The sequence below is a fragment of the Paenibacillus sp. FSL R5-0912 genome (assembly GCF_000758605.1).
GTDB lineage: Bacteria > Bacillota > Bacilli > Paenibacillales > Paenibacillaceae > Paenibacillus_AQ.
On record NZ_CP009282.1, the window covers coordinates 5,592,622 to 5,650,292 of the forward strand.

Genomic DNA, 57,671 nt, shown 5'->3' on the forward strand with positions numbered 1-57,671 from the left:
CAAGTAGATGCCGGTCCAGCGTTCAAGCTCTGAACGGTTGCGGCCGAAGATGCGCCGCTCGGATTCCATAACGCCTGTATCATAGCCCGGGCACACCTCCGAGCAGAGATTACAGCTTCCGCAGGTGTCGGCCGCCTGGCTCTCCAGACCCTGAAAGACCGGGAGCGAGATGGAATCTCCGTTCATCGCAAGCAGACCTTGGGGACACACTGCAGCGCACAATCCGCAAGAGGCGCATAGCGATAGATCTAGAATCTCTTCCTTGAGCGTTATAAAAGATGTCATACCGGCATCTTCCCTTCCTTATAATCTCACGCCGCTCAGCGCGGAATAGACTTCTCTGGTTCTGTCAGCAATGGGGGTCCAGTCATACCGGAGCAGCACCTCCCGCCGGGCTGCTTCTGCAAGCAGGCTCCCCTCATCAGGCTCACGGAGCAACTGTAGAATCCGGCCTGCAAGCATGCCAGAATCCCCGGATATGCTGGTGAGTCCGGTCCGCCCATGCTCGACAATCTCGGCCAGTCCCCCTTCTTCAGACACAATTACCGGTGTACCGCTGCCCATCGCTTCCAGTGCCACAATGCCGAAGGGCTCATATAAGCTGGGAAAGACACAGACATCGGCAATTTGGAACAGATAGCTTTTCTCCAGGCTGTCCACGAAGCCGGTGAAGTGAATGCTTGTACCCAGCTCAGCCGCACTGGCCTCAAGCTCGGCGAACATCGGTCCCCGGCCTGCGATAATACAGGTGCAGTGCGGGAATTCCCGCACTACCTCATGCATGCTTTGCAGCAGCACCTGTACTCCTTTTTCCTTCACTAGTCTTCCAATGAACAAAATAATCTTTCCGCCGTTCTGCGCATACTGCTCTCGTCTGAAGGAATGTGCGGTAATCAGCTCCAGTGAACGGAGATCAATGCCGTTCGGAATAATCACCGTCCTTGACTCCTCAAGACCATGCACAGTGCAGACCTCCCGCTGCATATGCAGGCTGCATACAATAACCTTGTCCGATGTTGAGACCAGTTCATTCTCAAGGGCATGAATCGTGTGCTGCTGAGGCGTGAATACTCCCTGGTTCCGTCCAAACTCCGTAGCATGGATTGTTGTAACAAGCGGTAACGACAGACGTTGACGGAGTATAAGGGCTGCGTAGCCGACCAGCCAATCATGCGCGTGAATAAGATCGAGGCTTACGTTCCCGATTAGCCGGGATACAACGTAATCTACAATCGCCAGATTGAACTCAAGCACCCAATCCTCGAAATCGGTCAAGTTCTCATAAGAATTCACACGGTGCACGTATACGCCGTTCTCCACTTCCAGAACGGGCCGCCCGGGAGCGCTGTTGGTGATTACATGAACCTCGGTCTGCCCGCTTGCCAAATGCCTGGACAATTCATAGACATGCGGGGCCATCCCTCCGATCACCATAGGCGGATACTCCCAGGACAGGATTAAGACAGATGCGCTGGACTTCATAGGTTGTCCCCTCCTAATCTCTCAATGTGTAGATAGTGAATATCCTGTGAAGAATTCCCACCATGTATTTTGCTCCAGCAGCGGAGGTGAAGAATGGTCTCTCTGGAAGGAAAGCCAGTCGGAATACTCAAGGCTGCCGTCATCACAAACAAATAACACATTAGATCTTAAAATTGGTACAAACGTTTGCACTTTTTTAATAATCCCTAAATCAGCATAATAGTAACGGTCTAGCGGCCTGGGAATCCGCATCTCCAGCGTTTGCCCGAGCGGCCTGTACACTGGGAACAGGAACTGGGCAAATTTGTTATCGGATGAGAGGGTGGTTAGCCGGACAGCCTGCTGCAGCTCAAGCCAGCCGCTTTTAAAATGCCAGGCAATCAGCCGCCTTGTCTCTTCGTCCAGTACCGTTCGGAAGATCAGACGCGTCCCGTCAAACTGCAATCTCTCATCCATACGCAGCATCTCCTTCGGATAACAGATTAGCTTCCTGGTGACATCCCTGCCACTCCACTATCATTTCCGATACACCCTCCGCAGGCGTATGAATGTAATGAGCCTCCCCTTGCTCCATGCGCACAATACCAGAGTCACCCCTTAGCAGAAAGTTGAACTCGATCCGGCAGTCTGCGGGCAGACTGATATCGCAATACCAGCTTGGATACCGGTAGACAATATAATTGTAAAACGGCCCTGCGGCCCTCTCTGCTTGCCATTCTCCAAGCTCATACACGTTTCCCGTCACATAGACCCGAGTATCATATTCGGTATGCAGATTCTTGACTACCAGCCTTACCGTGACCAGCGTTCCTGTCCACACCGTCAGTTCTTCCGCCAGCTGGAACTCGCTCTCCCCGCCTGTCAGACCTTGTACATAATGTGTTCCCGCCGGGACCGCCGGAATCTTGGCTACGATCTTCTCCGGTTGCCATGAGATTACATCAGCCTCATAACCGCCAACCCTCAGACGGCCGTTGTCCCCTAAATGTCTGCCCCGGATAATAAGCTCGCTTCCCGGCGCCGCTGCTTTGGGATAGAAGTGCAACGCATCCAGCTCCTCCAGATCTGACTCATGAACATAGATATAAGCAGACTGAGGTTCCAGTATCACATTTTGTATGTCCCCTTCGGCTCCGGCAACTGCCTGACGGTCTGGATAAATGTCCTTAAGCAGGCTGGAGTAAGCGCCTTGCGGCAGGGAAGTAACCAGCGGAGGCAGTGTATGTCCGCTTTCACCCTGATTAATTAGAATAAGTGCAACATCCTTCTTGTAGCTGCGCTCGAATACGAGCACTCCCGAATTCAAATACAGCAGCTTCGTATTACCGTAACCAATCGCAAGATTACATGCTCTTAAACGATTAAGCTGAGCCACTAACCGGTAGGCCGTAGTCTCCCTGCTGAAGGAGCTCATCATAGCACGATTGCCGGGATCATCCCCGCCGCTCATGTACTGCTCGGTTCCATAGTACACCACAGGCAGGCCTGCGGAAGTCAACAGCAGCACAAGCGCCAAATCCGTAAGCCAAGGATCAGAATCCCGGGTAAACCGGCTCATATCATGATTATCCAGAAAAATAAGCTGGTCATTCAAATGCTTATAGCTGCCGGAGGATTCGCATAGCATTTCAGCGAAAGCACCGAAGCCCTGCCGCCCATGAAAGGCCTCGCGGATCGCATGGGTGAACATAAAATGCAGCAGACTCATCCCGCTCCCATTGGCAAAAGCTGCATTGTCCTGTGTGTGGCCATGTGCTTCAAGAAACCACTCCCCGAACAGATAGGCCGGTTTCCTGGCATGGATGAAGCCGCTCAAGGAGGTTAGCCAGCCTGGGGGAATATGTTTGGCCGCATCGATCCTCACACCGTCCACCCCCAGATCCAGCCAGAAGGCAATCCCTTCCCGCAAAAGCTCATCCACTTGCGGGTTCATCTGATCCAATCCGGCAAGGTCATACAAATTCCGGTACTGCGAATCTTCGGCATCCCGAAAAGCAGTGCCGCCATTATGCAGAAATACACGCTCCAGGTCTCCCGAATAAGTAGCTACCAGCTGGCCCGCGCGGTATATTGCGCCATTCTCCATATAATCCGGCCGCAGTTCCAGTGCAGGGGACGTATGATTCGGTGTAAAATCAATAATTACCTTAAGTCCGTGCTCATGCGCTGTGCTCAGCAGGGCGCTGAATGTATCCATAGAACCAAAATAAGGATTGGGCTTCAGGAAGTCTCTGGGCCAATATCCATGATAGGAAGCCGTGCCTTCTTCATCGTCCGTGCACACATGAATGTTCTCTGCCGGCTGGGAAATCAGGATCGCGCTGACCCCCATACCGGTAAGATATCCGTCCTGAATCCTGGCAATAATTCCTGCCCAGTCGCCGCCGAGATATTTTCGCAGATTGCCTGCTCCAGAGCTGAAGAGCTCCGCTCGCGGCCGGCTGGCAGGGTTGCCTTCGCAGAACCGGTCGGTGACAATCTGATAGATGCATTCGCCCGGATTCAGCATGGTTACTTACCAGAAGCGGCCAGAATAGCATTCGCTTCCTCCAAGATAAGATTCACCGCTGCTTCTGCTTGTTCGGTAAAGAGGACATGAATATGAAATTTCTGTTCCAGTTCAAGCTTGCGGGCCAATCGTTGTTCAAGGGGATAGATCTCATAATGCCCATAAGAGGTTTCAAGCTTATCCGGCAGCAGCAGGGCAATCGGCCGCCTGGAGTAGATTCTTAAGATTTCAATCGCATCAAGTATAGCGCTGTCATCATCATAACCGGCAATCAGCAGAACATACTCCGGATCAAATGTCCGCAGCATCGCGTATCGCAGAGAATTGAAAGCAATATTCATTGTGGGGAGAATGGAGCTTTGCCCCGCCATAACGATCCAATCGCTGCCACTCTGCTGGGCTTGATGAATAACAGTATCGATATAATACGGGTACTGCTCCAACGGACGGTGCGCCAGGAATTTGAAGATATCCCCTTCAGGCTGCCCGAACAGGAATCCGGTTGGCTCTGTGATAAAGGCTGTAGCCGGAATGCCCAGCGCTCCGAACTGCCGATAGAGATTCATCTGCACGGTAAACTTGCCAATGCACCCCCGTGTAGCAAAAATACCCACTCTCTTAATCGTTCTGGGGCGGGCGAACATCAAGGCTTCCTTCTCAAACTGTCCCAGATAGCACTCAATATCTGTTCCGCCCGTGCTGTAACGCTCATCCATCTCCTGAAAGAGCTGCTCCTGAGGACTGTGAACCACATCGATTTTTAATTGCTGCTCTGCCATCCAGTTCAGGGTATCCCTGTCATAAATTTCATGAACACTGACTACCCTTAAGCCCCGGCCAGAAGCATACAAGACCAATTTCCGCCATAATTCCGCCAGATCATGCTCAGCGAATACACCTTTGTTCCCCCCAAAAGTAGTGCCGGGATCATTGAGAATCAGAGTGTCCGCATCCTTCAGACCAGCTTCCATAGACGAATGAATAAGAATTCCCGAATGCTTCCCGTCCACCTGCTCTCCGGCATCTTGTCCGTCTTCCTGCACGAAGTCGATCACCGACACAATGTCCACGCTCAACAGGTCACGAAAGCGAAGCAGACCCTGCGTGATTTTATTGAAGGGATACAGGACAACCCTTTCCATGTTCACCGCCTCCGCCCGGATCATAATTTGACAGTCTTCTTATAGCCAGCCAGCTTGGCAGCCAATCTGCCAATGTCCAGCACCGATTCAACATTCTCGGCTGCAAACCGGCTGCGGATCTCTTCCTTGCGCTGTTCTATTTCTTCCGGGGTCTTCGAGATGTATTCTCCGAAATCAACTTCGTATTTATCCGGAATCAGAATGGCAAACGGCCGGCTGCTATTGCCGTAAACGCGAAGAATATCGAGGCTGTCTCTAATCTGCTCATCATCATCGTAGCCTGCGATCAGGATCGTCAAATCGGGCTGTAAAGCGCGCAAATAGGAGACCTTGGTCGCTGCAATCACGAAATTCTCATTCGGAAGCAAGGAGCCTTGACCTGACAGCAGGACGTAATCACAGCCTTCCCTCTCTGCTTCCCGGACTGCCGCGTGAATGTAATACGGATATTGGCTCAGCGGCTTATTGGCAATAAATTTCATTATATCGCCGCCCGGTTGATTGAAGAGTGCGGCTGTGGGCTCGGTTATAATCGCCTGGACCTTCTCTCCTGCCTGCTTAAGCGCCCGGAATAATGACATTTGGGCAGTGAATTTCCCGAGGCATCCTCTTGTTGCGAATATACCTACCTTGCATATATTGCGGTTATAAGCGGTTATTTGTACGTCCATTTCAAAATAAGATAAGTAAGTGGCTATTTCATCTCCAGGGGAAGGAAAAACATATTCTGTATGAAGCCGGCGCTGCAGACTTGCGGGGATTTGAGGCAGAATTTCAATCATGATTCCATTCTCGAGCAGCCATTCCAGGGTCGGACGGTCAATGATTTCGTGCACACTGATGATCCGCAGCTTGTGCTCATGGGCAGAGACAACGAGCATTCTCCACAGCTGGCTGAGCTTATGCTCACCGTACACACCCTCGTTATTTCCGAAGGAAGTTCCTGGATCATTCAGAATAAGAGTATCCGCTAAGCCAAATACCTCTTCAAAATTGTCCGTGACCGGAATGCCCGCCGCACGCCCTTCCACCAGCTCTGCTGCATCTTTGCCCTTATGCAGGACAAAATCAACAACCGCTCTTACTGTAAAATCCGTTAGATCCCTGAACCTGATGATCCCTTGCGTAATCTTATTGAAGGGATACAACACTACATTGTCCATACATAACCGCCTCCCAATAATAGAGTAAAGAATAGACAACAATCGGTAGACTTAACCGATTAAGCTGATACTACAATATTTTACATATTATATCAACAACAAGAAATAAAAGGTTTATTATGACACATCACATCCAGGATTGACGACTGATCCAGCTAATGTTAATCTTTAGGAAATCAACAGACAGGAGATTGGTGCGTTGAAAAAAACGACTATGAAGGACATCGCCATCCGTGCTAACGTATCCGTTGCCACCGTAAGCTATGTGCTGAATCGTGTGGATAATCAGACCATTCCTGAGAAGACGCGCCGCCAGATTATGGAACTGGCTAAAGAGCTCCGCTATATTCCAAACTTAGCAGCCCGCTCACTGGCAAATCAAAAAACCGGTCTGATAGGTGTATTGGTCCACAAATCCAAGTCATTGCCCTACTGGAAGCTGCATGCCCAGCTCGCCTTCATTCATGCTTTGGAGCAGCGGCTTACAGCGGCCGGTTATCATACGCTCCTCTATTCTCTGGATACCGACACCCCTTCGCTGGATATTATCGTTGAACGCAAGCTGGAAGCCGTGTTCCTCATTGATGCACAAGATAATTCCTTCTACTCGATCTCCAGACACTTTGTGGAAGGCATCCCCCTGATTCTGATCGACAGCATGATAGAGGATAAGCTTTTCAAGCAGGTGGTGTTTAATTTCCGATCAGCGCTTGAAAAAGCTCTTCCCGAAGATCTGTCGCAGGTCTGCTTGATTTTGGAGGGCTTTAATAATTCGCTCCTCACCCGCTATATCCGCAGCAGTGTTCCTCTGGCTGAGGATGCCGTATTTGAGATCCATGAACTTCAGGATTTGCTTCCGGCCATGGAGCACCACCGCTTCAAGCAGGCAATTGTGATCAATGAATTCATTGGCAGCTACGTGGAGAAGTCTGGAAAGTTCGAGCATCTTACGGTCATCTGCACAAGTAATTCCCCGGAAATGCTGGGTGAAGATGTGAAGAAGATTGTTTTTCAAGGAGATAAAGCGGAGGTTGCCTATGAACTCATGCAAGAGCTATTGCACCATCCGGACTACTCCGAGCAAGTGAATAACTGTTATTATGTCGACTAATTTTTTTGAGGGTTAACTTAAGCGTTTAAGTTGAAAGGAGAGTAACTATGCCAGAACCCGTTATAGCCAGCCAGGCGGCCCCTGCGGTACACTCCTATCCAAAACTGTGGGCCAACAAAAAATTCATGCTGCTGCTCTGCTCCTTTTCCATTTCCCTGTTCGGCAATACCTTTCACAGTATCGCTCTCAGTCTCTGGGTGCTTCAGACCACCGGCAGTGCCAAGCTGGTGGCTGTACTGACGGTCATTAATCTGTTGCTCAGCTCGCTGCTCGGATCCATTGGAGGAACGTTTGCAGATCGGATCAACCGCAGAACAATCATGCTGGTCACGGATCTGATCAGCTGCATACTGGTAGTAACGCTCGCCCTGGTCCTCTCTCTCTCTTCCGCTTCCTTCATTATCGTAGCCCTGCTTACTGCGTTGACTACTGTATCTGCCCTGTTCCAGTCCCCCGCCTACCAGTCCTCCATTATCACCGTGGTTGGCAAAGAGCATGTCCAGCAAGCCGTAGGCATGCTTAACCTGTCAGAGAATATTTGCCGGACAGTTGGCTTTTCCATGGGCGGAATCTTTGTAGCGAGCTTCGGTGCGGCGGATGCCATTTTATTCGATGGAGTCACGTTTCTGGTCTCCTTCCTGCTGGTTCTTGCTGTCCGTTCCCTTCCCGTGCCGACACGCGTGAATTCCGAGCCCGGGCAGAAGAGGAATTTTATTCAGGACCTTGGGGAGGGCATACGGTATATCTGGAAATTCCCTTTTGCCAAGGCCGTCATCATTATGCTTCCGACGCTCACTCTATTCTTCATGCCCTCGCTGATGCTGACCCAGGTTATGGCCGTCAACGTATGGAAGGCAAGCCCGTTCCAGTTCGGACTCATGGAAGCTTGTATCCCGCTCGGCTATATGATCGGCTCAGGCATAATTATGATCCTGGGCTCCAGAATCAGACGGAGAGGATTATTTATTATGAGCGGCCTGTTCTGTCTGGGCCCGATGTACATCCTGTTATCATTCATCCCTTCTGCGGCCACAGCCATTCCTATCATTCTCCTGATTGGATTCATGTTCTCGTTCTGCACGCTGCTGATCAATATCATCCTCAGGCTGGAAATATCGGAAGAGATTCAGGGCCGGGTCTTCGGAGTACTTGGGTCGATTATGAGTGTCGCTCCGTCGATCGGTCTAACTCTTGTCTCCTACCTCTCGGATTATTTCAGCCCGGGTCCTGTCATGGGTTCCATTGGTCTGCTGCTGTTCCTGTTCGCCTTATATGCTTCCACCAAGCTCAAGATCATTCGGGATTATAAATAAAATTCCGCAGCACTTCTTCCATTTTCTTCAGTTTTCTGTAAATAACCGAGCGGTCCACATTTAATTTCTTTGCCGCTTCTGTACCGTTTCCATAACAATCCTTCAGCACTTTTACAATATAACGTCCCTCTGCTACTGCAGTGAAATCCTTCAGCGCAGACAGGTGATGTTTGTTCTTGGCTATGAAGTGGTCGATTGCAAACCAGTCCGCTACCTGATCCTCTTCCTCCTGGCTAATTCCCATGTATTCCGTAACCACAAGCCGTTCGATATAATTCCTCAGCTCTCTCGCATTCCCGTGCCAGGGCTGACTCAGCATCTTCTCAAACTCTTCCGCACTTAAGACATATTTCTTCCCGTACATTTGATTGAAGCTGGCGATATAACTGGAGATTAGTCCTACAAGGTCCAGCTTGCGGTTACGGAGCGGAGGAATATGAATCGGGATCACATTAATCCTGTAATACAGATCTTCGCGGAATAGCCCTTTCTTCACCATACTCCACAGATCCCGGTTCGTAGCTGAGATCACACGGCAATGGACCGGTATATTCACGATGCCGCCGACGCGTCTTACTTCATTATTCTCCAGAACCCGCAGTAGCTTGGCTTGCATCTCAAGCGGCAAATCCGCTATTTCATCCAGAAAAAGAACCCCGCCACTCGCAATTTCAATCATGCCCGCCTTCACTTCCGTCTGTCCTTCCATGACTCCTTTTTCGTATCCAAACAATTCATATTCGAATAGAGCCGGAGCAATAGCTGCGCAATTAATCGCAATGAAGGGCCCCTTCCACTTTTCACTTCTTAGATGAATATATTTGGCTATTACCTCTTTACCGGTCCCGGATTCACCATAGATTAACACTTTACTGTCGTAGGACGCGATCTGGTTGCAGACTTTAATGATCTGTTTCATGGCCAGGCTTTCAGCTACAATCCCTTTGCCTTCCCCCGCTGCTGCTTCACCGAGCTGCTTGTTGATCTGCTGGGTTACAGGTACATTTGCTTCATAATAGGCGTGCTCCTGCTTGAATTCATTAGAAGTGGTGACTACCAGCTGCACCTCCCCATCCTTATCCAGAATAGGAATCGCTGTTGAGAAGATATGAAATCCTCTTGAGGTGATGACATTCTTCGAAACCTTTTGTTTACTTTGAATGGCCTCCATCGTAATTGAATGAGGATAATAGCCGGCCTTCACCAAGTCCTGGACATTCGCCTTCAGCAGCTCCTCCAATTGAACTCCGATGGTTAAAGCGGTAAATTCATTGGAGATTAATATATTTCCGTGTGGATCGGTAACAAATAAAGTGGACGGCAGCTCTTCCATAATTTCGTCTATCGTACGTTTACCTGATTTTTTATTTCTTTTGGTCAAATTTATCAGTCCTATACTATTATAGTAACGCTTACATCCTTATATAGAAAAAAGCCAAACGATATCATTACGTAAATGATACCACTTGGCTTATGATATGACACTTTATTATGCGCCTACAACTGATAATGGCCCCAGCTGTAAATGTCCCAGCTTCCCGAGGGTTTCCTGCGCCTCTTCGAACATAGTGGTAATCATCTCTTCAACCGTAGTAATCTTATTCACCATCCCGCAAATCTGTCCAGCCATTACGGAGCCCGTATCTGTATCTCCTTCAAATACGGCCCGGCGCAAAGATCCGAGGCTTAATTTCTCCAGCTCTTCGCGCGAAGCCTTCTCATTCTCAAGTCTCAGGAATTCAGCAATCATACTATTCTTGATGCTTCTTACAGGACCGCCCAGGCTGCGGCCAGTCACCGTTGTGCTAGTGTCATCTGCAGCAATGACGGCTTGTTTGAAGTTCTCGTGAGTAGGGCATTCCACTGTAGCCAGGAACCGGGTTCCAACCTGAACACCCTGTGCTCCGAGTGCAAATGCAGCCGCGATGCCACGGCCATCCGCAATCCCGCCGGCTCCGATTACCGGAATCGACACTGCACTGGCGACTTGAGGCAGAAGAGCCATCGTCGTGGTTTCACCCACATGTCCGCCTGCTTCGGTTCCCTCGGCAACAATTGCATCCACACCTAAGGCTTCCATTTTCTTGGCGATTTTGACCGAAGGAACTACCGGAATAACGATAATGCCATGCTCTTTGAGCGTCTTCATGTATGGAGCAGGCGTGCCTGCACCTGTGGTCACAATCTTCACGCCTTCTTCGATAATGACCTCAATAAGCTCAGGGATATTGTTCATCATCAGCATCAAATTTACAGCGAAGGGTTTATCGGTGCTTGCTTTCACCTTACGGATCTCATCACGAAGACGGTCCGCGGTAAATCCGCCTGAACCGATAATGCCCAGCCCTCCCGCATTGGACACAGCACCTACCAGAGGAGAAACTGCGATTTGAGCCATGCCCCCCTGAAAAATCGGATATTTAATCCCTAATAATTGTGTAATCGACATTGTGTTAACCTCCATTTATATTGTTCGTTAATGTAACTTAGTTATTCATTAATGTAACTCAGTTTCTTAAGCGGCTTGGGTAACTTCAGGCTGCGGCGGCTGTTGTTTATCCATTGCTTTGTACACAAAGGTTAGGGCAAAGCCCACCAAAGAGATCACCAGCGCGATGTAAAAAGCATTCGTGAACATTCCGTCATTGGCTGCTGCCACTTTACCGGCAATTCTCGGTCCGAAGAAGGCAGCTCCTGAATAACCGATAAAGGTTACACCATAGTTGACACCGTAATATTTCATCCCGAATTTCTCGCCGACAATCGAAGGGAAGATGCCCATGGTTCCGCCGAAGCACAAGCCAATGCCTGCGATGGCTACCGCAAATCCGGCGATGGATGTCGATAATGCTATTGTCAGCATCATGGCCGCAATGACCAGATAGATCATGAGCAGACATTTTACCCGGCCGATTTTGTCGGATACAGCGCCCCAGAATACACGGCCGATGCAGTTACTGAGTGAGTACAGACTTACATATAGTGCTGCGGCTGCGGCGGAGAGGCCAAACATCTTCTGTCCGATGACAGACGCATTGGCGGTTACCATCATGCCTGACAGGGCACCGATTAGGAACAGGCAGGCGATGACATAGAAAAGCGGCTTCTTGATCATTTCATGCCACTGTACATTCACGCCGCCCTTGGCAGCTCCGGCAGCCGGAGGCGTCCAGCCCTCAGGGGCATAACCGGCCGGTGCAGGTCTAACGAGCAGACCCAGGCTCAGAATAATTACCAGGAAGACGGCACCGAGCATGATCAATGCCGGCTGGACACCCTGACCGCTGATTAACGCGTTGGCTATAGGTGCGATAACAATGGTTCCGCCGCCGTAGCCCGCTGTAACAATTCCTGCAGCCAGGCCTCTTTTATCCGGAAAGAGCTTCACACTGTTGCCGATGGTCGAGGAATATACGATCCCCTGGCCGATCCCGGTAATAACACCGTAAGTGATATACAGCATCCAGGGCGCGGTTGCGAGTCCCGATAGAATGAAGCCGATCCCGAACATGGCTCCGCCAATAAAGATAGCCTTCCTCGCTCCCCCTTTATCGACCAGCTTCCCTCCCAGAATCATTGGAATTGGAGAGATTGCTGCATTGATCGTAAAAGCCATCATAATATCCGGCATCGAAACATCAAACACTTTGGTTAATGGAAGGGCGAAAATACTGAATGCGTATATTGCACCTACACAGATATTAATAATGGCCGATGCGATCAGTATCCTCCAGCGGTTTAACTGAATATTCATGAGATCATCCCTTTTCATAGTGTATTGAAGCATTGATAGATTAATATACTTCCAATAAGACCCGGTTTTTCTCGGCAATAATAGATTTCAGCTTCCCCCAGTGTTCGTGGAACATGGCTTGATCCATTTGCTTGAGTGCGGGTGAGATCACCGGTACAAAGTCCATCTGATCCAGAATATGTGTCTGCAGGTCAACACCCGGTGCGATTTCAGTTAAGGTTACTTTTCCATCCAGCAGTTCAAATACTGCGCGCTCCGTAACATATACAACCGGTTGCTCTACTTTGGCCGCATAAGAACCGCTGAACGTGATCTGCTGCACCTTCTTAATGAACTTTTTCACTTTTCCCTCTTGAAGGATGTGCAATTTCCCGTCTTCAACCTTGATCTCGAGACCGCCGGCGGTAAATGTACCTGCGAATACCAGCTTTTTGGCTGCTTGAGAGATATTAATGAATCCGCCGCATCCGGCTACCCGGGTACCGAATTTGCTGACATTTACGTTCCCGGATTCATCCATTTGAGCGAGGCCAAGGACAGATAAATCGATACCGCCTCCATCATAGAAGTCGAACTGTGCGTCATGATCTACGATGGCCTCAGAGTTATAAGCATGACCGAAGTCCTTCAGACCTGCGGGAACACCCCCGATAGAACCGGCTTCCGTGGTTAGAATCAGCTGGTCACTTACTCCCTCCTCTTCTGCTATGTTGGCAACATTTACCGGAATTCCAACCCCAAGATTCAGGATCGCATTCGGCTGAAGCTCAATTGCTGTGCGGCGGGAGATGATTTTGCGTTCATCCAGCGGCAGTGATTCAATAGATTCGGTAGGTACCTTAACATGACCGGAGAATGCCGGATTATATTGGGTGTTCTCTGTCTGGTAATGATTCTCCGGCTTGGACACGACAATATAATCTACTAGAATCCCCGGAACTTTAACATCCTTAGGGTTAAGGGTGCCGCGCTTGGCAACCGTCTCTACCTGGGCGATCACGATACCTCCCGAGTTTCGGACTGCCTGGGCGATGGGCAGGACCTCCATATGCAGGCCTTCTTTTTCCAGCGTCAGATTGCCATTCTCATCAGCCACGGTTCCGCGGATCAAGCCGACATGAATGGGAAAACACTTATAGAATAACCACTCTTCGCCATCAAGTTCGATAACCTTTACAATGTCTTCCTTCGTGGACGGGGACATTTTGCCGCCTTCGACCCGGGGATCAACGAACGTCTCCATGCCTACTTTGGTAATCACACCCGGACGCTTGGCTGCAATTTCCCGGTAGAGCTGAGTAATTACACCTTGGGGCAAATTGTACGCTTCACATTTGTCTTCTTCGATCAGCTTCGCCATCCCGGGGGAAGCAATGGCAATTCCGCCAATCCAGCGTTTAATCAATCCTTCATGGCCTAAATGGCTCATCCCTTTGTCGCGGCGGTTGCCGACTGCACTGGCGTGCATGACCGTCAGATTTCTCGGCAGCCCCGTTTGCATGAAGCGGTCTTCAATGGCTATCCCCATCTCTTCTGCCCAGCAGGATAATCCAAATCCGCTGGCTGCCACTGTATCTCCGTCTTTGATGAGTTCCGCTGCTTTGGCGGCTGAAATTACTTTGGTCATTTCATCTGCTCCCTTGTATGTGAATAATTTCACTTCGGTGATTAAAAAAATAAAACGGTTGCTTCATACGCCTTGAATGTATTGTGAAATATTTCGCAATGTCATCGTATTACAGAAAAAAGGACCGGTCAACCGTCCCAAAACGGCTTTAATTAAAGGTTTTTTTCTGTTGTTTTTTTGCGACTGGCTCTGTTGAACACACCCTTTTCAAGCAGGTTTTTTCTTCAATGCCTGATATGCAGGCCTGACTAAACAGCTGAAATACACGGTTGAATTTCCCCCACCCGGTCTAGAGGTATGAGTCGCAAAATAACCACACTATTTCATCCCTCTTAGTCTGGCCGTTAGTGACAACAACGCGGAGGCGGCCTTTCCTATCCGGCGGATAATACAAATTGATGCAGAACCGAAATTAAGTTATTCCGTATCTGTCCAAAAAAAATAAAATATTTTTCCGATATTGCGTAAATTGCATTTTTGCAACAGCAGATTGAAGCGGAAGTACTCAAAAAATAATTCAAATCCATATTTTGTAGACGTAACTTTCCTTTTCACTGGTGCACTAGACCTTAGTCAAAGAAAGGGCATTGCCATGCGCATGTCCTAAAAATGAACGGCCGCTGAGAATGCCCCTAGGCCTACATGATTCATAAGAACCCGCAGGAGAGCTTGGCTGATTACCTGTCGACCAAAGTGTTCCATGCAGAAGAAGGGCAGGTGGTAGCTCCGGGCAGCGTTGAGGTGGATGGCTTCGCCTTGTTTATGGAGCGTTACACGGAAGGACTGGCCATTGAGCGGGCAGCAGTAGATCATTTTGTGGAGAATTGGAAGAAGTGAAAAATGCAAAAGAGCAGCCATCTTCCCGTCAATGGGCAATGGCTGCTTTTTATTTGGGGCATATGAAGCTGTTCCCCTTACCTCACAAATACACAAACGGCTCCTTCGCATCCACGAACGTGACCGGAAGCCCGTCTACCAGCGGCGTCAGCCACTCCGCCATATACTTCATGCCCCACTCCTCGGACCGCTCATGGCCGATTACGATCATCGCTTTGTTCATGCCCAGCATGGCGGCATCATTCACATAAGCGCATAAGGTCCACTCCGTAATATCGCCGCAGATCATCACATCCAGGTTCTTCTCCTGCATCAGCTCCATCGGCATTTGCTCCCTGCCTAGCCCGAGGCTGCCGCCTCCCACCAGGATGCCGATACGGGCACAGGCTGCTTCCGGGTTACCGACAATCTGAATGACCTTCATGCCCAGCCGCTGCTTCAGGAAGCCGGCCAGCGCCCCGACGGTGGTCCCTTCAATCTGATACCCCCAGGCATCCTTATCGTCCAGCTTCTTGTCCTCCCAATCCAGCTCCTTGAGCAGACCGTCATAAATCCGGTCCGTATCGGCCAGGTGCATGTGGTCATGGAACCGCCAGATCGTCATTCCGTGTTCATCAATCAGCTTCTTCTTGGCCAGATATACCGGGTCCTGCTGAAGCCAGTCCAGCGAATCCATTCCGGTAAAATAGGTGGGCTCATGGGTAATAATCAGGTTCGCTCCGATTGCAATGGCTTCCTTGATCACATCCACAGTCGCCATGAACGTTGTGACAATCCCTGTGACCTCCATGTCTTCCTTGCCGCTGGCAAGCACATCACAGGTCTGTTCCAGCTTGCGTCCTCCGCAGCAATCGAGTAGAATCCGGTCAATAACCTCCTGGACATTCATCGCTCATTCTCCTTTTCATTTCAGTTGTCAGCCTTTGACAGCACCAATAATCACGCCGCGGGTCAGGTATTTCTGCATGAACGGCAGGACGAACAGCACGGGCACAATGCCCAGCACCGCCATTGCCATCCGCACGGCTGTGCTTGGAAGCGATACGGACTCCGCACCCAACACGTTGCCGGCCTGACCGGAATTGAGGAATTGAATGTTGCTCATGAGTTGCATCAGCAGATTCTGAATGCCGTATAATTGCGGCTTCGATACAAAATATAACGCATTGATCCAGTCATTCCAATAGGCCAGGCCCATGAACATCCCCACGGTAGCCATCACCGGCATGGACAGGGGAAGCATAATGCGGAAGAAGGTCCGCAGTTCTGAAGCCCCGTCGATCTGGGCAGCTTCGATAATCTCCAGCGGAACATTATTCTTGAAATAGTTACGGACCAACAGCACGTTGAAACCGTTCGCCAGCAGATTGGGCAGAATCAGCGCCCACATGGTATTTTTGATATGGAAATATTGGGTCCACATGATATACGAAGGCACGATTCCCCCGCTGAACAGCATAGTGAAGAAGACGACAAACGCCAGCACATTATGATATTTGAAATCGGACCGCGACATCGGATAAGCAAGCATACTTGTTATAAGCAGTCCAATGGCAGTTCCCAGGATCGTAACCAGAAAGGAAACGCCATAGGCTCTGATGAAGATGTACGCCGAGGACTTAATATACCGGTACGCTTCAAGACTGGTATGCTCAGGGAAGAAGCTGTACCCGTTGCGGATCAGGGTCGTCTCATCGGTGAACGAGGCAATGACAATCAGAAGGAAAGGTAAAAAAGCAAAAACCGTCAGCAGGAACATCACGACCGCAGAAAACACAGTAAACGTCCGTTCTCCTCTTGTTTGGATCATCTGTATTTCCTCCTAGAACAATGCATTTTCTGGATTAACCTTCTTGACGATGGCATTGACCGTAAGCACCAGGGCAAAGCCGACCAGCGACTGATACAGACCGGCTGCCGCCGACATTCCAATATCATTCAGCTGCATCAAGGCGCGGTAGACATACGTATCAATCGTCTGGGTTGTGCTGTACAGCGCACCGGAGTTCATAGGCACCTGATAGAACAGGCCGAAGTCGGAGTTGAAAATCCGTCCCATAGACATCAGCACCAGCACGATAATGGTCGGCTTCAGCAGCGGCAAGGTAATCATGCGGATCTGCTTCAGCTTCCCGGCCCCGTCAATTTTGGCAGACTCGTAGATGCTCTTGTCGATGCCTGCGATAGATGCGAAATAGATAATGGAACCGTAGCCTGCCGTCTTCCAGATCTGAATAAGCACCAGCAGATAAGGCCAATATTTCGCCTCCGAATACCAGTTAATCTCCGGAATCCCCAGCGGCCGGAGAATCGAATGATTCACGAATCCGCTGTCGGCGTTCAGAAAGGCGAAGACGAGTAACGAAAGGACGACCATCGAGATCAGATTCGGAAGAATCAGTCCGGTCATGAACAGCTTCGAATAGAGCTTGTTCAGCAGCTCCGACATCAGAATGGCGATGAGAATTGAAACTATGGTTCCAAGCGCGATAAAGGCCAGATTATACAAGAGTGTATTCCGGGTCATAATCCAGGCATCGCTGGTCTGGAACAGAAAGGTGAAATTCTTGAAGCCGATCCAGTCACTGCCGAAGATGCCCTTCGCATAGTTGACATCCTTGAACGCGATGAATACCCCGAACATGGGGAAGTAGCTGTTGATTAGAAAGTACAGCAGGCCCGGGCCCGCCAGAATTAATAAAGGAAGTGTTTTTTTGAGTGGTTTGGATTTAGGTTTGGCTATCATGCCGGATTCACCTCCATTGCCGAGGGCTGAGCCTCCGTTAGCGGCTCAACCTTCAGCAGGCTTAATTAAATTACTGTTTTTGCGCGGCAAGCCATTGATCCAGTTGTTGCTGCTTGCTGTCTATAATGTCCTGTGCACCCGCATCCTTCAGCGCACTGTTGAATTTCGCAATAATGCTCTCAGGGTCTACCGATCCGCTGACAAGCGCCGGCAGGAATTGATTCACTACGTTGTTCACAGCACTCATCTGCGTCTTCACTTGGCCTTGGTCAAAGATAAATCCGAAATACGGGGATCTGGTGGTATCCTTGTTCTCCTGGAGCTTCAGTTCCACATCCGACCAGTTGATTCCCTCCATCTGATACTGGAGGGACTCGGAGCCTACGATCCCGGAGCTAAGCATAGCTGTGTAAGGGACTGTATTGGCGTCCATGCCCTCAGGGAATTTCACATGATGCTCATCCACCTTGAGGTAATCCTCCCCTTCGATTCCGAAGAGAATGGTGTTGATCAGCTCTTTGTCGGTGTACAGCAGGTTCAGGAACTTGACGGCAGCTTCCGTCTCCTTGGAGGTACTGGAGACCATCCAGGTTACGGAGTTCACGGCACTTGTATCGAAGTAGAACGGGGCGATCCGCTTGGTCTCAATGTTTTTCCCGACTTGCGCACTCAGCTGCTTGCCAACCTCCATACCGCTGTACCCTCCCAGGAAGGAGAATCCGCGCCCGGAGGAGACCATCTCCATCGCTGTAATCGTCGTAGTCGCAGTATCCTTCTGCAAGTATCCCGCATTGAACCACTCCCGCATCATCTGTATCCCATTCTTGAATACATCGGATTCGTAGAAGTTTACGACCTTGCCGTTGTCGCCGATGACCACACCGACTCCGGTGGTATCGGTCAGGTAATCCACCTTGCTGGCACCCTTCATCCAATTCACAAGTCCCGTATCTGTCGGGTTCACATTAATCGGGCCAAACGGAACCACATCGGGCAGCTTCTTCTTCACGGCAGCGAAGACAGCGGGCAGATCCTCCACCGATTGGATCGTGTCAGCCGAGACTCCTGCGTCTTTCAGCATATCTGCGTTGTAGATGATATTCGTAGGTAAAGCCATCCCTTTATTTACTGGAATTCCATAGATATGCCCATCCATTGTAGTGCTCTTTAGGATATCCGGACCGAAATCCTTGTCCAGAATGGCGGATAGCTCCTTACCATGTTCGGGAAGCAGCTCTTCGAGCGGAGCTACCTGACTCTTGGACACATAGTTGGAGAATTGTCCTAGCGTGGTGAAGATATCCATTTTCTCTCCGCTCTGGAGCGCCAGATTGACCTTCTGGGCATAATCCGCCGGACCGAAGAGCCGGAAATCTACTTTGACACCGATCTTCTCGGTTGTAATGGCATTGATCGCATTCGTCACCTTGCTCAGATCATCAGGAATCCGGTTGAAGGACGGCAAGGCAAACACAATCTCAGCAGCCTTGGCCTTAGCTTCTGTATTCCCGGAACCCTCGGACGTTGTATTGGAATTGCCGCCGCAGGCGGAGAGCAGGGAACCGCAGATTACCATAGACAACAGCAGTGAACCTAACCCCTTTTTATTATTCATGATCATGCCTCCTGTTCTATATTTACATTCTCATTGTACTGGTCCTGGAGGGGGGCAGGCTTTCAAAAAGACGGGCTGTTTTTATAAAAAAACGTACTGGAGCGTGATTCTCTGGCGGGCGGCGTGACCGCCCTGCTTCGGCCAAGCAAACAAGTGGAAAAAGGCAGCTTCGTTTCTCCATTTCTACGAATGATGCCCAAGCAAGTGGACAAACAGCATCTATTATTTGAAATTTTTCAACTTTACAGGAAATGCCGCGAATTAAGTGTTGTTTATTCAGCAACAACTGTATACAATCCAACTAAAATCTCTATAGCAAGAAGCTCCGCTTCTCACGGGGAGATACGGAGCTTCCTGCTATAGAACAGCCTTGTGCTTGGCACGATAAGCTGCCGGTGTTTCGCCGGTCCATTTTTTGAATACTGTCGAGAAATAGGAAATCGTATCAAACCCGGTATCCATGGCGATCTCCCCTATGCTGGCCGCACTCTCCAGGAGCATCTGCTTCGCCGCCCGGATGCGGCAATCGTTCAAATATTCCTTGACCGTCTGCCCGGTCCCGTTCTTGAAGACCTTCGCCAAATAGTCCGCTGTCAGATAGACGCTTGCGGCAACATCCTCACGGCTGAGGTCTTGAGTATAATGGTCCTGGATGAACCGTTTGGCCCGCTCGACTACGCCTTCCGACTGCAGCACTTCCCTGATGGAATCCACCGTCTTCTCCGTAAGCACCTGCGCCCACTTCATGAAGTCGAACACACTGCTCTCGGCATCCTGGGCCAATTGCTGGCTGAGTTCATCGGCAAACAACCGGTGTGCCTGAATATGATGCCGGGAGAGCAGCGAATAGACCACCTGAAGCAGATCTTCCCGGATGGCATGGAGGGTTGCCGAATCCAGCTTGTTCCGGCTGGTCAGCAGCTCCAGCTCCTTCTTCAGCCGGTTCACAATCTGCGCCTTCTCCTTCTGGACGAACAGCAGGGTGAACAACTCGGTATCCAGGGTATAGCGCTCGGTTAGATCAACATAGAAGGGTTCGTTCGGCAGATGGACCCTTCCCCTGAAAATAAGATTCGACTCATCCGCCTGCTCCAGCTCCGCCTTGAGCTGCGAGAGACCGGAGATGGCCGATGGCTCACTGAAATAACAGGTGGCGGTACACTTCAGATAATGTCTGCTGAGCCGAATGATCTCTCCGGCACTCGCCTCCAGCCACTTCTTATCCACCTGGCTCTCGGCAAGAACTGCATTATAGAACACCTTATCGACCTGGTAGGCGATGATCCGCCCGCCGCTCACCTGGCTGCTGAGAATTTCAGAGACGAGGTTCGAGAGCGCGTAATGGAAGATACTTTCGTCCCACTCCCGTTCAATCTGGGAGCGGGGAACACTAATCAGCAGCAGCCTATAATCCGCCAGTACGGAGACAGGCAGCTCCCGCTTCTGCACTTCACTCTGAATAAGCCGGATTCGGGGAGATATCGTCGCTGTCAGGACCTCACTCCAGAAGCTCCGTTCCATCAGATCCTGATTCTTGAGCCATGCCTGACCCATTTTGCTGTATTCACCCATCATGATTTTGTTCTTCAGCGTATCCATGGACTTGCGCAGGGCCGCCTCCAGCTCCTGCTTGTCCAGCGGCTTAACCAGATAAGAGTCGGCATCATACGAGATGGCCTTAGAGGCGAAGCTGAAGCTCTCATGACAGGTCAGGAAGATGAACCCGCCTTCATATTGGCGGTCTCTCGCCCACTGGATCATATCAATCCCTGAGCCGCGCGGCATTTCGATATCGCAAATGATCAGATCCGGCTCGGCTTGCCCGAATAACTGCTTCGCATCCTGTATATTATGGGCGGCCTGCACTTCCGTAATCCCGAATTCATCCCAATTGACAATCCTGCGCAGGGCTTCTACGGTTGGAATATCATCATCAATCAACATACAACGCATATTTATCCCCCCTCTGATATGGGCTGGTCCACCCGGTTCACAGGTATCCAGAGCTCTACTCTTGCGCCTGTAGACTCTGCATTGGACAGCTTCAGCAGATCATCGCGTTTGTAGAGCAGCTTGAGGGTTTTGCGGATATTGGCGATTCCGACCCGGCCTCCATCCTCCGTCACCTGTACGGACTCCGGCGAATTCAGCCATTCGGCAGTGAAGCCTGCTCCGTTATCCTCAATCACAATACTGACAAACGGACGCCCGTCCCTGGTCTCTATCCGCACCCTGATGAAGATGGACAGCATCTCCTGATAGAACATGGCGTGCTTGAAGGTATTCTCCACAAAGGTCTGAATCATGAATTGCGGTATCGGTACCTGCCGGGCTTCCTCCTGGATCTCGATCATGAAGAAAATTTGATCCGGGTAACGGATCTCCTGCATCCGGATGTAATTCTCAGTGTGCCGGATCTCTTCCTCCATCGTAACTTCCATCAGCCCGCCTCTGAACATATACCGGAGATGTTCCGACAGGCAGTGGATCAGGCGCCGGATTTCTTCATTCTTATTCTGATAGGTTAAGCTGGTGATCGTCGAGATCGCATTCAGGAAGAAATGGGGCCTGATCTGCATCTGCAGATATTTGATCTCTGCGCGGCTGATCTCGATCTGTTCTTCATAAGATTGAATCTTCAGATCCTTAATTTCACTGACCATGGATTCCAGCGCATGGAACAGCTTCATGAATTCCAGGGAGTACGGTGTATTCTGGGGAATCTGGTATTCCAGCTGACCCTGCTCGACGGCCTTGGCCGCCTTCACCAGCTCCAGAATCGGCCTCAGCACATCCCTGGTCAAGAATCTCAGCACTAGCGGTACAACAATCGCCGAGAGCACCGCCAGCAAGGCGATCCCCCACTGAATAAGCTGAAGGCCCGAGAACAATCCGCCCTTGGGGACCATATTGGTCATCTGGCCAAACTCGCCGATCGGTTCAGACACAATCAGGAAGCTGCTCTGATATTGCTCCGTTAAGCTCTCCAGGGTTGTGTCCGCCTCATTCAGGGAGATATTATTGGCAGCCAGTATTATCCCCCCTGCATCACTCAGTACATACCGGTTCTGATCATTGGCCCCTCTGTCTACCATAGACAACAGGTTGTCCGCCTTCACCAGGGTTCCGAAGCTGACGTCTGAATAGGTAATGTATTTGAACAAATAATATTCGTCCCGGATCTGGAACACCTTCCATTCCCCGCTTTGCGCTACCGGAGCCGTATCGAACTTGTGCATATTCAGAAAATCAACCAGAGCCAGCTTATCCCCGGACTCCATCCGGCTATTGAACTGCTCCAGCACCAGTTCTCCGGAGAGTCTGATGAACATGCCGTCACTGGAATAGCCGCCCGCCATTTTCGCCTGCAGGTTGGTTTTGAGCTGCTGGACCTTGAAATACCGGCTGCTCTCATCCATACCCGCTGTATTGACAGCGGTATCTATGTTATGGTCGAACACCTCAATCAGATCCTTGGAGAAATTGTTGAAGTTGTTATGAATATTCGCCTGATAGAGGGCAAGTGTATTCCGCGAGCTGGTCAGCGCATTACTTCGCACCACCTCCAGGGAGTATATATTGCTCAGCACAAGGATGGACAGCAGGATCACAAGAATCACGGTCATCTGCAACGAAAATTTGAAAATGATACTGTTCGTTCGGATCATCCCCACCTCCTCCTTCCCCCGGAATTCAGCAAGCCCCTGAAGCCGATACGAACTCGATGGGCCCAGGGGCGTGCAAGTATGCAATTTGCTGTTAGATAAACTGAACTTAAGATCCAAACTTGAAGCTCTGTCGTCACTACGGTGAATGTTTGGCCCTCCGGCCGCTGTTGTCTCCAGATTTATTTAATTTTAACCGTTATCTATATTGTTTAATTATCCGCCCACTCCAGCGCAGCTTCAATGTGCTTATCCCAGTACTCCCAGTTGTGGTCTCCCGGGCCTTCCACATAGTAGTGTCCGGCCCCTTCACCCTCAAGGAACTGATGGAACCGGCGGTTCACATCCAGCAGCATATCCTCTGTTCCACAGGCCATGTACAGCTTCGGCAGCGCAAGCCCCTTCGCCTTCACATCCAGCACAAGCTGCTCCGGGTCTTTATCACTGCCCAGCAGCCGGCTCAAATCACCGAACACACTTGCGTAATAGGAATAGCTGGCGATGCCATCCTTATAGTCCGGGGAAATGCCCGCAATCCGGTAAGGGATCAGCGCCGAGGACAAAGCTATAATCCTGCCGAATTGCTCCGCATACTTCAGGCCGTTGCGGATCGCTCCGTAGCCGCCCATGGATAAACCGCCGATCCATGTATCCTCGCTCGCCGCAGACAGCGGGAACATCCGGCGCGTGAACTCTACCAGTTCCCTGCCGACATATTCACCGTAGAATGCGTCTCTGTTCTCATCATCCACATAGAAGCCATTCTCACCGGCAGGCATAAATACCGCAATCTGATATCTGTCCGACAGCTCCCTGATCCGTGAGAAGCTCATCCAATCATTATGGCTCCCGGAGAAGCCGTGCAGCAGATAGAGGGATCTTAAGGGCTGGCCCGCCCATACCGGCAGCCCCAGTCCCTCAGGCAGATCCACCGGCAATAACGCATTGAACGTCACTTCCCGCTTCAGACATTTCGATTGCAGGCTTATTTGCAGTGTAGCCATAATCATTCCCCCTTAACATGATTAGGATTAGACCCGGTAAACCGCTTCCTGTCCTTGCTCATCCACATATTCAATCACAGTCTGGTAATTCTGCAGGTCAATGAACAGTCGGCAGTAGTCTCCGCCATGCTCCCACATCAGCCGGATCTCATGGTCTGCCGCCTCCAGCACCCGGAACGTTCCTCCGAAGGCACTGTAGGTATTGCGGAAACGAATCAGCTTCATCAGCCGCTGCACCACCTCCCGCTGAGTTTCTGCTTCAATCTCCTCCAGCGTATAGTTATGGCGGTTGATCTCCCGCCCTTCACCCGTCAAGGCTACCTGCTCCAGATCATTACTGCCGGCCAGCAGGCCCACATAATAGACCTGCGGGATACCCGGTGCGAAGAATTGAATCGCCCGGGCCGCCAGATAAGCATCGTCATCTTCATTCAGCGCGCTGTAATACGTGCAGCGGATCTGATGGACATCGAAGCCGTCCGGAGCCTTATGCTCCTCCGACAGAATCAGGCTCAGGTTCGCCCCCCGCTCCACGCAGAGATCCACCAGCTTCTGTGCTTCCTTCGTATCAATCAGATCATCCATATCCGGCTTCACCGGAACGCCGTCGTGACAATCCAGCATCGTGAACTGCTTATGCGGGCGGGTCTGCAGATAGGAGTACAGCTCCTTATTGGATCTGCCGGTCAGTGCCTCAAGCACCCGGTAGGGCAGGATGAAGTCGTAGATCCAGCAGCCGTATTCCGATAGCTTGTTCTGTATACTGTAATGTGCATGTACCTCGGGCAGCAGCTCTATATCCAGCGAATCCGCCATCGCTTTGATCCAGTCCAGAAATTCATAAATCTCCGGCTCCACAAAAAAACAGCTGGTGCCCAGCTTCTTGATCACATATCCCACCGCATCAAGCCGGACGATCTTGACATTCTGCGCTTTGAAATTCTCAAAGAACCGCTGCAGCAGCTCCCGGGTGAGCGGTGAATGGATATCGAGATCAATTTGCTCGGAGGGATCAGTTTTGCCAAAGGTTGTCCAGACCTTCTCTTCCCCGCTCCCCGGGGTGGAGTAGGTGGAATAGGGCAGAGGCCGCCGCAGGAACATCTTCTCAATATCCGCCTGGACAGGCTGGCCGTCCGCCCATATTTTGTCCAGGGTAATGAATAAATCGGCATATGCGGAAGCCCGCCCCTTCTCCAGGAAGTCCTGGAAATAAGGCGATTGCCTGGAGATGTGATTCACCATCAGGTCTACCAGCACATCGAATTCTTCCCCTATGCTGCGGATATCCTCCCACGTGCCGAACTCCGGCTCAATCTCCAGATAAGTCAGCGGAGCGAACCCGCGGTCCCCGGAGGAAGGAAAGGGCGGCAGAATATGAATTCCGCCTGCAAACAGATCCGCGAACGGCCCGCGCAGCACCTGATGAAGCTGCTTCAGGTCGCCGCCCAGCGAATCGGGATAGGTAATCAATTGGACTTGATTCTTCAGTGTCATCTTCTTCCTCCTACAGGTTATATTCTTGTTGTATGACTTCCAGGGCAGGCAGATTCACTACGGCCCCTGTAAATTTCAATTTGTACGCGCTGACGGCAAACCCCAGCTCCAGCGATTCTCTGAGCGTATACCCTTTAACGACTGCCGCATAGAAGCCGGACCAGAAGGCATCTCCCGCTCCTGTCGTATCTTCGATCCGGGTAGCTCTGGTAGCGAACGCCAGCGTTTCCCTTCCATTGGACACCAGAGCGCCGTCTTTGCCCAGCGTCATAATTACCAGCTTGGCTCCAAGCGCCAGGAATCTCCCGACTTGCTCTGCCGGAGTTCCGGGTCCGAACAGACGCTCGGCATCATCCTCCGAAGGCTTGATGATATCCACCTTCGGGATCATGCTTTTGACATAGGCCACCCCGTCCTCACCCTGCTGCCAGATCAGGGGATGATAATTGGGATCGAAGCCGATGAGCAGGTTATGCTTCCTGGCCACCTCAATCACCCGTTCAACCGTATCACGCGACGGGATTCTTGAGATCGGCCAGCAGGAGAAATGAATGATTTTAGAATGAATGACCGCCTGCTCAAGCTCATTATTATATTCCAGCCCGTAATCCGCCCCGCGGTAAAAGATCGGAGTCGGCGTGCTCTGACTCTTCGTAATCACCACCATACTGGTAGACGCGTCTACCTGCTGGATTCCGCTGGTATCCATCTCCGCACTTTGCAAGCCCCTGATCAGAAACCCGCCCAGACCATCCTTCCCCACCGCCGAAGCGACATGAGACCGGATGCCGAGCCTATGGACATTAATGGCAATATTGGATGGCGATCCGCCGGAATATCTGGTATATCCATTACAAGCTGTGTCCTCGCCATACTCATTGGCAATCATATCAACGAGCAGTTCCCCCACCGTTAACACATCGTTCGTTTGATCTTCAAACGGTATTGCCTCACCGAGATTAAACACCCGTACTCCCCCTTGCCCTACAATATCCCTTCTTCATATCCATTCTATGGTTTCTGTAGCTGGTTTACTTTCAAAAAACCGTTCTCTTTTTTCAATTTAAGTGGAAACGGCTTTGCCGTCCTTCTATAGGACGGTACCGTTTCAGCGAAAAATGATTCCAGATGTCCGGCCATCCCTCACGAATTCAAGGCCCTTGCCAGGGCATGAATATATTCTTCCCTGGCTCTGCGGCTAATTCCGGCTGTCGGAACGACATGCTCGAAGCCGTGATAGCCCCCGGGATAGAGATGGAATTCCACTTCTACACCGGCCTGTGCCAGCCGGGTGACATACTCAATCGTCTCATCGCGGAACGGGTCCAGCTGTCCGACGCAAGTATAGGCGGGCGGCAACCCCGCCAGATGCTGCGCACGGCCGGGCGCAGCATAAGGGGAGGTAGCTTCGCCTCCGGCAGGTCCGCCCAGATACATCTCCCAGGCGATCAGGTTGTTGGCCCGGTTCCACACTGCCGGATGCGTAATCTCATGACTGGAGGGTGTAAGATTGCGGTCGTCAAGCATCGGGTACAGCGGAAGCTGGAAGCAGAGAGATGGACCGCCCTTATCCCTTGCCATCAGTGCCAGGGCAGCAGCCAGTCCCCCGCCTGCACTCGCTCCGCCGACTGCTATCCGGGAAGCATCAATATGAAGACCATTTGCGGCACCCGCCAGCCACACTAACGCCGCGTAGCTGTCTTCTATGGCTGCCGGGAACGGATGCTCAGGAGCGAGACGGTAGTCGGGCGATACAACGACACAGTTGGCCGTCTCTACGAAGCTCTCACATAACCCATCATCCCCGCCGGGATGACCCAGAATGTAGCCTCCGCCATGGGTCCAGAGCAGAGCGGGCAGCCCATGTTGTTCCTTTCTCTGCGCCGGTTCGTAGATTCTGACCTGCATCTGATGGCCACCGGCAACGGTCAGAACCTGTTCTGTAATGCGGACGCGCTCCGACTTCACGGCAGGCAGTGGAATGTTATTTCTGGCGGCAGCCAGATCCTCCGGCAAATGAAACGGCGGTAATTCGGCAATCCCCTGTTGTAATTCCGGGGTTACCCGGTGAATGAATTCCATCTATGTTTCCTCCATTATTGTTCGTATGTGAATGAATCTTAGGTTCCTCAAGCTTAAGTGGTTCTCTTCTCCGCTAATCGGACCGGAAGAATCGTCTCCAGCGGGACCTGCTCACCGGCAATCTGCTGAAGCAGATAATGCACCGCTAATTCGCCCATCTTCTTGATCGGCTGGACGATGGTCGTCAGATCCTCAGCATCTCCTGCCGCAATCCCATCATAGCCTATCACCTTCACTTGCTCAGGCACCGTTCTGCCGAGCCTCCGGCATTGCTTGAGCACCTGCAGCGCCAGCATATCACTGCTCGCAAATACACCGTCGAGCTCAGGACATTCCTGAAATAGGCTGCTTACCAGCTTCTCATACTCCTTATACTTGAAACCGTTCAGATCCGTTTGTTTCACGATGAACTGGACATCTTGTCCGCTGACCTGCTCCAGGAAGGCCTCATGTCTCTGTTTAGCCAGGAGACTGAGCCGCAAATTCCCGCTGAGGTAGGCTATATTCCGGCATTTTTTCCGCAGCAGTAACCGGGTAGCCAGTACGCCTCCCTGATAATTATCAGAGGCAATAAACGGAATAGACCTGGAGATCTGCCGGTCCAAGGAGACCAGCGGCAGGTTAATCGACTTATAATCGTTCACGCTCATTGTATGGCTGCCCATGATGATCCCATCGACCCGGCTGGCTCTCAGCAGATCAATATATTCTTTCTCTTTCTTCTTATGGTGCAGGGAATTGCACAGCATGAGCTTATACCCGTGTTCGTAGGCATAAGCCTCAATATGCTTGGTGACCTCTCCGAAGAACGGATGGGAAATATCCGGGAGGATAAGACCTATAATATTGGATTTCTTGCGCAGCAGGGAGCGTGCTACCTCACTCGGATGGTAGTTCATCTCCTCCATGACATCGTTCACTTTTTGCTTCAGGCTGTCACTCAGATATCCACGGTTATTGAGCACACGGGAAACGGTTGTGACGGAGACGCCCGCCTTCTCTGCAATATCTTTGATCGTTACAGCCATCCGTACCCTCCTCCCCGGAATCAGCTCTCCTCCTTCGTTCAGGGAACGGGAGAGATCCTATATTAACCGGTTAATATATAAGTGTAAAACGGGTTCGCCGTCCTTAAAAGGACGGTATCCGTTTCAGCGGGAGCTTGTTTCTATGTCGTACCTCGTTCCACCACTGTCACCGGGAACGTGTTCACCATCGTAACGGCTTCGCCTTCAATCTGCTGAACAGCCAGCTTAATGATAGCTTCGCTCATCTCCTGAACCGGCTGCCGGACCGTGCTTAGGCGCGGTGAGATCAGCGAGGCGATCTGTACATCATCGTAACCTACGATTCGGACCTGCGAGGGAATATTCTTGTTCAGCAGGTTGCAGGCATGAATCACATCGGCGGCAATCACATCACTGCTGGCAAAAACACCGTCGATCTCAGGATGCTCCTGCAAATAGGCGGTAATGTCGGTGTTGCTTCCGGCGTAATTGCCCCCTTCAGCATCGAGCTGCAAATGCAGCGGCTGCAGTCCTGCGCGCTCCATCTCCGCTTCATACCCTTCCCTTCTCTGGCCCGCCAGCATCAGATGATGCTGGGGACCGTCAATTCCCCGGTAAATATAGACCGGATGAAGACAGCCCTTGCCGATTAATAACCGGGCAGCAAGTCTGCCGCCCTCCAGATTATTGGAGGTGACCACAGGAATCTCCTCCGAGATTATACGGTCGAAGGAGACAATCGGCAGATCCAGGTTCAGATAATGCTGGACATCCAGCACCGCACTGCCCATGATGATGGCATCGACCTGATTTTTTTTGAGCATCTCGATGTATTCCACTTCCTTGGCTACGTTGCGGTTGGAATTGCACAGCAGTAGCTTGTAGCCCTTAAGATCTGCATAATATTCCAGATAGGAGGTTAGCTCGGCAAAAAAAGGATGCGAGATCGTCGGTATGATCAGCCCGATCATATTGGATTTTTTGCGGAACAGGGCCCGGGCCATTTCATTCGGCTGATAGTTCATTTCCTTCATCACCCGGTAGACCTTCTCCTTCGTCTTCTCACTGATATACCCTCTATTATTAAGCACTCTGGAGACGGTATTGACAGACAGGCCCGCTTGCTTGGCTACGTCTCTTAGATTCGGCATAGAAACCACCTTGTTTTTAGTTTCAATTATAGATGAATTCTGCCTGCATTACAGCTACATCGTTCTACCTCTTATTTCAAAGCACCTTCCGTAATCCCCTTGATGATCTGCTTCTGCAGGAACAGATAGATGACCAGCACGGGGATAATCGTCATGATCAGCCCGGCCATCAGCGGGGCATAGTCTACCGAATAGGAGGAGAAGAACGTGTAAGTCGAGAGCGGAAGCGTCTTCTGGTTCGGCGACAGCAGCACGAGGCTGGGCAGAAGATAGTCGTTCCAAATCCAGAGCACATCGAGCACCAGCAGCGTTACGAATACCGGCCTCAGCAAGGGGAGCACAATACTGAAAAAGGTCCGCAGTGTGCTGCTGCCTTCGATAAAGGCCGATTCTTCCAGCTCATAAGGTATCCCTTTGATAAATCCGTGGAAGGTGAAGACGCCAAACGGAACCCCGAAGCCCAAATACATAAACAGCAGCGTCAGCTTGGTATTGAGCAGCCCCATATTCCCGTATAGCATAACCATTGGAATCATGAGTACCTGAAAAGGAAGCGCCATCGAGGCCAGCATGAGGAAGAACAGGATGGAGTTCACCTTCCATTTGTAACGTACGAATAAATACCCGGTCATGGCCGAGAAGATAATAATGACAAATACCGAAATCCCTGTAATGATCAAGGAATTCATGAAGCCCTGCATAAAGTCCATATTCTCAAAGGCGCTTGCATAGTTCTTGAAATCTATCGTTGTCGGTAGGGACAAAGGACTCTCGAAGAATTGCTGGGTGGTCTTGAATGAGTTCATAATAATCAGCAGGAACGGCGTTAAAAAGGCGAACAGCAACAGGTATAATAATCCTGTTTTGAGTCCGGAGAGGATGCGCTGGTTACCATTCATTAAGATTCCACCTCCAGTTTCTTGAGCAGATAGGACTGAGTCAAGGCTATAATCGCTACGACGGCAAACAAGACCACGGCTTCTGCCTGGCCGACACCGTATTGATTGGACAGAAAGGCTTTTTGAACGATATGGTAGGTGGCAAGCTCGGTCGAATTGAACGGCCCGCCTTTGGTCAAGGCAAGGTTGATATCATACGTAAGGAAGGAGCGGGACAGTGAGATGAAGATACAGATGACGATCGCAGGAACCGTAAGTGGCAGAATGATTCTGCGGATTACCGCATACCGCCCTGCTCCGTCGATACTGGCGGCCTCCAGAACATCACCCGGCACGCCTGTGAAGCCGGCAATGTAAATGATCATCAGATATCCGACGAGCTGCCAGGCTGTCGCAATGATCAGTGCCCAGAAGGCGGTCCCTGTGTCTGTAAGCCAGGAGGTCTGGAACAGATCCCAACCGTACTTATTGCCCAGGTAAGGCAACACCTGTGAGAACAAGGTCTGCCATAGATATCCGAGGACGATCCCGCCGACCAGATTGGGGGTGAAGAAGCCGGTGCGCAGCCATTGCTCCCCCTTCCCTCCCCGGGTCAGTGCCAGCGCAATGAAGAAGGCAAACACATTGGCAATCACCACGGTAAAGAATACATACTTAAGCGTGAACCACAATTGGCTGAGGAAGACTTTATCCCGGAACACTTCCAGATAGTTCCCGAAGCCGATTAGGCTGCTGTCCCCTGTACGGACATCCCAATTCGTAAAGGTCAAATATAAGCCGACGATGAACGGTATGATCACAACGGCGGTAAAGGCAAAGATGGAGGGACCTCCGAAGACTAAGAAGGTCCCCGTGTTCTTCAATGATAACTTTTTGTTCATAGTGCTGCCCCCTTTCCTCCATAAAAGATGGGCTGGGGCGCCGCCCCAGTCCCATCCAATCTTTTATCATAAACCAGCGGCCTCTTTATTTCCCCGCATAAGATTTCCAATAATCCTGAACTTCCTGCGCCAGTCCCTGGCGGTCAGTATTTCCTACCAGATACTTCTGCATCGCAGCGCCGGTCTTGGCCCAGTAATCCTGCGGCAAGTAATTAATCACACCGATATTGATGATGTTCCCTTGCTCTACGTATTTGCTGACGGCATTGGACATGATGTTGGTGCTCTGTGCCTTAAGATCCTTATACGGCATGGACAGCCCCATATCGGTAATAATGGCCTTTTGCCCGTCCTCGCTGGTTACCATCCATTCGATGAACGCTTTGGCGGCTTCCTGCTGCTCAGGTGTGGACTTCGAGTCATCTATGGCGAATAGCTTAGGTTCGCTGTAAGCCACTTGAGCGTTGCCGAAGTCTTCAGGGTTATTGCTGATTGGCAACGGAAGGATGCCGAATTCCTCGTCGCGGCCTTCAAGCGGTCCAATGACCGCCCAGCTCCAGTCTCCCATGAAGTAGAAGGCCGCGTCCCCTTTGGCAAAATCCGCGCTGTCCCGGTTATAATCGGATACAAGCGGGTCGCTCTTACGGGCGTTGTACGTCTTCAGCAAGTCGAAGGTATCCATCAGACCGGTAAATTGCGGATTCTCGGTTAGATTGACCTGCCCGTTCTTCAGCTCTTCCACGAATTTACGGTTGTCCTCCACCTTCTGCGATTGTAAGGAATAGGTCAGTCCCAGATAGTGGGCACCCAGCGACCAATCTGCTCCGTGGACCATCACCGGTGCCTTGCCTGCCGCTTCGATTTTCTTAAAGACCGCTTCCAGATCGTCGCGGGTCTTCACGGATGCAGGATCAAAGGTACCGCCAATGCCCTCCTCTACCGCACGTTTGTTGTACAGCAGGCCGTAGCCCTGGGCCGTCCATGGAATACCCAGGAATTGTCCGTCCAGCAACGCTCCATCAATGGCTCCCGGATTTGTCAGCGCTTCATACTTCGCCTTATCCGGCTCCAAGTTCAGAAAATCGTCCTTATATTGAAGTATCGTTCCTGCATCAAGGTTAACAATCGTTGCCGGATTACCGGAAGCCAGCAGGGATTGGAACTTCTCAAGCTGTGCCCCTCCGATCGGCGTAGGAATCAGTTCAATGGTTACCTTCGGATTCAGCTCGTGATACTTCTTAAACATCTCCTCAAACACTGTATTGACTTCTGCAGAGGTATTGAAGAATGTGAGCTTAACGTCTTTGGCGGCTGGCTGTGTCTGTGCTGCGCCTTCTTCCCCTTTGACAGCGCTGGTTCCTGAATTACCCTTGGAGCAACCGGCCAAGAGCCCCATAGCCACCGTTAGACCCATAACGCAGCTTGCAAGCTTTCTCAATTTCAAATGAATTCCCCCTTACCAATAATGGTTTGAATGCGCATTCATTTCGGATGCAACTTTATGATAACCGGTTAACATATTTATGTCAATCGGTTATCATATTTAAATTTAATCTATTACAAAGGATTACAAATATGGTGTGGGCTGTTGTTTTTAAAAGAAAAAATCACCCTGCGGGGTGATTGAGGTAAGGACTTATGCGGCGCGTGCAGCTTATAAGACGAAGTGCATTTATCCATCTGCTGTTTACGATTACTTTGTATTTCATTTATTCACATTGTTCTCTAGCTGGCTCTGGACAACTTGGGTCGCCAAATTTTGACCCATCCCTCTGCAAGTAGAAACGGCACCCGGTGAATTCAAGTGCTTCAGCTTTTGCCGGCTTCTTTCATCCATACAATCACAGCTTCCCCCGGTAATCCTGGGGCGTCATGCCGAATTGTTCTTTGAACACTTTAATGAAATATTGGCTGTTGGCATAGCCGAGCTGCTCGGAGATTTCATAGATTTTCATATCGGAATTGCGGAGACATGCTACGGCCTGCTCCATCTTCATGTTCAGAATATACTCGCTGATGCTGATTCCGCTGACCTGCTTGAACAGTCTGGAGACATAAGCCGGATGAAGCGAGACGGCGTCCGCTACGAACTGCTGGCTGGCTTCTGCCAGATTGGCGGCAATGCAGCTCTGCATCTCTTTGATAATGCCCAGCCGGTTATTCTGGGTATCCCGTTCCAGCTTGACCTGCAGGGTATCCACCAGCGTTTCGCCCCAGCTGATCAGCTGGGATACGGAGCGGAAGAGTGTTTTATCCAGAAGCTCCCGTCCAACCAGGTCTGACAGCAGGGAATGATTCTTATGGGCAATATAATGAAAAGAGCCCAAGATCATACTGCGGATCTCCTCAATATACTCTTCATTATAGGCCGGCAGATTATTGCTGAGCTCCTTCATCTGCTGCAGTCTTTCTTTGTAGCCTTGCCACTGGCCGGTCTCCAGCAGATGCATCAGCGTCGGAGAAGCATATAAGTCCTTAAGCGGCTGTACCGGCGAGCTCCTCTGCTTATCCGTCAAGGAGATGAAATATCCCTTGTCATTCCCCACCTGCTGTCTCAGCGCCGACTGGGAATCCTCGTACATGGAGCGTATATCCAGCGGAAATCCCCCCGGGTAAGACAGAATGACCGAGATCCCGCCATTCAGATATTCGTTCACACTGCTATGCAGCTGATGGGTGTTATGGGTTAGCTGCTTCAATATTTTGTCCGCGTCCATAGCTTCCTCATCATTGCTCTTCACAAGAAGCACCAGATTCTCGTATGTATCCCGGCAGTGCCACACCTCAAAGCCTGCACCCAGCAGTTCACAAGCGATATTGGTAACCGCATATTCAAAGAGCAGCTGGCTATCCAGCCCGAAGTTCGTGAAATGCTCCTCCAGGCGAATCAGGATCAGGAAGATCCGGTCTTTCTCCTGAAAATTCAATTGATATCCGCTCAGCTTCTCCTTCAGCCGTTGCTCTGGATAAGCTTTGCCCTGAATCAGCTCGGCCAGCAGCTTGTCCCGTAGTGCCGGAAGATGCTCCCGGAAGGCCAGCATCGCCTGCTCATAGGACGCCGTTGTGTCAATCTCCTTCTGAATGATCTTAATCGTGCTCTCCAGTGCAGCACGCAGCTTATGATGATCGAGCGGCTTGACCAGGTACTCCACCACCCCGTATTGAAGGGCTTCCCGGGCATATTCAAACTCGGCATAGCCGGTAAGCAGAATACACTTGACTCTCCGGTGGGTCCACCGCATCTGCTTCACCAGCTCAAGCCCGTTCATTCCGGGCATCGCAATGTCGGTAATGACAATATCAATCGGGTATTGCAGAGCGATCTGCATGGCTTGGGCGCCTGAGTAGGCTTTGTATACTTTTTCAATCCCGAAATCCTGCCATGGAAAAGCAAGCTCCAGGTCATCTACGACATATTGTTCATCATCTACCAGCAGAATTTGCAGAATGCGCTTCTCCCTCCTTATCAATCCGTATCCGGTAACTGGTGCCTTCGGACAGCGCAGAGTCCACGGATAACCCGGAGTCCTTGCCAAAATATAAGCGCAGCCGCTGATTCACGTTCCTCAGTCCGGTTCCCAGCATTTTATTGTTCATTAGATTGTCGTCGATATGGCGGCGGACTGTGCCGAGCCTGTCCTCGCTCATGCCGATTCCGTTATCCTTCACGGTAATCAGAAGATACGAATCCACTTCTTCCGCAGTAATCGAGATAATTCCGGGACTTAAATTCGGTTCAATTCCATGCTTAATACAATTCTCAACAAGCGGCTGCAGAATCATCCGGGGCAGACGGTATTTCCCCGCCTCTGCCGTGACACTGAACTCAAAGGCAATCTCTTTTTTGCGCAGATGGACCATATGAAGGTAATGCTCTACAAATTCCAGCTCATCCTGAAGGGTTGAGTCCAGCTGTTCAATCTTGTGAATATACCGGCAGTACGAGGCCAGATGAAGCGTCATCGCAGTAACCGCCTGATGGTCTTCAATGCTGGCTTTGCTCTGTATGAAATTCAGGCAGTTATAGAGAAAATGCGGGTTGATCTGCGCCTGATACTGCTTCAGCTTCGCTTCCTTGACTTCAATCTCCCCTACCAAGACCTGCTCTATCAGAATTTGGGTATTCTCCGCCATCCGGTTGAAGGAATTGCCCAGCACCCTGAACTCATTGACCTGCAGATCAACGGCGCGGCTGGAGAAGTCGCCCCTGTCGAATCTGTCAATGGCCTTGCGTAGCGTAATCACGGGCTTCTGCACCTGCCTGCGAAGCAGGAGCGTGTAGAACATAATACCCACAAGCACAATCAGCACCGCATAGAGGAACAGCCTGTTGTTGCGGTTGATCGGCTCAATATACTGTCGTTTGGGATAGGCGTCAATGAAATATAGATCCAGCATGTCCGACTTCATGTAATTGATCAAGTACTCTGCATGATGCTCATCCGCTGAAATCGTGCCGCTATTCCCGGTGATCCGGGGGATCATAGACTGCAGTAACTCCTCGGGAAACACTGCACCGGTCTGAATGAACGCCTGCTGAGAGGCATCATATAGGATCGGCATCCCCGACACATATTGCTCCATCATTTTCACAAGATTATCCAGAGAAATCCGCACTTCAATTAACAGCGAGCTGATATGACTGCGCATGATATTGGAGTAATACCCCTTACCCTCCTTATCCATATGCAGAGTCCAGCGGTTGTAGGTTTGCTCCGGAGGGGCAAAGGAGCTGAAGGAAAACGACGAGTCCGAGGATACCGTCTCCTTCTCATCTTCATAATACAGGATAACCGTGTTCTTCCAGGTGGTGGAAGCCGTGTTCAAAGCCAGCTTATCAATGATGGTCAGCTTCATCTCATATTTGGAATACTGATCCCCGAACTTCAGAATATACGGATAACCCCGCACGGACTGATCCTGCGACAACGTAATTGTGTTGGCCAGCACCTGTTCAAACTGCGTGGATAGCTGGGAGGTCATGAATTCAACCTCATACATTTTATTCTTCCTCAGCTCACTCTGAATGTCCTTAACGTTCAATCTGTATATGATCCAAAAAGCCCCAACGATGATCAGGAGCATCAGCATCAGGACAAACGACAGCCACTGAAAGATAGACAGACGATATTTCACCTTGGCTCCTCCGAATGAAAGGACGGCCTTAGGGGCCGCCCTTGTCTCCTGTTTCTTTATTTCTGAATGGATTGATACCATTCATTGACCTCTTTGGTCACTTTATCGCCGCCCGTTGTTGTCCATTTCTCTACAAAGGTATCGAATTCATCCACCGGCGCTTTGTCATAAATAATCTTGTTCAGAATTTCTTTCTCCAGCTTCTCCAGCATATCGCCACGGGACAGCTGGGTTTCAGTAGGCGTACCCGTGAACATCTCCGGCATTACGCTGTCTTTTTGGTCGATGATGATTTTGGCCGCTTTGATCTGTTCAGGAATCCGCTCAGACAGATTCTTCTCATATTGGTTCGACGGCTCTGCACCTTCTGCCAGCTTAGCCAGCGTATTCATCATCAGGTTCGGAATAATGGCTCCGTCGTAGGTTAAGGTATAGCGGATCGCATCCACCCAGCCACCTGGAATCTTATCGCTGTCCTGCTCTTTTAGAATGGTTCCGTCTGGAGCAATATCATAGTCATAGCCTTTGGCGAAGCCATTGACGAAGGTCGTGCTGTCCGGATTCGCCCAGTTGTCAAACAGATAATTCTGATAGACGAAGAAGGCATCCTTATGCTCCATATCCTTGTTGATGAGAACGGCCCCGGAGGCAATCTTCGTGCCGTGTCTGCCTACCTTGCCATCAGGTCCTGCCGGAAGCGGATAAGCCTTGAACTCGGCATCCGGAACGTTCTTCTGCAGATCCGGGAGCGGCCAGCCGGTCATCCAGTAAGGGCCGACAATAATGCCGGACTTGCCTGCTGTGAAGGCTTCAGTTGCTTTGGCTTCATCATACAGGCCGGATTCGGAGGAGATATATCCTTCCTTCATCCACTTCTGCATCGTCGCCAGCCCTTGCTTCATCTCCGGCTGGACAGAACCGTAAGCGAGCTGGTTATCAGCCGTCTTGTTCCACTGGTTAGGCATGGCGCCGAACATTCCAAAGACCCAGCCGGCTTCAGACATCCAGGTATTCAGGTTATTCTTAAATCCTACAGATAGCCCTGTAGTATCCTTCTTTCCGTTGCCGTCCGGATCTTGATTCGTGAAGGCATCCAGCACAGTCTCCAGCTCCGCGAGGGTAGACGGCGCCTTGAGATTCAGCTTCTTCAGCCAATCCTCTCTGATATACATGACAGGATCATTATTATAGGCATTCTCCAGAATCGGAATCCCCATACGTTTACCGTCTCTCATGTACGGATTCCATACGCTTGGCTCCTCTGCCATCGCTTGTTTGTAGATATCGGAGGCATATTTGTCGAATAATTCGCCGGCATCCGTGAACTGGCCGCTGTCAATCAGATCGGATATAAGCGATGGACTACCCCGGAAAGAGATAATGTCCGGCATTTTCTCCCCAGATGTAAGCATCAGACGCAGCTTGGTTTCATAGGCGTTATTCTGGTCACTGACGGTCCAGAGATACTTGATGTCGATTCCCATTGTATCCTTTGCCCATTTGGTGTGCACGTTATTTTCAATATTTTCGCCATTTTTGAATTTCAGGCTGCTCGCAATGGGAAATACAGTCGTGATGGTCACGGGCGTTGTATATTTACCATTCTCAAAGGGAGCTGAATACATGGAGTCTTCACTAGCTGCCGGCTCGTTGTCTCCTTCTGCCTTCTCCTTATTGGTGTTGCCGCCGCATCCCGCTAGCAGACTCGCGAGCATGGCTGTAGATAACACCGCCATAGCAGAGAATTTCATTTTCTTTATCATTAATCTTGCACCCCTTTAATCAAATTTTAGCAAAAGTTATGGATGAGTACATCTTTTTTAGCGTTTGCATCACCCCCTTTATAGGAAAGGCAGCTATTCCTTAACCGCCCCGAGGACAATTCCTTTCACAAAAAAACGCTGCAGGAATGGGTAGACGATGAGGATCGGTGCCATTCCGATGAAGATTTGGGCTGCTTTGACTGTTCTTTGCGAGATATTCTCAAGATCCTCCGGACGTACCGTCACCTTACTGAAGTCCTGCTGGACAATGACCGTCTGCAGGAAGGTGGCCAGCGGATAGTTCCGGTGATTGGTCATATAGAGCAAACCGTCGAACCAGGAATTCCAATGCCCCACAATCGTAAACAGGGATAAGGTCGCAATCGCCGGCATGGAGACCGGGAGATACACGCTGAACAATGTTCTGAAATGACCGGCTCCGTCAATAAAGGCTGCTTCCTCCATCTCTTTGGGGACCGCTCTGAAGAAGTTAAGCAGCAGGATGATGTTCCATACCGAGACGGCTCCGGGCAGAATCAGCACCCATAACGTATTCATCAAATGCAGCTTCTGAATCAGAATGTACATCGGAACCAGACCGCCGCTGAACAGCATGGTGAACACCAGCAGCCAGATATACAGATTCCGGCGTCTGAACCGTGCATTCTCTTTGGATAGCGCATAGGCGGCCAGAATAACTACTCCCATGCTGAATGCGGTTCCCAGCACCGTCCGCTGCAGCGTCACCCATATGGAACGGGTGAAATTCTCATTGGCTATGGTCTTCGTGTAGGCATCCACGGTGAAATCTATCGGCCACAGACCTACCAGATTGGCATTGGCTGCCGCCTTTCCGCTGAAGGATACAGCAAGGACATGAATGAGCGGAATAACACACAAGACCGAAATCGCAATCATCAGGATATAGTTGAACACGGTGAAGATACGGTATGGTTTTGTCTTATGATACATGCCACGTTGGCCTCCATTCTAGAAAATACGGTAGTTAGCAAATTTATACGAAATGCGGTAAGCTGACACGATCAGGACAAAGCTGACAACCGATTTGAACAGTCCGACCGCTGTGGAGAAGCTGAACTTACCGTCGACAATTCCCAGTCTGTAGACAAACGTATCAATGATATCGCCTTTGTCAAACACAAGCGCATTATACAGGTTGAAGATCTGATCAAACCCTCCGTTGAGAACGTTTCCAAGTGCGAGCGTTCCAACAACGATCGTGATCGGCAGCATGGCCGGCATCGTAATCGCACGCGTCTGCTGCCAACGCCCCGCTCCGTCCACTTCAGCGGCTTCATACAGAGCCGGATTGATTCCGGCCAAGGAGGCCAGGAATACGATGGTATTGAAGCCGAACTCTTTCCATACATCACTTACGACAACGACAAATCTGAACCAATTCCCGTCGCCCAGGAAAAATATCGGTTTGATTCCGAAGACACTCACCAGCACCTGATTGATGAGGCCTCCGTCTCTCGCCAGCAGGTCGGACAGGATACCGCCCAGTATGACCCATGATAGAAAGTGAGGCATATAGACTATGGTCTGCACCATTTTCTTAAATGCCATTTTCCTAACTTCATTAAGCAGCAGCGCGAACAGGAACGGAACGATCAGGCCGGCAATCATCTTCAGACCGGCAATAATCAGCGTGTTCCAGATCACCTGAACGTTCTCGGGAATGCTGAACAGATACTCGAAATGCTCCAGCCCCACCCATTTGGAGGCATTGAATCCTAATCCCGGCTTGTAATTCTTGAAGGCAATGGCAAGGCCGGTCATAGGAATATAAGCAAAGATCAGGGTTAAGATCAACGCTGGCATGACCATCAGATCAAGACTAAGGCTTGTTCTCCATTTTGATTTCTTCCGGGGACTCCCCGCACTCACATCCAGTTTCTCGCCTTTCACGCTGGCAGGCGTAACCAAGTTTTTCATGCTTCTGCTCCCCTTTACTGGTCAACATGTATCTCTTTACTGTGGTTTATAGATTTATCATAACTAGTAGAGACTTTCAGATATATAATAAATCCAGAGCATAGATAACAATTTGATAACCATGATAATTGTGGGTACATGAGGCAGAGCGAGATTACCCTACAGCCATGACACAGCGAATCGGGGCGGCCCTGTGTTTGGAGGAAGTATAAATGCTGGCACTTGGGTGGACGCTCCGGGTTGCTTCGAGATGCTTCGAGATGCTTGGGCTGCTTCGAGCTAACTCGAGCCTGGAACAAGAGTTACACTCCCCTCTGGCAGCATTAGTTGGAAAAACGTATCTTAAATTTGTCTGAATTGGAGTATTAGAGGAATTTAGTTGGAGATATGTATCTTATTTTCGTGGAAATCTTCTTTTTTGTGCCAATACAGGTATAGTAAGTGCTGTTTTTCCAACTACTGTCTGTCCATGGCCATTCTGCCCGTCAACAAGTGTTGAAAATCCAACTATTTCCTGACGCCAACACCGACGCCAACGCGACACCAACTCCAATGCCAACTCCAATGCCGGTGCAGCCGCCATAAGCTCACGCTGCTCACGCCATCGGTACCCGCATGCCTCAGGTGCTATACTCTACTTCAGGTGTCTCTCTCAGCTTCAGGTGACACTCTCTACTTCAAGTGTCACACTCACCCCATCACAAAGAGCAGCGGCCCCTATCGGGAGACCGCTGCTCTGCTCAAAAGATCCTATAGGCTCGCTGACACTAATCTACGGATTCAAAGCAATTATCCGGTACACCACCACAGCAGCCTGTTCCTTGGTCATCCGGGCCTTCGGCAGGAAGTAGCCGTTCTGCGCGCCTTGAATCACTCCGGCAGTCCGCAGCTTCTCTATTGCGGCCGAAGCCTCCCCGGTCAGCAAGTTTAGATCCTTGAAGCCTTGAACAGCAGCGGAGTCACCCTTCAGCCCGATCTGCTGCAACTGGACAACCCGATACATCATCAGCGCCATTTCCTGACGGCTGAGCGTATCGCTCGGACCGTAGAGCCCGTCTGCTCTCCCTTTGACAATATCCAAAGCTCCGGCAATGCCGATGGCCTTGGCATAAGGGGAATCCATGCTGACATCTTTGAAGCCTGGAGCGTCAGCAGCAGTCTGAAGGTCAAAGGCATTGACCAGCAGTTGGGCAAATTCTGCCCGGTTCATCAGCGCACCTGCCTCGTAGGAAGCCTCTGCTCCCAGAGGAAGTATTCCTCTTGCAGCCAGAGCTTCAATGCTCTCGGCGGCCCACTTGCTGCCCTTCTGATCTGTCAGCTTCACTGTAGCGACTGCATATTGGCCCAGTACTTTCGCCTGGAAGGAGACATAGCCTGTGGCCGAATCATATTTACGGTCCTTCACCATCACAAGCTTGCCGTTCTCCAGAACCTGATACACCCCAATCTGATGTGCCCGTTCTCCTGCCTTAAGCTCATAAGGGAGCCTCACGGTGAGGGTAGCAGCGTCAACCTTAGTCGTCTTGACTCCATGGATAGTGAGTGCGAAGTCTAGCACATCGGCTCCATTCAAGCGGTCCTTAACTGCCGCAGGCCATCCGTCCTGCCCCACACGCTTCACCTGCAGCAGAAGGAAATCTCCGGCCTGTATATCCTGCAATTTCAGCAGTTGCCGGTTCAGGCTTAGGACAGCCCCCAATCCGGTTTCAATCTGAATTTCTGTAATATTCGGCTGTGTGCTCAGGCTCTGCAGCGGAAGCTGGAGCTGCAGCTCTCCGGCTTCTGCAGCCGGCTTGACCGCAATCTTCAGGATGCCGCCTCCGAGCGACTGGAGCACTGCCTGCTGCACAGCCTCAGGCGACAGCTTCACATGAAGGATGCCATCCTTATCCGCTACGGGCTGAACAACAATCCGTCCTTCGGTGAAGGTCTCGGCCGGAGCAGGGGCCCGGGACGTTGGAGCAGAGCCTGAAGATGGGGACGGGGACGTCCCTTCAGGCGGAGCCTCCGGTGCCGCCGTAGGCGACACAAAGCTTAGAATCCCGAAATGGGAGGTATCCCGCCACGTATCCTCTCCCTTATCATTCCATTTGCTTGTACTGCGCTTCCCAGCACCTTGATCATCATTGACCTGGATATCAAGCCCGATAGAGCTGCCCGGTGTTGCCTTGACCGTTCCGAAATCAATTTTGGCTTCTACACGATACCCGGTGTCCGTGTGAACGACCGCGCTGGTTAATCTGCTCACCGAGGCCCCTCCTCCAAAGGAAGCCACATTATTGATATTAATCCGGTATTGACCGTCGTCCCCCTCATAGTACGGAGTTCTGTTGAAATTCTCATCAATGAAGATTTCAACGGAATCCTGGTCCCATGGATTCACGGCATCTGCCTTGAGCAAGGCATCCTTCACATCTAAGATCAGATATAGGCTGTCCTCCGTCCACAACGATCTCGCTTCTGCGGTGGTGCTGTAAGGAGCGGCAGACATTTTTACCTGAAAAGGCTTCGCTTTCTCCCATTCCGCATCCATCTGTCCGTCGATCTTCACCTGACCTTTCACCGATTCCGCAGAATTAGGCATCGCGGTGTAACGGATGACCCCGTAATGACTCGTATCCGTATCCTGGGATCTGCTTCTGTCATTCCAGTAAGCGGGTACGGCCTCCGGAACACCGGCATCGCTCACCCGGATATCCAGACCCATCTCCAAGCCTGCGGAGCCGCTGACCGATACGAGCGGAATCTTCGCTTCGATCGTATAGCCACCCCCCTGCCCGGTGCTTACGAAGCTGATCCCTTCTGTCCCGGTGCCTGAACGCTGGAGTGTAATCTTCCGGTCATCCGGCTCATAGGCAGAGGTCTTGCTGTTATTCTCATCCAGGAAGATTTCAACCTTATCTTCTCCGTTCAGACTTGGGTCGGTAACGTCTACCTTCACATATAGGTTCTGCGGGTCCCACAGGGTATGAACCTTGGCAGTTACAGTACTCCCCTGTTCAAGCGGAACCGCCGCTGTCTTGTTCCACAGCGATTTCCCGGCTTCGCCGAACTTTGGCGTGCCTTCCAGAGCCAAAGCTACATTATGCAAGGCCGGGAGCTTGGAAGGATCAACCGCGCCCCAGTAGGCCGGCTTCGCTTTTAACTGCTCGTCGAATAACATGGCATGGTTATTGTAGCTTTTCTCATCCTGCACTCCCCAGATGGAGACCGAGGAGATGTTGTCCTTATACTTCTTGTAAAGTTCAAACAGATCCTTATACCGTTTCCCTTGCTGCGCAGCGATACCGGCCGGTAGCGGCGAGTCAGGGCTTATGCCTGTATCCACATCCAGCTCGGTGATCTGAATATCCAGTCCCAGCTGCGAATACATTTGAATGGTTTTTTCTATCTCCTGAGTGCTCGGGGAGTACAAACCATGATGTGACTGGAGGCCCACACCGTCAATCAGATTCTTCGCCTTAAGCCGCTTCAGCAACTGATAGATATGCTCACGCTTTTCCGGTACCTCGGTGTAATAGTCGTTATAATAGAGCTTCGCTTCCGGATCGGCCGCCCGGGCAAATTCAAAGGCCTTCTCGATATAGTCCGGACCAATCAGGTTATACCAAGTTGTCAGTCTCATTCCATTGGGACCGCCGCCATTGTCGGCAATCGCTTCGTTCACTACATCCCAAGCATAGATCTTGCCTTTATAGCGCTGCATGACGGTCTCAATATAGCTCTGCAGACGCTCCAGCAACAGCTCTCTGCTTGCCGGCTTCCCGGCATCGGTGAACATCCATTCTGCGGCATCAGTGTGCCATAGCAGCGCGTGTCCCCGGAGCCCCATTCCGTTCGCTTGGGCAAAATTCACATATTTATCAGCCCCGTCAAAGACATAGGTACCCTCTTCAGGCGCAATAAATTTAGGCTTCATTTCATAGGTTGCCGTGATACTGTTGAAGTGCTTCTTCAGCAGCTCCCCGTAGATCCCTTCCATTTGCCAGGAATACGCAGCGGCTCCGATCGCGAAGTCGTCAGCGAAGACCTCTTTTAACCCGGGAATATCCTGTTCAATACTCATCTCCGGGGCAGGCTCAATCAATACATCATCGACATAGAAGGATAAGGTATCTACGGTATCCTCCGTAATGTAGGGAGTCTCCACGAAAAGGTTCATTTCAGACGGCTGGTCGCTGTACTGGAATTTGCCCTTGAGCAGATGCCATTGCTCCCATTGATCCGCCTTAATACTAACCTTATCAATCGCATTCCAGCTCTCGGAGCCGGCTTTCTTATACACGGTCATCTGCAGGCTTTGGTCTACCTCCGGCTTCTCCTTAAGGCGCACAGCCATAGAGATCTGGTAGCTTTTGCCCGGCCGCAGATGCTCCTTCACACTCAGGCTTGGGCCATAAAAGCTGCGCTGTCTCTCCTCTACCAGCATACTGTGAGTCCCGGTGTTAGCGGCTTCCTGGCTCACCGTAAGCGATTCCGGTCCAATCCGGTTCTTCCAGCCCTGCAGCGTCCCGTCTTCAAAGTCCGTGCGCAGCCCTTCCTCCCCGTCCGGAATGTCAACCGCTGCGGCAGAGATCTTGACATCGTCCACGTAGAATGCGTTTCCTGCTGCGGCTTCTGCATAAATCTCCGTGAAGCCTACATTACTACCTGTAATAAAAGTACCTTCAAGATAAGTCCATTCCTCCGACCACTTCGCTCCGTTAAATTCCGCTACTGGCTTCCAGTCCTCGGTTTCACCGATTTTGGTATGCACCGTAAATTTGACCGGCGCCGGAGATTTCACCCAAGCTCCCACGGTGTAGGCTGTATTCGGAGCCATGTGATCCGTCAGAACCTGATTGGGCCCTTCCCAATCCTTGGTACGTCCATCCACATACAGGCTGTAGGCGCCCCCATGATAGACCGCCTTCGTTACTGTAAGCTGTTCGTCGCCTTTCTTGGTCCAGCCCTGTACGGTGCCGTCCTCATAATCAGAAGCAAGAATAACGGCCGGGCCTCCCTCAGCCGCAGCATGGACCGGAGTCCGCATGGGCAGCACTGAAGCAGCGAAGACCATCAGCGCAAGAGCCCCTATCATGATTTGTTTACGACCAAACATTCGTATCCTCCTTCGGTTCATCCCTATCCAGCGGATTCCTGATTGAATTATAGCCGTTTGGAAAACGTTTACAAATAACAATATGGATGGATAGATAACAAAATGATGAGCGGAGAGAGGAAATTAACCTGCGAGGGGGAAAAGCGGGCGACGGGGAGACCTGTTCTGCATTATAAGTGTGTTTTGTAGAACGAAAACCGGCCCGGCCCACGCACTCCAGCACATTGCGATTGTATTCGGTTTTTCGCATACATCCGCCCCGCTTGCCTACACGCTGCCCACTGTATTCGGTTTTTCGCATACATCCGCCCCGCTTGCCTACACGCTGCCCACTGTATTCGGTTTTTCGCGTACATTCGGCCCACTTGCCTACATGCTGCCCGTTGTATTCGGTTTTTCGCGTACATTCGGCCCACTTGCCTACACGCTGCCCACTGTATTCGGTTTTTCGCATACATTCGGCCCACTTGCCTGCATGCCTGCACATTGTATTCGGTTTTTCGCGTACATTCGGCCCACTTGCCTGCATGCCTGCACATTGTATTCGGTTTTTCGCGTACATCCTGGGCTCCTCGTTTATCGTTTGGCCTGTCTGGTGGAATCCGGGCAGTGTCCGCTACAACACAAAAGCAGCACACTCCATCCACCTGAAGTGTACTGCAATCTGTATGGACTATTATTTACTCTGCCTTATTTACTCTGCATTATTTGCTCGCCATACTGTACGACTATACGGTCCCCCGGCTGTGTCTGTAGACTAATCAGCCCGTCCGGAGAAAGCTCCAGGCGCTGTTGGTGTTCCCCGCTCATAACCTTCACAGGGCGTTCTGCCAGAATAGAGCATATTCCCCCGTGATGAGACGTAATTTCAACTTGCCCTAGGGCTCCCGCAGTCCAGGTCAGGCTTACTTCAAAGCCGCCGCGTGCCCGCAGTCCCTTCACCCTTCCCTCACCCCAGCTTGCCGGCAAGGCGGGCAGGAACTCCAGATACCCCTGGTGCGATTGCAGCAGCATCTCGGCAATCCCTGCCGTAGCTGCAAAGTTCCCGTCAATCTGGAACGGCGGGTGGGCGTCGAACAGGTTCGGATAGACACCGCCGCGTTCATTGTTAATGGCCTCCGGCTTGACCAGTGTTAACAGATTGGAGATCAGCTGCTTGGCCCGGTCACCCTGTTTGAATCTGGCCCACAGTCCGATTTTCCAGCCCAGACTCCAGCCTGTTCCTCCGTCCCCGCGATTCTCAAGTGAGGTTCTGGCCGCTTCATACAGTCCGGGAACCAGCTTCTCTGTAATCGATCTTCCGGGATAGACCCCGACCAGATGGGAGACATGGCGGTGATGCACATCCTCGCCCTGCAGATCAACCGACCACTCCTGAAGCTGGCCTTGCGCACCGATCTGCAGCGGCAGCAGCCGCGCCTTGGCAGCTTGCAGAGTCTGAATGAATTCTCCATCAAGCTGGAGCAATTCCGCAGCCTGGATACAGTTTGTGAACAGCTCCGCAATCAGCGTCAAATCCATCGTCGCCGCTTCACTGACCGCGTACCGCTTGTCCCCGTCTACGATTTTGTGTTCAGGGGAAGTGGATGGGGAAGTAATGAGATACCCGTCCTTGTTCTCAATCAGCCAGTCCAGGCAGAACATAGCCGATTCCTTCATCACAGGGTATGCGCTCTCCCGGAGATAGGACAGATCACCGCTGAATGCGTAGTGCTCCCACAAATGCTGGGTTAGCCATACTCCGCCCATCGCCCAGGATGCCCATACCGGATCGCCATCGCCGAAGCCTCCAACGGGAGCCGTCTGCGCCCAGAGATCCGCATTATGATGGGCTACCCAGCCGCGGGCGCCATAGTTCGTGCGGGCGGTCTCCCTGCCGTTGACTGCCAGCCTCCGGGTATAGTCAATCAGAGGCTGATGCAGCTCCGCCATATTGCAGACCTCTGCCGGCCAATAATTCATTTCCGCATTGATATTCAGCGTATAGTTGCTGCTCCAGGGCGCCCGGGTATCCTGATTCCAGATGCCCTGCAGATTCGCCGGCTGCGTTCCCGGACGGGAGCTTGCAATCAGCAGGTAGCGGCCATAATGGAACAGGAGCTCTACCAGACCCGGATCATTGCTTCCGTAGGCGGCAATTCTCTGATCCATCGGCATACCCTCCGGGGCCAGGCTCTCTCCAAGGTGCAGCTCTACCCGGTCAAACAGCTCACGGTGGTCGGCAACATGACGGCCCAGCAGCCCGGCATAAGGCTCATCAATAATGCGCTGCACAACTTGCGCAGTGTGCTGCTGCACGTCGTAATCCGCCTTCACTGTGCCGGATTCCGCATCGAAGGAGGTCGCTGCGCTGAAATAGAGAACGGCTTCCGTCGCTCCCGTTACACGGATACCCTCTGCTGTGGCTTCAAGGGTTCCCCCGGTCTGCACAGCGGCCAGGCGGCCGTGGAACTCCAGACTTCGCGGAGACTCCCCGCCATAGCGGACCGGTTCATCCACATCGTAGTAATTCGGTGCCACATATTCCGGGGCATGTCCCATGATCGTGTAATGCTCCCCCTCTGCTTCCGAGCGGAAGCGGAGCGGACTGTCCAGCTTCGCCCGGAAGCTGATCGCATGGTCCTTGCTTGCCGAGAGACGGACAACAATTACCTGATCGGGATGAGAGGCAAAGACCTCACGGCTATACCGGATACCGCCGATCTCATAGGAGACGGTGCCGATACCCGTTGACAGATCCAGATTCCGGCTGTAGTCTCCTTGAATGACCTGTCCATGCTCCATCGTAAGGAGCAGATCCCCGAACGGCAGATACGACTGTACATACGGACCCATCATTTGCTTGCACAGCTCATCTGCTTCTTCATTTTTGCCTTCTGCAATCAGTGCCCTTACTTTAGGGAGAATCTCCTTGGCCCCGGGGTTATTCCAGTCTGTCTTATATCCTGACCACAGGGTATCCTCATTCAGAGCCAGTCGTTCCTTCTCGATACCGCCAAAAATCATCGCTCCCAGTCTTCCGTTCCCGACTGGAAGCGCCTCCACCCAATAAGTGGCAGGCGTATTAAATGAAATATTCATTGCGCAGACTACCTCCATACACCTTAATTTCTATACTGCTGAACCCTTCAATCCTGACAACACTATCATTATATAAGCTTCCATCAGGAAAGACGAATCCGCAGTGTATAATCCAGCGGTGTTATCAGTGTCACAATGACCTTCTGACAGCCGTCCGGATAGCTCATGCCACGGATGTCCGCCAAGTGATGCTCATGGCAGCCCTGGTCGAGCTCCATCCAGTCCTCACCGGAGCTGTAGCGCAGCGTGCCGTTTGTCCAGAATGCTGCCCCGTTCATTCCCGGCACCGGCGTCAGCGCAGAACCTTCAAGTCTGCCCTCGCTCCCAAAGAGCAGGACGATCTGGGTCAGCACATCCACCGGGGATGGTGCAATGAAGTGCAGATCCCAACCGGCATCGTTCTCACTTACCTGGACGGAGACTCCGCTTACCTGAGAATGGGTGAGCGCTCTCTCTCCATGAGGCAGCAGATACCAGGGACTGCAGGGAAAACCGGATCGGGAAGGCAGCTTGTCCGCCGGAATCGTACCGTAGTAGCCCTTCTCAGCGACTGACTCAAGCCGGAAGCCGGTCTCCATCTCCGCAAGCGAGTCCATGGTAATCAGTCCCGGCTCGAAGCTCGAAGCCAGCTGAACCCCAAGCAGCTTTGCCCGGCCATGCCGCAGAGAGAACAGAGAGGAGGCTTCGGTCATCACACTTACGCTGGTCGCTCCGCTGCGGACCCGGACGACCTGTGCGCCGAATTCCGTATGCTGCTTGCTGTGGCGGACAGGGCCACCGTAACCGTCCTGCCCGATTCTGCCCAACAACTCCTGACGGCCCCACATGCCATTGATTACCTTGCGGTACCGCTCAGGCAATTGTCCCGGTTGAACAGAAGAGGCCTGCATCTGCGGATACAGCAGGAAGCCCAGCATAATCTGATTGGGCAGCGAACCCGGATGTGTAATCGAGCCGCCCGCCAAGTCGGCGAGGGCAGCGAATTCAGGGTCGCCGTCATGCTCAGCCATCAGCTTATAGCACAGGTAATAATCTGCCAGCGAGTAGACACTTCCGAAATCCTGCCGCCCCGAATAATCGGTTACTACCTCCCCATCCGGATGAACCAGATATTTCATCATCCCAAGGTTCTGGCGGACCGGCTCCAGCAGCTCAGGCCGGCTCAAATCCTGCGCAGCATAATAGAGCATTATGTCACTGACCGTGTTATAGATTCCGTTACTCCGTTCTGTCCACTCTCCATCCGGGGTGATATCCATCCCCTCCTGAAGCCATTCTCCGGCCCTGGATTGCAGTGATTCCAGCGCAAATATCCGGTATAAAGAACCCAATGCCGCTGTCAGCACCCAGCGGTGATTAGGTGTATGTACGCCGCCGCTCAGCATCGCCGGAATCGTCCGCTCCAGGAAGGTTCTAATCTGCCCAGCCACCGGCATCAGCGGTTGCCAGGTCTGCCGCTCCAGCAGCGTGAGGATATTGGTTAATCCGACTACAACAAACGCCGTATCCGGCGGGGAATGATAATTCGTCCAGCCCGGTGATATCGTACCATCGTCATGCTGAAACCGCAGCATGAAATCCATTGCCACATGCAACTGCTCCAGCAGCACCAGATCCCGGTAATATCGCGACAGAGGATTCACCAGCGCAGCAGCCCATGCCGCAAGGTACTGGGCCGTACCTGTGTGATTCGGCCAGGCAACACCGCTTAGCGGATCACGCACGCCCCCGAAATACCGGCTCTCCCGGTCACCAATTTGCTGCTCCATGGATTCCTGTGTCCATTTGTCATTAATGGCAGTTACCTTCTTGAACATCTGCCTGTTCCCCCTATCCGTCAGCCATTTTTGGGTATGAATACTACAACACCTGCTCCAGGCGAGAGCCTCAGCCTTTCACGGCTCCGGTCATTACACCCGAGACGAAATATCTCTGCAGCCAAGGATAGACTAGCAGAATAGGAACGGTTGCGAACATCACCGTTGCTGCCTTCAGACTCTCAGGTACAACCGTGCTGATCGCGTTCCCCTCCATCCTCATCAGGTCGGACACCTGGCTGTTCTGGATCATATGATAGAGCTTAAGCTGCAGCGGGTACAGCTCCGGTTTCGTAATATACATCAGCGTGTCCTGGAAACCATTCCATCTGCCCACAGCGTAGAACAGGCTCAAGGTGGCAAGCACCGGCATGGACAGGGGCAGAATAATGCGGATCAGTGTACCGAACTGGCTGCTGCCGTCGATCTCTGCGGACTCCTTCAACGCATCAGGAATACCAGCCAGAAATGAGATCAGGATAATCATATAAAAGGGGCTGATCAGCCCGGGCAGAATGAGCGCCCAGATTGTATTGAGCAAATGCAGCTCACGCGTCAGAATATATTCAGGAATAATCCCGCCGCTGAAGAACATCGTAACCACAATCACAAACATGAAGACCTTGCGGCCCTTCAAATCTCTCTTCGACAGCGCATAACCGGCCGCAACCGTCATCACCATGCACAGAACCGTAAACAGCACGGTCAGAAATATAGTAAAGGCCAGCGAGCGGATCATAGCGGCATCACTGAACACTTTTTTGTACGCCTCAACATTGAAGTCCAAAGGGAATAAAGTTACTTTTCCCGAAGTGATCGGCACCGTTCCGCTGAAGGATACAGCCAGAATATGAAGAAACGGAATCAGACATGCCAGCACCGATAGGGTTAGACAGATCACAATCCATGTATCAAACGCCTTGTTAGCTGCTTTTCCACTCATAATGTTCACTCCATATCCAAAGGTTGATTATAGGATGCTCTCGTCCGTAAGCTTCTTGGAGATATAGTTCGCCACCAGCAGGAATATCAATCCGACCACCGCCTGGAACAATCCGACTACCGTAGCCAGAGTATACTGCCCGGATTCCAGGCCGATCCGATAGACAAAGGTACTTAGCACATCCGAGTATTCCATAACAGCAAGGTTACCGATGACAAACGGCCGCTCGAAGCCGATGGAGATCATATTGCCCAGATTAATAATCAGCAAGGTAACGATCGTCGGCTTGATGCCCGGAATCGTAATATGCAGAATACGCTTCAGCCTTCCCGCCCCGTCTACCTCAGCAGCCTCAAACAGCTCCTTATTGATCCCGGTGAGTGCCGCCAGATAGAGAATCGTCCCCCAGCCTGCGCTCTGCCAGACACCCGTCAGCAGGTACGTAATCAACCAGTAATTTTTGTCGGAGAGAAAAGGAATCGCATCCAGTCCCAGGCTTGTTAACAGGTTGTTAATCATCCCGGACTGAACCCCGAACAACTGGTATACGATGCCGCCGATGATTACCCAGGAAATAAAGTGCGGAACATACAGAATCGTCTGGGACAGCTTCTTGAACCAGACCACCTTAAGCTCAAACAGCATAATGGCAATAATCAAGGGTGCGGGAAAAGAGACGATCAGATCAAGAAAATTCAGCATCAATGTATTACGCAAGGTTACATAAAAATCCTGATTCGCAAATACCTCACGGAATCCATCCAAACCAATCCATTCACTTCCGCCGATGCCTTTGAAAAAGTTGAAATCCTTAAACGCAATTTGCACACCATACATTGGACCGTATTTGAAAATGATAAAGAACATAATGGGCAGCACCAGCAATGCGTACATCTGCCAATTTCTGCGGAAATAACGGGTGTGTTCCACAACGATTCCTCCTTCACTGTGCCTTGGGCTGTAAAGGGAGCGGCAAGACCTGCTGCCCCGCCGTTCTCCCTCCCGAACCCTAATTCATTATTTCTGCTCGCTGTAGGCAGCCTTGCGTTCATCCAGAATAGCTTGTCCGCCGCTTGACATATAGTCCTTCAGCATACTCTCATAGGTGACTTCGAACTCACCCGGTGACACCATAATCGACTTCACCATCAACTGCTTCGCCTTATCGCTAAGCGTAGTACCGTATTTGCTCTCAGCTTCAATCGGGCGGCTTGTGAACACAGGCTCAACTACATCGGTAGTTGAAATGGCCAGTGATTTCGCAATAATGTCCTGATATTGAGTTCTGAAGCTCTTCACAAACGCTTCATTGTTCTTCTCCTGACTCTCGAAGATCCGGCCGTTGGCAATAATTCCGATATCCCCGCCGCCCATCAGCTTGTTGGCAGATTCTACAGACAGATCCGGTATGGAGACAGGCACTCCATCTTCCAGCTTATAATGCTCTCCTTCAATCCCGTTCTGAATGTACTTCAGATGGTCATCCGAAGCCATCCAATTCAGATATTTGACCGCTTCTACGGCATGTTTACTGGATTTTGGAATCATGATATACATCCCGTTCGGAGCAGACACCGGCTTCGCCTTCTTGCCTTCACTGTTCGTAAACGGATCTATGGCCGTCAGCACAGCGTTAGGATTGTTCTTCGAGAGCACATCATAAGTACCGTCTGGGTAAAAGATCGCGTCGTTATCGTCACTGAATGCACCCACTAGGCCGTTGCCGATGTTCTGTGTAAGGGTCTCCTTATTCTCATCCAAGGCAAAATCCTTGCTGATCAGCCCTTCATTATACAGCTTGTTCATATATTGGACGGCTTCCTTGAATCCGGGCAGCAGAATCGGGAAATCACGGGAGCTCAGGTTCTGCGTAAGCTCGAAGCGTTCCTGCTCGCTGACCGGCTTGATGAAGGACCAGACCAGAGAGTCGTATTGTGCCACAGCAATCGTCATGCCCAGCGGAATCACCTTGCCGCCGGTTTCGCCCGGGTCCTTCTCCTTGAATGCCGTCAGTGTATTGTATAGCTCCTCCGTGGTTGCCGGAACCGGAAGCCCCAGCTTATCCAGCCAGTCCTGGCGGACAAAGGATGCATACTTGCCCACTGTAGACCGTTTGGCCGGAATACTGTATTGGACACCATCATATTGGCCGTAGCGGAGTGTATCCTCGCCAAGGAACTTTGTCAGATTCTGACCATACTCCTTCAGCAGCGGTGTCAGATCTGTCAGTCCGCCTTGTTCAGCATATTTATTGAAAGTCCCGGAATCATAAGTAAAGACGATATCAGGGACATCAGTTCCGCTGGCCATCAGGACGTTAAGCTTCGTCACTTCCTCCGAGCGGGGGATAGGAATAAATTCCACATTGATATTGTTAGTTTTACCGAAATTCTCTTTAACGTAATTGGTTAAAAAGTTGTCAGAAGCTGTCAGACCCGCAGGAGCATTGCCACGGTCAAAAATTTCGATCTTCAAGCTGCCCGCTTGCTCTGACCCGCCGCTGTTTGCAGCGGAATTCTCTGACGAGCATGCCGATAATAAGAGGGATGACATCATAACCGCTCCGAGACCCAGAGCCACTTTTCCTTTAACGCTATCAATTGTCATATTTCCTATCACCTATCCCTTTCGAAATCTTGTTTGATCAGCCTTTAGCTCTATTATGTTATGTTTCAGGCTTGATCATGGGATGAATTATTACATTTTGTTCTGAAATGTACAATAAACATGTTTCTAGTTGTTTTTTCATGAAAAATCAATCAAAATACAGCATTTTTCATTTCAAATATACAATTATCGTGAATGTTCAGCTCTAAAAAAACAGAAACATCAGAAATACATAACTTATACATAACACATTAAGTTATATATACAGTTAGAAATCAAAAAGCGCAAACCCGGGATAATCAGAATTGGGTTTGCGCAATCACTATTGATCTTCATCTTTATAGAGCTTCAATTTACGGTAATCTCCCGGCGTCATTCCAGTAATGCGCTTGAAGACTCTTCCGAAGCTGATGGAATTAGCATATCCAATCTGCAGCGCGATATCCTGAATACTGTCCGAGGTCGTATCCAGCAGCTCCTTAGCCTTCTTCAACCGCAGCTCCGCCAGAAAGTCCACAAACTTCATATTAAATTCTCCCTTGAACAGATAGCTGGCGTATTTCGCGGAGATCTGGAACCGCTCGCTCAAATGGCTCAAAGAAAGATCCGGGTTGGCATAGTGCTCCTCAATATAATGTTTAACCTCCATGATCATGACGCGGTGGCTCTTAAGCTCATTGACCGACACATAGACATGATAGGTTTCATTCAGCCATCCGGTCAGCAGCAGCCTGATCTCCTCCAGATCAGTGCATCCCCGGATGCGTTCCCGCAGTCCTCCAGTCCATTCTGCCGCGAGTTGCCGGTCCAGCGTGTCCGAAATCCCCTTAAGCTCCTGCTCCAGTGCCTGCAGCATAACCTCCAGAAGCATGTAGATCTCTTCATCCTTCATATGATCCTTACGGAAGGAATCGAAAATTTCGTCCAGCCGGATTCTCCAGTTCTCGCCTGACAGCCGGAATTCCCGGACAAGCTGTGTAAAGCTCCCAAAATACTTGTAGCTCTGTAGTGCAGAGTCGTCATTCTGCCGGTCCATAGGGACCGCCGCTATATCTGTGCCCATCGCGAGCCGGTGACTCAGCACTTCAGCAGCCGCTGCATAAGAGTACTGGATATCCTGCCAGGACTCCACCACCGAACCAATCCCGAAGGTAAGGGGCATCCGCAGATTATCGAGAATCCAGCTATGGCAGCCTTTTGCTAGCTCAAGCATGGTATCCGGGTTATCCTCTGCAGATCGGTACCGGAGACCAATAATGATCCCCAGCCGCTGCCCGCTTATCCATTCAGACCATGCCTGTAGCTGCTTATCCGCCAGCAGATCCCTGAGTACGTTGGTCAATGCAAATTTCAGCAGATTCTGATCCTGCAGCGATAAGGCATGCCATTCCTTCTCCCGGTTCAGCTCTGCCACAAATACAACAAAGCCCTCGAACTCGTAGTTGCCCTCGAAAGGGTCCAGTGCTGCCAGCCGCTCCGCTGCCTCCTTCGGCCGTTCACCCCCGAGGAAATCCAGGAACAGCTCCCGGCGCTGAATAACCAGATTCTCATAGCGCTCCCGTTCATAATCCGTAGTCATTTGCACCAGCCTGTCCAGCGCATTATGCATCAGGACCAGCTCATCCGAATCAACGGCAGCAGCAGTATGCTGGACTTGCGGCTGTAATGCCTGAATCCGCACCATCAGTTGATGGATCGGCCGGTAATTACGCCTTGTGATATAGATGATATAGAACACGCCCAGTGCAATGGTCAGCAGCCCTAGGATGAACCAGACATAAGAAATAACAGAGATCCAATCGAATAAGCGGCCAGCCTGGAGTCCGCTCTCGAAGGTCCAGCCCAGATTCTTCGCCTGGACCTTCGAGAGTGTTCTGTTATTCTCACCGTCTGCGGCTGGAGAGGAATCATAGATCGGAGTACCTGCCGCATCCTTGATCCGTAAGAATGACAATTCTCCATTTGTTAAGCTGTCCACCAGACGCTCCATGCGGTGTACGCTGACATTAATCACGATATAACCATCGGAGCCCCAAGGTATCGGAAGCCTGCTGGCCAGACTGATGACCGGTCGCAGATCCTGGGAGTTCCTAGGCTGGTACATCCGTACAGCACTCCAGCCCTGCTGCTCCTTGTGCGCGGATAGTTCATCCAGGTAAGTATCCTCAAGCGTCTGCTCCGAATTCATATACCCGCTTTGGCCCAGCATCAGCTTGTCCTTGTTGCGGTAGACATAGATGGAATCAATGAGACTGAAGCGTTCCGCGAGACGGTTCATACTCTGAACCACTTCATAGGAGCCATTGACCGGCGGGGCATTACCGGCGGAATCATCCAGGAAGTCATTATAGGAATAATTATTCCCGATCTCCTGCAGTACCCCAAGCTCTACATCGCTTAAGGTCCGCTCCACTGTATCGACAATATAGCTGGTGGAGATGTAATTGGCTTTTGCAGTCTCGCTGCGGGACAACTCTGTAACAATCATAAAGGCCAGAAATATAAGTACGGTAACTACAAGCAGAAAGACAGGGAAGTATGAAAATAGCATCCGACTATACCAACTGCGCTTCATAGATCTTCCCCTTCCTTTTATTTATGATATTACTGCTTCTGTGACATGGATTTGACCCTGTACAGCAGCAGCGCACCAAGCGCGGCACTGACCGTGCAGGAGAAGTACATTAGCCCCGCACCACCGGTCTCAAGCAAATAGCCATTGTGCAAGTTTCCGGCAATGCCTCCGAGTCCGACGAACACCATATTGAACAGGCTTGGCCCTGTGGCCTGCAGTTCCTTGCCCGTTATGGAGGCTACATACTCCACGGCAGCAATATAGAAGAAACCAAAGGACAAGCCATGCAGCGTTTGGACTCCCATCATAACACCAGGAATGGGAATGAGCCATTGGATCGTCCACCGGAGCATGTAGACCGCGGAAGCCAGCATCAGCGTTTTTTCATAACCGTATCTCTTCAAGACTCTGGATGCAACCAGCATAGCAGGGACACTGGTAATGGAAGCAATCAACAGGGCAATCAGATTAAAGAGAAGAAACGGACCCCAAAGATCTGTAACTCCCATCCAGTTCAGATACATCCCGCCAAAATACCCTCCCAGTGCAGTGCCGATACTGCCGAACAGCCGGATGGTCCCAAAGGAGGTTCCTGCCGCAGAAGCAGCATTTACTGCATACGAGTCGGCAATGGGCGTCTGTGTACTACATCTTCAGGAGCACTTCGCCCTCCCTGCTGCTAACAGAGAATCTCATTATACTTGTTCCAGGTTTCATATTCATACCCTCAGTTCTTTCCTGTGCCCGCAGCCAGTCTGCTTCTTGCCGCAGCTGCGGCTCCTATCGCTCCCGCCTGGTTGCCTAGCACAGCCTGCCGGAGTATTAGGGATTGCTGAGGAGTGTAACGGCTAACTCTTGCCGCAATCTCCTGCACATAGCCCGGGTTCTTCTCCACGACTCCGCCGCCCAGAATGACAAGCTCCAGATCCAGGGTGAGGGCTATATTTTTCACAGCCGCCGCCATCTGCTCATACGCCTGATCCAGCAGCTTCATTGCCGTCTCGTCCTTGCGCTGCGCTGCAGCAAATACATGCTCCGCCCGGATCCTGCCGCCTTGCGCCAGCTCCCGGATTAGCGAGTTACTGCTGTTCTTGTACAGCTCGGCAGCAGCCTTAGCCCCAATTCCCGTGCCGGATACCTCCATTTCAAAGGGGCCAAATTCGCTGTATTCAGGATCAGTAGCGTTAGAGACCACCCCAGGCTCAAC

General features: G+C 51.2%; 42 protein-coding genes (2 of these 42 only partly in view). 3 read left to right on the forward strand and 39 right to left on the reverse strand.

Features of this window, described 5'->3' with window-relative positions:
* The 6 genes in view from R50912_RS23740 to R50912_RS23765 are tightly spaced (at most 21 nt apart) and all read right to left on the reverse strand, a layout consistent with a single transcriptional unit that may run on beyond the window.
* Nucleotides 1–285, reverse strand: partial view of a Coenzyme F420 hydrogenase/dehydrogenase, beta subunit C-terminal domain gene (locus R50912_RS23740; protein ID WP_042238379.1) — the start only. Its footprint begins 954 nt before the window's first position; the window shows 285 of its 1,239 coding nt (coding positions 1–285); its start codon is at nucleotides 283–285; its stop codon lies off the left edge, out of view.
* A gap of 18 nt (nucleotides 286–303) precedes the next feature.
* Complete coding sequence (locus tag R50912_RS23745; RefSeq protein ID WP_042238381.1) at nucleotides 304–1,482, reverse strand: glycosyltransferase family 4 protein; 1,179 nt, start codon at nucleotides 1,480–1,482, stop codon at nucleotides 304–306.
* A gap of 21 nt (nucleotides 1,483–1,503) precedes the next feature.
* Nucleotides 1,504–1,938 carry a hypothetical protein gene (locus tag R50912_RS23750; RefSeq protein WP_042238382.1) on the reverse strand — a complete coding sequence of 145 codons (435 nt, stop codon included), beginning with the start codon at nucleotides 1,936–1,938 and terminating at the stop codon, nucleotides 1,504–1,506.
* Nucleotides 1,931–3,991, reverse strand: a complete 2,061-nt coding sequence (locus R50912_RS23755; RefSeq protein WP_052416652.1) for an alpha-amylase family glycosyl hydrolase — start codon at nucleotides 3,989–3,991, stop codon at nucleotides 1,931–1,933. Before R50912_RS23755 ends, R50912_RS23750 begins: the two co-directional genes overlap by 8 nt.
* Nucleotides 3,992–3,993: 2 nt before the next feature.
* The gene (locus R50912_RS23760; RefSeq protein WP_042243121.1) at nucleotides 3,994–5,133 is read right to left on the reverse strand and encodes a DUF1611 domain-containing protein; all 1,140 of its coding nucleotides are present in this window, start codon (nucleotides 5,131–5,133) and stop codon (nucleotides 3,994–3,996) included.
* 20 nt (nucleotides 5,134–5,153) lie between these two features.
* The gene (locus R50912_RS23765) at nucleotides 5,154–6,296 is read right to left on the reverse strand and encodes a DUF1611 domain-containing protein (RefSeq protein ID WP_042238384.1); all 1,143 of its coding nucleotides are present in this window, start codon (nucleotides 6,294–6,296) and stop codon (nucleotides 5,154–5,156) included.
* A gap of 199 nt (nucleotides 6,297–6,495) precedes the next feature.
* Here R50912_RS23765 and R50912_RS23770 point away from each other — a divergent pair, with 199 nt between their 5' ends.
* Together R50912_RS23770 and R50912_RS23775 are read left to right on the forward strand one after the other, a co-directional pair.
* Nucleotides 6,496–7,407: a LacI family DNA-binding transcriptional regulator gene (locus tag R50912_RS23770; protein WP_042238388.1), complete on the forward strand. Its 912-nt coding sequence runs from the start codon at nucleotides 6,496–6,498 to the stop codon at nucleotides 7,405–7,407.
* A gap of 47 nt (nucleotides 7,408–7,454) precedes the next feature.
* A complete protein-coding gene (locus R50912_RS23775; protein ID WP_042238391.1) occupies nucleotides 7,455–8,720 on the forward strand; it encodes an MFS transporter in 1,266 nt (421 codons plus the stop codon).
* On the opposite strand, the gene R50912_RS23780 is transcribed toward R50912_RS23775, so the two are convergent.
* From R50912_RS23780 to R50912_RS23795, 4 genes are all read right to left on the reverse strand, one after another.
* The gene (locus R50912_RS23780) at nucleotides 8,701–10,053 is read right to left on the reverse strand and encodes a sigma-54 interaction domain-containing protein (RefSeq protein WP_042243123.1); all 1,353 of its coding nucleotides are present in this window, start codon (nucleotides 10,051–10,053) and stop codon (nucleotides 8,701–8,703) included. The genes R50912_RS23775 and R50912_RS23780 overlap by 20 nt on opposite strands.
* 156 nt (nucleotides 10,054–10,209) lie before the next feature.
* A complete protein-coding gene (locus R50912_RS23785; RefSeq protein WP_042139058.1) occupies nucleotides 10,210–11,169 on the reverse strand; it encodes a DUF561 domain-containing protein in 960 nt (319 codons plus the stop codon).
* A 66-nt stretch (nucleotides 11,170–11,235) separates the two neighbouring features.
* Nucleotides 11,236–12,474 (reverse strand): L-lactate MFS transporter, encoded by a 1,239-nt coding sequence (locus R50912_RS23790; RefSeq protein ID WP_042238392.1) that lies wholly within the window; start codon nucleotides 12,472–12,474, stop codon nucleotides 11,236–11,238.
* Nucleotides 12,475–12,514: 40 nt separating this feature from the next.
* Nucleotides 12,515–14,101, reverse strand: a complete 1,587-nt coding sequence (locus tag R50912_RS23795; protein WP_042238393.1) for an acyl CoA:acetate/3-ketoacid CoA transferase — start codon at nucleotides 14,099–14,101, stop codon at nucleotides 12,515–12,517.
* Nucleotides 14,102–14,743: 642 nt separating this feature from the next.
* Here R50912_RS23795 and R50912_RS23800 point away from each other — a divergent pair.
* Complete coding sequence (locus tag R50912_RS23800) at nucleotides 14,744–14,938, forward strand: hypothetical protein (RefSeq protein ID WP_042238395.1); 195 nt, start codon at nucleotides 14,744–14,746, stop codon at nucleotides 14,936–14,938.
* Between the two features lie 82 nt (nucleotides 14,939–15,020).
* Here the strand turns inward: R50912_RS23800 and R50912_RS23805 are convergent, their stop codons facing one another.
* From R50912_RS23805 to R50912_RS23945, 29 genes are all read right to left on the reverse strand, one after another.
* On the reverse strand, nucleotides 15,021–15,827 hold the full coding sequence (locus R50912_RS23805) for a Nif3-like dinuclear metal center hexameric protein (RefSeq protein ID WP_042238397.1): 807 nt from the start codon (nucleotides 15,825–15,827) through the stop codon (nucleotides 15,021–15,023).
* Nucleotides 15,828–15,854: 27 nt separating this feature from the next.
* A complete protein-coding gene (locus R50912_RS23810) occupies nucleotides 15,855–16,748 on the reverse strand; it encodes a carbohydrate ABC transporter permease (protein WP_042238399.1) in 894 nt (297 codons plus the stop codon).
* Nucleotides 16,749–16,760: 12 nt separating this feature from the next.
* Nucleotides 16,761–17,684, reverse strand: a complete 924-nt coding sequence (locus tag R50912_RS23815; RefSeq protein ID WP_042238401.1) for an ABC transporter permease — start codon at nucleotides 17,682–17,684, stop codon at nucleotides 16,761–16,763.
* A 70-nt stretch (nucleotides 17,685–17,754) separates the two neighbouring features.
* On the reverse strand, nucleotides 17,755–19,299 hold the full coding sequence (locus R50912_RS23820) for an ABC transporter substrate-binding protein (RefSeq protein WP_042238403.1): 1,545 nt from the start codon (nucleotides 19,297–19,299) through the stop codon (nucleotides 17,755–17,757).
* Nucleotides 19,300–19,656: 357 nt separating this feature from the next.
* The gene (locus R50912_RS23825; protein WP_042238405.1) at nucleotides 19,657–21,252 is read right to left on the reverse strand and encodes a helix-turn-helix domain-containing protein; all 1,596 of its coding nucleotides are present in this window, start codon (nucleotides 21,250–21,252) and stop codon (nucleotides 19,657–19,659) included.
* A 2-nt stretch (nucleotides 21,253–21,254) separates the two neighbouring features.
* On the reverse strand, nucleotides 21,255–22,967 hold the full coding sequence (locus R50912_RS23830) for a sensor histidine kinase (protein WP_042238408.1): 1,713 nt from the start codon (nucleotides 22,965–22,967) through the stop codon (nucleotides 21,255–21,257).
* Between the two features lie 209 nt (nucleotides 22,968–23,176).
* Entirely contained in the window at nucleotides 23,177–23,968 is a 792-nt protein-coding gene (locus R50912_RS23835) for an alpha/beta hydrolase (protein ID WP_042238410.1), read from the reverse strand.
* A 27-nt stretch (nucleotides 23,969–23,995) separates the two neighbouring features.
* The gene (gene gtfA / locus R50912_RS23840) at nucleotides 23,996–25,462 is read right to left on the reverse strand and encodes a sucrose phosphorylase (RefSeq protein WP_042238411.1); all 1,467 of its coding nucleotides are present in this window, start codon (nucleotides 25,460–25,462) and stop codon (nucleotides 23,996–23,998) included.
* Between the two features lie 10 nt (nucleotides 25,463–25,472).
* Nucleotides 25,473–26,429, reverse strand: a complete 957-nt coding sequence (locus tag R50912_RS23845; RefSeq protein WP_042238413.1) for a carbohydrate kinase family protein — start codon at nucleotides 26,427–26,429, stop codon at nucleotides 25,473–25,475.
* Nucleotides 26,430–26,605: 176 nt separating this feature from the next.
* Nucleotides 26,606–27,544, reverse strand: coding sequence for an alpha/beta hydrolase (locus R50912_RS23850; protein WP_042238415.1), 939 nt, complete (start codon nucleotides 27,542–27,544; stop codon nucleotides 26,606–26,608).
* 53 nt (nucleotides 27,545–27,597) lie between these two features.
* On the reverse strand, nucleotides 27,598–28,572 hold the full coding sequence (locus R50912_RS23855) for a LacI family DNA-binding transcriptional regulator (RefSeq protein ID WP_042238417.1): 975 nt from the start codon (nucleotides 28,570–28,572) through the stop codon (nucleotides 27,598–27,600).
* 140 nt (nucleotides 28,573–28,712) lie between these two features.
* A complete protein-coding gene (locus R50912_RS23860; RefSeq protein WP_042238418.1) occupies nucleotides 28,713–29,702 on the reverse strand; it encodes a LacI family DNA-binding transcriptional regulator in 990 nt (329 codons plus the stop codon).
* 71 nt (nucleotides 29,703–29,773) lie between these two features.
* Nucleotides 29,774–30,601: a carbohydrate ABC transporter permease gene (locus tag R50912_RS23865; protein ID WP_042238419.1), complete on the reverse strand. Its 828-nt coding sequence runs from the start codon at nucleotides 30,599–30,601 to the stop codon at nucleotides 29,774–29,776.
* Nucleotides 30,601–31,482 carry a carbohydrate ABC transporter permease gene (locus R50912_RS23870; RefSeq protein WP_042238420.1) on the reverse strand — a complete coding sequence of 294 codons (882 nt, stop codon included), beginning with the start codon at nucleotides 31,480–31,482 and terminating at the stop codon, nucleotides 30,601–30,603. Before R50912_RS23870 ends, R50912_RS23865 begins: the two co-directional genes overlap by 1 nt.
* Before the next feature lie 85 nt (nucleotides 31,483–31,567).
* Nucleotides 31,568–32,926: an ABC transporter substrate-binding protein gene (locus tag R50912_RS23875; RefSeq protein WP_231637703.1), complete on the reverse strand. Its 1,359-nt coding sequence runs from the start codon at nucleotides 32,924–32,926 to the stop codon at nucleotides 31,568–31,570.
* A gap of 397 nt (nucleotides 32,927–33,323) precedes the next feature.
* A complete protein-coding gene (locus R50912_RS23880) occupies nucleotides 33,324–34,952 on the reverse strand; it encodes a response regulator (RefSeq protein ID WP_052416653.1) in 1,629 nt (542 codons plus the stop codon).
* Nucleotides 34,906–36,618: a sensor histidine kinase gene (locus tag R50912_RS23885; protein WP_197072969.1), complete on the reverse strand. Its 1,713-nt coding sequence runs from the start codon at nucleotides 36,616–36,618 to the stop codon at nucleotides 34,906–34,908. The genes R50912_RS23880 and R50912_RS23885 overlap by 47 nt, the downstream gene beginning before the upstream one ends.
* A gap of 56 nt (nucleotides 36,619–36,674) precedes the next feature.
* Nucleotides 36,675–38,381: an extracellular solute-binding protein gene (locus R50912_RS23890; RefSeq protein WP_042238422.1), complete on the reverse strand. Its 1,707-nt coding sequence runs from the start codon at nucleotides 38,379–38,381 to the stop codon at nucleotides 36,675–36,677.
* A gap of 93 nt (nucleotides 38,382–38,474) precedes the next feature.
* A complete protein-coding gene (locus R50912_RS23895; protein WP_042238424.1) occupies nucleotides 38,475–39,353 on the reverse strand; it encodes a carbohydrate ABC transporter permease in 879 nt (292 codons plus the stop codon).
* Nucleotides 39,354–39,371: 18 nt separating this feature from the next.
* Nucleotides 39,372–40,340: an ABC transporter permease gene (locus R50912_RS23900; RefSeq protein WP_081956627.1), complete on the reverse strand. Its 969-nt coding sequence runs from the start codon at nucleotides 40,338–40,340 to the stop codon at nucleotides 39,372–39,374.
* 772 nt (nucleotides 40,341–41,112) lie between these two features.
* Complete coding sequence (locus R50912_RS33505) at nucleotides 41,113–45,441, reverse strand: endo-1,4-beta-xylanase (protein ID WP_197072970.1); 4,329 nt, start codon at nucleotides 45,439–45,441, stop codon at nucleotides 41,113–41,115.
* A gap of 690 nt (nucleotides 45,442–46,131) precedes the next feature.
* Complete coding sequence (locus R50912_RS23910; RefSeq protein ID WP_042238426.1) at nucleotides 46,132–48,522, reverse strand: glycoside hydrolase family 95 protein; 2,391 nt, start codon at nucleotides 48,520–48,522, stop codon at nucleotides 46,132–46,134.
* Nucleotides 48,523–48,605: 83 nt separating this feature from the next.
* Nucleotides 48,606–50,339: a hypothetical protein gene (locus R50912_RS23915; RefSeq protein ID WP_042238427.1), complete on the reverse strand. Its 1,734-nt coding sequence runs from the start codon at nucleotides 50,337–50,339 to the stop codon at nucleotides 48,606–48,608.
* 70 nt (nucleotides 50,340–50,409) lie between these two features.
* On the reverse strand, nucleotides 50,410–51,282 hold the full coding sequence (locus R50912_RS23920) for a carbohydrate ABC transporter permease (protein WP_042238428.1): 873 nt from the start codon (nucleotides 51,280–51,282) through the stop codon (nucleotides 50,410–50,412).
* A 27-nt stretch (nucleotides 51,283–51,309) separates the two neighbouring features.
* Nucleotides 51,310–52,176: an ABC transporter permease gene (locus tag R50912_RS23925; protein WP_442950529.1), complete on the reverse strand. Its 867-nt coding sequence runs from the start codon at nucleotides 52,174–52,176 to the stop codon at nucleotides 51,310–51,312.
* A gap of 123 nt (nucleotides 52,177–52,299) precedes the next feature.
* Nucleotides 52,300–53,889 (reverse strand): extracellular solute-binding protein, encoded by a 1,590-nt coding sequence (locus tag R50912_RS23930; protein ID WP_042238431.1) that lies wholly within the window; start codon nucleotides 53,887–53,889, stop codon nucleotides 52,300–52,302.
* Between the two features lie 322 nt (nucleotides 53,890–54,211).
* Nucleotides 54,212–56,464, reverse strand: coding sequence for a helix-turn-helix domain-containing protein (locus R50912_RS23935; protein WP_042238432.1), 2,253 nt, complete (start codon nucleotides 56,462–56,464; stop codon nucleotides 54,212–54,214).
* A 29-nt stretch (nucleotides 56,465–56,493) separates the two neighbouring features.
* The gene (locus R50912_RS23940; protein ID WP_052416656.1) at nucleotides 56,494–56,988 is read right to left on the reverse strand and encodes an MFS transporter; all 495 of its coding nucleotides are present in this window, start codon (nucleotides 56,986–56,988) and stop codon (nucleotides 56,494–56,496) included.
* A 203-nt stretch (nucleotides 56,989–57,191) separates the two neighbouring features.
* Nucleotides 57,192–57,671 carry the end of an ROK family protein gene (locus tag R50912_RS23945; RefSeq protein ID WP_042238433.1) on the reverse strand. The gene runs 504 nt beyond the window's last position, so the window shows 480 of its 984 coding nt (coding positions 505–984); its start codon lies beyond the right edge, outside the window; its stop codon occupies nucleotides 57,192–57,194.

Excerpts from the sequence above, each read along its gene's own strand:
- R50912_RS23745 (WP_042238381.1), bottom strand. The coding sequence starts at position 1,482 with ATGAAGTCCAGCGCATCTGTCTTAATCCTGTCCTGGGAGTATCCGCCT.
- R50912_RS23750 (WP_042238382.1), bottom strand. The coding sequence starts at position 1,938 with ATGGATGAGAGATTGCAGTTTGACGGGACGCGTCTGATCTTCCGAACG.
- R50912_RS23755 (WP_052416652.1), bottom strand. The coding sequence starts at position 3,991 with ATGCTGAATCCGGGCGAATGCATCTATCAGATTGTCACCGACCGGTTC.
- R50912_RS23760 (WP_042243121.1), bottom strand. The coding sequence starts at position 5,133 with ATGGAAAGGGTTGTCCTGTATCCCTTCAATAAAATCACGCAGGGTCTG.
- R50912_RS23765 (WP_042238384.1), bottom strand. The coding sequence starts at position 6,296 with ATGGACAATGTAGTGTTGTATCCCTTCAATAAGATTACGCAAGGGATC.
- R50912_RS23775 (WP_042238391.1), top strand. The coding sequence starts at position 7,455 with ATGCCAGAACCCGTTATAGCCAGCCAGGCGGCCCCTGCGGTACACTCC.
- R50912_RS23780 (WP_042243123.1), bottom strand. The coding sequence starts at position 10,053 with ATGGAAGAGCTGCCGTCCACTTTATTTGTTACCGATCCACACGGAAAT.
- R50912_RS23785 (WP_042139058.1), bottom strand. The coding sequence starts at position 11,169 with ATGTCGATTACACAATTATTAGGGATTAAATATCCGATTTTTCAGGGG.
- R50912_RS23790 (WP_042238392.1), bottom strand. The coding sequence starts at position 12,474 with ATGAATATTCAGTTAAACCGCTGGAGGATACTGATCGCATCGGCCATT.
- R50912_RS23795 (WP_042238393.1), bottom strand. The coding sequence starts at position 14,101 with ATGACCAAAGTAATTTCAGCCGCCAAAGCAGCGGAACTCATCAAAGAC.
- R50912_RS23800 (WP_042238395.1), top strand. The coding sequence starts at position 14,744 with ATGATTCATAAGAACCCGCAGGAGAGCTTGGCTGATTACCTGTCGACC.
- R50912_RS23805 (WP_042238397.1), bottom strand. The coding sequence starts at position 15,827 with ATGAATGTCCAGGAGGTTATTGACCGGATTCTACTCGATTGCTGCGGA.
- R50912_RS23810 (WP_042238399.1), bottom strand. The coding sequence starts at position 16,748 with ATGATCCAAACAAGAGGAGAACGGACGTTTACTGTGTTTTCTGCGGTC.
- R50912_RS23815 (WP_042238401.1), bottom strand. The coding sequence starts at position 17,684 with ATGATAGCCAAACCTAAATCCAAACCACTCAAAAAAACACTTCCTTTA.
- R50912_RS23820 (WP_042238403.1), bottom strand. The coding sequence starts at position 19,299 with ATGAATAATAAAAAGGGGTTAGGTTCACTGCTGTTGTCTATGGTAATC.
- R50912_RS23825 (WP_042238405.1), bottom strand. The coding sequence starts at position 21,252 with ATGCGTTGTATGTTGATTGATGATGATATTCCAACCGTAGAAGCCCTG.
- R50912_RS23830 (WP_042238408.1), bottom strand. The coding sequence starts at position 22,967 with ATGATCCGAACGAACAGTATCATTTTCAAATTTTCGTTGCAGATGACC.
- R50912_RS23835 (WP_042238410.1), bottom strand. The coding sequence starts at position 23,968 with ATGGCTACACTGCAAATAAGCCTGCAATCGAAATGTCTGAAGCGGGAA.
- gtfA (WP_042238411.1), bottom strand. The coding sequence starts at position 25,462 with ATGACACTGAAGAATCAAGTCCAATTGATTACCTATCCCGATTCGCTG.
- R50912_RS23850 (WP_042238415.1), bottom strand. The coding sequence starts at position 27,544 with ATGGAATTCATTCACCGGGTAACCCCGGAATTACAACAGGGGATTGCC.
- R50912_RS23855 (WP_042238417.1), bottom strand. The coding sequence starts at position 28,572 with ATGGCTGTAACGATCAAAGATATTGCAGAGAAGGCGGGCGTCTCCGTC.
- R50912_RS23860 (WP_042238418.1), bottom strand. The coding sequence starts at position 29,702 with ATGCCGAATCTAAGAGACGTAGCCAAGCAAGCGGGCCTGTCTGTCAAT.
- R50912_RS23865 (WP_042238419.1), bottom strand. The coding sequence starts at position 30,601 with ATGAATGGTAACCAGCGCATCCTCTCCGGACTCAAAACAGGATTATTA.
- R50912_RS23870 (WP_042238420.1), bottom strand. The coding sequence starts at position 31,482 with ATGAACAAAAAGTTATCATTGAAGAACACGGGGACCTTCTTAGTCTTC.
- R50912_RS23890 (WP_042238422.1), bottom strand. The coding sequence starts at position 38,381 with ATGATAAAGAAAATGAAATTCTCTGCTATGGCGGTGTTATCTACAGCC.
- R50912_RS23895 (WP_042238424.1), bottom strand. The coding sequence starts at position 39,353 with ATGTATCATAAGACAAAACCATACCGTATCTTCACCGTGTTCAACTAT.
- R50912_RS23900 (WP_081956627.1), bottom strand. The coding sequence starts at position 40,340 with ATGAAAAACTTGGTTACGCCTGCCAGCGTGAAAGGCGAGAAACTGGAT.
- R50912_RS33505 (WP_197072970.1), bottom strand. The coding sequence starts at position 45,441 with ATGTTTGGTCGTAAACAAATCATGATAGGGGCTCTTGCGCTGATGGTC.
- R50912_RS23910 (WP_042238426.1), bottom strand. The coding sequence starts at position 48,522 with ATGAATATTTCATTTAATACGCCTGCCACTTATTGGGTGGAGGCGCTT.
- R50912_RS23915 (WP_042238427.1), bottom strand. The coding sequence starts at position 50,339 with ATGTTCAAGAAGGTAACTGCCATTAATGACAAATGGACACAGGAATCC.
- R50912_RS23920 (WP_042238428.1), bottom strand. The coding sequence starts at position 51,282 with ATGAGTGGAAAAGCAGCTAACAAGGCGTTTGATACATGGATTGTGATC.
- R50912_RS23925 (WP_442950529.1), bottom strand. The coding sequence starts at position 52,176 with ATGTACGCATTGCTGGTGCTGCCCATTATGTTCTTTATCATTTTCAAA.
- R50912_RS23930 (WP_042238431.1), bottom strand. The coding sequence starts at position 53,889 with ATGACAATTGATAGCGTTAAAGGAAAAGTGGCTCTGGGTCTCGGAGCG.
- R50912_RS23935 (WP_042238432.1), bottom strand. The coding sequence starts at position 56,464 with ATGAAGCGCAGTTGGTATAGTCGGATGCTATTTTCATACTTCCCTGTC.
- R50912_RS23940 (WP_052416656.1), bottom strand. The coding sequence starts at position 56,988 with ATGTATCTGAACTGGATGGGAGTTACAGATCTTTGGGGTCCGTTTCTT.